This window comes from Streptomyces sp. DH41, assembly GCF_029813785.1.
GTDB lineage: Bacteria > Actinomycetota > Actinomycetes > Streptomycetales > Streptomycetaceae > Streptomyces.
Window position 1 is genome coordinate 1 of sequence record NZ_JARVKY010000006.1, and the last position, 57,671, is coordinate 57,671.

A 57,671-nucleotide genomic window follows, 5' to 3' on the forward strand; every position below is an offset into this window, starting at 1 on the left:
GCGGGTGCCCCATCGCTGCGCGATGGGCAAGCGAACACCCGCGCTGCGCGCGGGTGTTGCGCTCCCGCTCCGCGTGAGCGCTGGCGGGACGCTGCGCGTCCCGCTCACCAACCCGGCTGCGCCGGGTTGGTGACGCCCCGTCCGCTGCGCTCCCGGGGCTGGGTGGCTTCCGTTGCGCTCCAGCCACCTAGTGGCGCTACGCGCCACAAAGGCCGGGCCCGCTGCGCGCGGGCCGGCCAACGGGCCTGCGGCCCGTGCGTCTACGGGGTTCGGGCTCGTGTGATCCGGGACGGGCTGTCAGCAGACCACCTGCTCCGCCCCGTGGCGGGCACCATCGGGCCCGGCTGACCCGCGGGAAGGGTGACGGGACCTCAGGCGTAAGCGTGACCGCGGGTACTCGGCAGCTTGTGCGGGGCAGCGTGGTGCACGGGCCGGCCTGTCGCGGGAACGGCGAGGCGCCGCAGGGCAAGGGTCGCGGTGACGAGCAGTACGGTGAAGACAGCCAGGAGGAGGACAGACACCCACATTTGGCAGCTCCCCGGGGGCCTGCCAGCCGGTCCAGGCCGCGGACCCTGCCCACAAGAGGATGGCCGCAGCGTAGAAGGAGCGGATACGGCGCAGTTGCCGCACGGCCCGCAGGAACTGGATACGTCCGGTCCTCGGTGCCATGCGGCACCGTGTACCCCGATGAGCGATGCTCATCGGGGTCGGGCGAGATCCTTTGAGGGTGCTCTGTCGAGGGGGCCCGCGATGCTGCATCTCGATGTGATGCAGCATGTAGCATTGGCGGATAGTGGGGACACCCGGTAGCAGGGTTGGAGACTTCACGGCAAAGGACGAGATGCTGCTGGCCACGTTCACCCGCGGAAGGACTCGCCCTGCACACGCACATCGACCCCGACGGCACACCGAAACCGGCGATCCTCGCCGCGCTGGACGACCGACTCGGCCGCGTCTTCACTGGACCTTGCCGACACGCCCAGCTCGGTCAGAGATCCGCAAGACGGCACCCCGGGACACAGGGCCAGCAGGCCCAGCGCTGCTCAGAGCCGGGGACCAGAAACAGGCACTGAAAACGCATGCCGCGTAAGCACTGCTAACAAAAGTGAGGGCTGGAGACCTGGTCAGCGGTCGGTGTCATGCACGAGGCCGCCGGGGCAGCGGGACGCGGTCAACCCCGTAATCGCACGCGGCAAACCCGGCGACGTCGACGATCGCCCCCGGGATACTGGTCGCCCATGGATGAGGTCGAAGTCGTCGTCGCCCATTCCGAGCGCGCCACTCTGCGCGTCGGCGACGTGTTCCTGAAGGTGGACACCGATCAGGCGCGCCTCGACATCGAGGTCGAAGCGATGTCCCTGGCACCGGTCCCGACCCCGGAGGTCCTGTGGCACAAGCCACCCGTGCTCGCGACCGCCGCACTCCCGGGGACGACGCTTGGGCGCCTCGGCGGGCAGGCAACCGGATCGCCGGCAGCGTGGGCCGCGGCGGGCGCCGCCATCCGGAAGCTGCACGACGCGCCGCTGCCGTCCTGGGCGGGCCGGGCCGGCCGGAGCACCGACGCGCTGGCGGCGGAACTCGACGACGAGTGCGAGTCGCTCGTGACGAACGGCGTCCTGCCCGCGGACCTGGTCACCCGCAACCGCCAGGTCGCCGAGGCCGCGCTGCGGCCGTGGACTCCCGCGTTCACGCACGGCGACCTGCAGATCGCGCACGTTTTCGTCGACGGCGACGAGGTCACCGGCATCATCGACTGGTCCGAGGCGGGACAGGGTGATGCCCTGTACGACCTCGCCACCTTCACACTCGGACACGAGGAACACCTCCACGACGTCATCGCCGGCTACGGCACCGACATCGACCTCGACGTGCTCCACGCGTGGTCGTCGTTGCGAAGCCTGCTGGCAGTCCGCTCGCTGATCGAGCACGGCTTCGATCCGTTCGCCCCGGGCTGTGAGGTCGACGTACTGAGATCCCGGATGTGAGACCGCGCGAGCCCGGTACTGCTGCGAATGCGTTCACACGCACCGAGCAGACCATCCCCTGGACGATCGCCTGCTCATCCACTCAACACAGTGAGATGCACAGTCATTGCCAGCGGACGACAGCCCAGCAAGGAAGACGACCGCGTGAGAGATGTCGTCGCGGATCTCCCAACAGATATGCAGACGGCGGAACCGGTACAGCAACGCGTTCACTCCATCCACGACCCAGCGGTACACCCCCAGACCGAAGCCGTGCCCGCTGCCGCACCGGACGATGTGCGACCTGATCTGGAACCGGCGGACCTTGTCCTGGTAAGCCTCGTGGTCATAGCCGCCGTCGGCGTACACGAGCTCGGACCGGCGGCCGGTCCGCCCCTCATCGCACGGACGTGGCTGGAGTCGACTGCGCGGGAGAGGTCCAACAGGACCGCGGCCCGCAGCACGGAGAACAGCAACTCGTGCAGACGCTGCCAGACCCCGGCCTCGTTCCAGTCCCGCAGCCGTCGCCAGCCAGTCATCCTCGAGCCGAAGCACAGCTCCTGGGGCAGAAACTCCCAGCGGACCCCGGTGCAGAAAACGAACAGGAGCCCGCACAGCACCCTGCGACCATCCAGACGCTTACGACCAGAACGCCGCAGCTCAGCGAGACAACCGGTATCAGCCGGTCAACGCACGCCCAACTCGTCGTCGATCTCCCACGGCCTGGCACTGGACTCCCTCACCTCCGCCGGCATCGCCGCAGCCCTCATCAGCTACCGCCGGCTCACCACCTGACTCAGGCTGTCAGGCGCCCGAGCCGGCGCGCGCGAAGAGGCAGAACGGGTGGCCCGCCGGGTCGCACAGGACGCGTACATCATCCTGAGGCTGGGAGTCCGTCATCGCCGCCCCCAGGGCAAGAGCACGCTCGACGGCTGATGGCAGATCGCTCACCTCGATGTCCAGATGCATCTGGATCTGCTGCTCGGACCATGCGGAAGGCCACTGCGGGCGAGTGAAGAGCGGCTCCGTAACGCGGTTGGGTCTGCATACAGTGCTGTTGCCCTGTGTAGCTGTTGCAAGGCCAGCCCCCGCTCTCTCGGCCGTTGCCGATACCTTGCGTGCCCGGACTACGACACCTCGTTCCGCCACACATCACCAAAGGAAACGACACACCCCAACGAACCCCGCAAGCACGCGGGTCGTGAGGTACGCGCCGCCGGTCGGCCGATCGCCCACGTCGCGAAAGACCTGGGCATCCACAAGGAGGCCGTGCGCGGCCGGGTCCGTGTTTTTTGCCCAGGAGATCGACCGTCCCCGGTCGAGGACGAAAAGGTGATCGACAACCTGCGTGACAGAGGTCGGGGTCGATCCCGTCTGCCGGGTTCTCAAGCTGTCGCCGTCGACGTACTTCGCCCGCAAGAATCGGCCCGAGCCCGTCCGCCGGATCACCCGCGCACTCCGTCGCGAAGGCCACGAGGTGGCCCGCTGCACCGTCGAGCGGCTGATGGCCGAGTGGGCCTCGAGGGCGTCATCCGCAGCCGGCGCCGCCGCACTACGGTCCCGGAGCCGTCGGCGCCGAGGCCGCCGGACCTGGTCGACCGCGACTTCGCTGCCTCCCGGCCCGACCAGCTGTGGGTGGCGGATACGGCGTACGTCCGCACCTGATCGGGCTGGGCATACGGGTGCTCCCGGTCACCTGGTACAACGAAGAACGCCTCCGCTCCGTACGTCCACCGAGTACGAGGGGCCTTCTGGCGGAATCGCAGCGACTCAGCGACCATGTACGGCGTCGAGTGCTTCGGTGAAGTAGACGGCGAGCGGCCGGTCGGCGCCGGCTCGGGTCCAGGCCTCTCCGGCGACGTCGAGACACGTGATCGCACTCGCCACGACGGCCGCGGCACGCAGGTCGGCCGTTTCCTCGGGCGGACCAAGACGTCGGCGCACCTCGGGGACGAGGTCGGACTGCCAGCGCAGGTGCTTCTCGATGCTGCGGGCTCGCAGGGACGGGCTGCCGTACATCATCCGTGCGACCGCGAGCGTGCGCTCCTCGTCCGCCTCCGCGTCTCCGACGGCCAGGATCGCGGAGCGCAGCGCTGTCCAGAGATCCTCGTCATCGGGATGCTTCGCGAGTTCGGCACTCACCCGCGTGCCTTCATCGGCGAGGCCGCCGAGGACGATGTCCTCCTTCGTTCCGAAGTAGCGGAAGAACGAGCGCCGGGACACGCCCGCCACCGCGACGATCTCGTCAATCGTGGTCTGCTCGAACCCCTTCCGGAGGAACAGGTCCATGGCGACCCGGATGATCTCCGCCTGGACGGAACGACGGGTCCGGTCCCACAGCCGCTCCACCGAACCCGCGCTCTCCGTCATGCGACCAGCATAACCACGCGTCACCACGGCCTTTCGGTGGTCATCGGCGCTGCGCCATGGCGCGGGTCATCATCCGCCCGATGGTTCGTGTCATCCGATGGCGGCCGAGCAGACGCGAGACACCAGCGGCGGCCCGGTTCCCGCCACCGACGATGACGCTCGGCTTCGGATCGCGGCGGTCGAGTGCGCCCAGCGCGGTCCGGACGACCGCCGACGCCGTCATCCGCCGGGTGTTGCCGCTCGCGCTCTCCCCGGCAACGTCGAAGAACTCCGTCTGCGTCGCCCCTGGCGAGACGGCGAAGACCTTCACCCCCGAGCCCAGCTCCTCGTACCAGAGCGCCTCGGTGAAGCTGAGCACGAACGCCTTGGACGCGCCGTAGACGGCCATGGTGGGGCTCGCGTTGTACGCGGCCATGCTCGCGATGTTGATCAGGAAGCCCTCTCCCCGCTCGCGAAGGCGTGGGAGGAAGGCATGACTGATCTCCACGACCCCGAGGACATCGAGCGCGATCTCGGCCTTGAGCCGATCGAGCTGCTCGCCGCGGAAGAACCCATGGTTGGCGAAACCCGCGTTGTTGACCACTCCGGCGACATCGATCCCGAGCCGGTCGGTCTCGGCGCGCAGCGCTTGTCCCGCCCCCGGTTCCGTCAGATCCATCGGCAGGGCCGTGGCGCGAGCACCGTGGCCGGACAGTTCCGAGGCCAGCGCCTCAAGACGCTCGGCTCGGCGGGCGACGAGCACGGTGTCATGGCCACGCGCCGCGAGCTGTCGGGCGAACTCCGCACCGATGCCCGCACTCGCCCCGGTCACGACTACCGCTCCAGAGGTGTTCATGGCTTTCCCGCCTTCTTCTGTAAGTGCGTTGGACCTGGACCGGCCTGAACGCTCCTGTGACTCGCCGAGCGGCCCCGAGGTCCGCGACCTTCACCGACACCGTATGCCAACCTGGCACCAAGTGCCAGAATGGCATACGGTACACCTCACGGTCGGAGCATCGCTCCGTCGTCCCAAGGAGGAAGCGGCAATGACCGAAGCGACTTACCCGCCCGGGCCCCGGCGGAGAGGCAGGGGCCGTCAGGCCCGGTTACCGATCACGTCGGTAGTGGTTGCGTGGACCCTGGCGATGTTCACACCCACATTGACGTTCGCCGCACCAGTCGCTGCCAAGGTGGCTGGCGCTTCGCCGACGGGCGGGACGGCGGTGCGTTCGTGCGAGAGCATGATCGACTTGCGTCTGCCCGGCAGGACGGTCGAGAGCGCCACTTCGGTCGGTGCCACGGAAGAGCTTCCGGCCTACTGCGACGTTCAGCTCACGGTGACCGACCCCGCGTCGGACGAGTCGTTCCGGGTCGGAGTGTTCCTCCCCTCCGCGACATGGAACGGCCGGTTCGTCGGTACCGGCGGCGGCGGCTTCGTGGGCGGGGGGCCGGACGAGCCGTGCGGCCGGTACGACCCGTGCTCCCTGGCGGACGGCTACGCCACGGCGAACACCGACGCCGGAGTACCGACGACGAACAACCAGGGGGAGTTCGCACTCAACCCCGACAACACCCTCAACAAGCCCGTTGTCGATATCTGGAATCACCTGTCCATCCATCAGACGGCTGTCAGCGCCAAGAAGGTGATCACCGCCTACTACGGCAAGGGCCCCGCCTATTCCTACTTCTACGGCGGCTCGGCCGGTGGTCGCCAGGCCATGATGGAGGCGCAGCGCTACCCGCACGACTATGACGGTCTCGCCGTGTTCTGGCCGGCACTGAACTTGTCGCGCTTGCTTCCCGCCTCGCTCTGGCCACAGGTCGTGATGAACGTGGCCGGGCACTTCATCCCGCAATCGACATTCGAGGCGGTGAACGACAGGGCGATCGCCCGATGTGACGGACGTGACGGCGTCCACGACCGTATCGTCTCCGACTGGCGCGCCTGCGGCTTTGATGCCCGCACCCTGATCGGCGATGTACTCACCGCGCGGGAAGCCGACATCATCGACAAGATATGGAAGGGCCCGCGCGGCACCGACGGCAGGTTCCTCTGGTACGGCCCGCCTCCCGGCACTCCGCTCGGCCGAATGGCGGGCACCGTGACCGACGAGGACGGGACCACCTCTCCGCAGCCGCGAACAGACGCCCTGACATGGGTCACGCACTGGGTTCTCCAGGACCCGGACTTCGACTGGCGCACCCTCACCTACGAGAAGTTCGCCGACGTCTTCGAGAGGTCGGTCGCGAAATGGGAGCGGACGGTCGACGCGGCGGACCCCGACCTTTCCGCCTTCCGCGCAGCCGGGGGCAGAATGGTCATCACGCACGGCACCTTCGACGGCTCCATCCCCGTGCAGGGGACCGTCGATTACTACAACAGGGTCGCGGACAGGATGGGCGGCATCCGTGAGGTCCAGGACTTCGCGCGGCTCTTCCTGGCTCCTGGCGGCGGACACGAGACTCTCATCAGGTCGCACCCTCACCCCGGTTTGATGCCCGCCGGGTACTACGGCGGACTTCCGAGCCCCGGCAGTGCGCTGGAGGCGGTCGTGAACTGGGTCGAGAAGAAGAGGAAGCCCATGACACTGCTCGGCGTCGGCGAGGGATCGACCGGAGAGACCGGCATGAAAAGGCCGCTGTGCGTGTACCCCCTTGCCGCACGCTACAAGGGCCATGGCAACACGAACGACGCGGACAACTTCCGCTGCGCCGCGAGGTGAGACCCCACTCAGGCAGAACTCGTTGAGCCCGGCCGGTGACGTTTCCTGACCCTGCGGGAAAGGGCCAAGGGGGGTCGGCCTCCTCGGAGGCCGACCCCTCGGACGTGCACGCCTGCTCGCGAATTCCCGCTCCCCACCTGCCGTTCGCCGCTCGCCGCGGCCAGGTGGGCGGCACATCACCGGGGCCGTAGGAGGGGTCGAGCTCCGGGCAGTCGACTCCGCTGCGCGAGACCCTGGACCGCAGAGCCGGCCTCAGCCTGCCGCACGTTCGGCGAGCGGGCGGCGCCGCAGCGCGGTCTCGGTCAGCGAGCGCGGTGGGAACGAGGCGGCGGGGTTGTAGAGATTCGTCCCGGGCGGCACGATCGCGTCGATCCGGTCGAGGGTCGCGTCGTCCAGGGTGAGTGCGGCGCCCTTGAGCAGGTCTTCCAGCTGCTGCACGGTGCGCGGTCCGATGATGGCCGAGGTGACGGCAGGGTGGGCCACGGTGAAGGCCACAGCGAGCTGGGGCAGGGTGCAGCCGATGCTTTCCGCGAGCGCGACGAGCTGTTCCACGGCGTCGAACTTGGCCGCGTTCGCGGCAAGCGCGGGGTCGAAGTTCGCCGGCCGGAACGCGGCGCGGCCGGTCGCCAGGTCCGCGGGCTTGTCCTTGCGGTGCTTGCCGGTGAGGAACCCGAAGGCCAGGGGGCTCCAGACCAGTACACCCATGCCGTAACGCTCGCAGACCGGCAGGAGCGAGGACTCGATGCAGCGGGCCAGGATCGAGTAGGGCGGCTGGTCGGTGCGGAACCGTCCCAGGCCGCGGCGCTCGGAGACGTGGTGGGCCTCGACGATCTCCTCGGCCTGGTAGTTCGAGCAGCCGAACGAGCGGACCTTCCCCTGGCGCACGAGGTCGTCGAGGACGGAGAGGGTCTCCTCGATGTCGGTGGTGTGGTCGGGGAAATGGATCTGGTAGAGGTCGATCCAGTCGGTGTTCAGGCGCCGGAGGCTGTCCTCGACCGCCTTGAGTATCCAACGCCGGGAGTTGCCACCACGGTTGGGGCCCTCGCCCATCGGGAAGTGAACCTTGGTGGCGAGTACGACATCGTCACGGCGCCCTCGCAGCGCCTTGCCCACGATCTCCTCGGACTCACCCCGGCCGTACATGTCGGCGGTGTCGACGAAGTTGATGCCCTGGTCGAGGGCGGTGTGGATGATACGGACGCAGTCGTCGTGGTCGGAGTTGAACCCGTCCTGGAACATCATGGTGCCGAGGCAGTGGACACTGACCTCGATGCCGGTCCTGCCGAGGGTGCGATAGCGCATGGTGGTGCTCTCCCTTACCCAACGATCACGCGGGGCGACGGAAGCGTCGGCCGCACGCAGCACCCTAGGAACTAGAGTCCTCTCTAGATCAACCCCGTTACCCTGGGCAGCATGGTCGAGGTCATTGCAAGCCTGAGCATCGGGCAGGTCGCCGAACGCACCGGCTTGAGCGTGCACGCGCTGCGCTTCTACGAGCAGGAGGGCCTCTTCCTCAACGCCGTGCGCCGCGGGCCTGGCGGGCGCCGCGTCTACCACCAGGACGACGTGGACTGGCTGACCGTCTGCATCATTCTCCGCGCCTCCGGCATGCCCCTGACCGTGCTTCGCCGCTACACGGACCTCGTCAGAGAAGGCGCCGGCAACGCGGAGGAACGGCTCGCGCTCATGCGTGAGCACCAGAAGCGGGTCACCGCCCAGATCGACAGGCTCACCGAGTCCTTGGACCTGATCAGCTTCAAGGTCGGGGTGTACGAGGACCTTGTCGGCCAAGGCGACGCCGCCGAGCAATGCCACGGTCCGTCCCGCGCCTGACGAAGTACGCACGCCGGGCCTTCGTCCGGGCTCGCCGCCCAGAATCCCTCTCCTCGCGGCCATGCCCAGTTCCGTCGACATGCTCCGCCCCGCGGTGCCCGGTGAACGGGCCCGCCTCACCGAGCCATTGAGGGAGCTCGCCGGGGCCGGGGCGGCCGGTGTGCGCGGGCGGTGCGCGTCCTACCCGTCCTGCGCCGTGGGCGGCTTGGTGTGGAGGACGTCGCGGGCCTGTTCCGCGGCGCGGGCGAGGCTCTCGGAGACGAAGTCGAGAAAGCGGGCGATGTTCTCCAGGCGTGCGCCGGCGGGGGTGCCGGAGCCCAGGACGCCGACGCCCTGCCGGGCCATCTCGACGAGTTGGGCGGTGGAGCGGGCGCTGGCCATCATCGACTGGTACCAGACGTCGTCGTCGACGACGTAGCGCTCGCGGCGGCGGTCGTCGCGCTCCCGGCGGACGAGGCCCTGGCTCTCCAGGTACGTCACCGCCTTGGAGACGGACGCCGGGCTGACCTGGAGGCGCTGGACGAGTTCGGAGGCGGTGAGGCTGCCCGAGTCCGTGAGGGAGAGGCAGGCCATGACCCGGGACATCATCTTGGGCAGTCCCGAGGCCATGAGGACGGTCGTGAACATCTCCTCGTACTCGCGTACCGCCTCGGCATCGCGTCCGTGGGCCTGCGGGAGTGTCTTCGGGTCCCGGAGGGCCGCCTGCCTGCGGCGGTGGGCGCGGTGTTCGGTGGCGCGGTGGGCGAGGTCGGCGCGGTAGGCGGTGGGGCCGCCGTTGCGCATCACCTCACGCGTGATGGTCGAGGTCGGACGGTCCAGGCGTCGGGCGATCTCCGCATAGGCGAGGCCGTCGGCCAGTCCCAGCGCGATCTGCTGACGTTCCTGCTGGGTGAGCCTGCCTCCCGGCATCGCGGCCTCCTTCGTGTGCTGTGGTGCCCTCACTATAGCGTTCACTTTCATTTCATTGCAATGAAGCGAGGCCGGGTCGTTGCGTTATCGTTTAGATCGTTGCAACGAATTGATGCCTTTGACCTGCTAAAACTCGATCAGAACGCAATAGTGGTGTTGCCTCTATCGTGAACGCAACGTAGCGTTCAGGTCATCAGAAACAGAGCGACGAAGGAGAGCACCATGCCGCAGTTCGACACCCCCACCCAGGTCTCGGCCGTCATCGACGTCCCCGCCGGACACATCCGGTTCATCGCCGCCGACCGGACCGACACCACCGTCGAGATCCTGCCCGCCGACCCCTCCAAGAGCCGCGACGTGAAGGCTGCCGAGCAGGTCACCGTCGCCTACGACGGCGGCGTCCTGCGGATCGAGGCCACCGCACCGGCGAAGAACCGGGTCCTCGGTTCCTCCTCCGGAGCCGTCGAGGTGACGGTCCAGCTGCCCGCCGGCTCCAACGTCGAGGGCAAGACGGCCGCCGCCGAGATCCGGGGCGTCGGCCGGCTCGGCGACGTCACCTTCGACAACGCCCAGGGCTCGGTCAAGCTCGACGAGGCCGCGAGCGCCCGGCTGACCGTCCTGGCCGGAGACGTCTCACTCGGCCGCCTGGGCGGCCCCGCCCAGATCAGCACGCAGAAGGGCGACATCCGCATCGCCGAAGCCATGCGCGGCACGGTCACGCTCCGCACCGAGCAGGGCGAGATCTCCGTCACCGCCGCCCGCGGGGTCTCCGCGGCCCTCGACGCCGGCACCCCCTACGGCCGGATCAGCAACACACTGCGCAACACCGACGGCGCCGACGCCGGACTGACCATCCACGCGACCACCTCCTACGGCGACATCAGCGCCCGCAGCCTCTAAGGAGCACTCCTCATGACCAACCCGGCCATCGCCGCTCACGCACTGCGCAAGTCGTACGGCGACAAGACCGTCCTCGACGGCATCGACCTGACGGTCGCCGAGGGAAGCGTCTTCGCGCTGCTCGGCCCGAACGGTGCCGGCAAGACCACCGCCGTGAAGATCCTGTCCACCCTCATCACCGCCGACGGCGGACAGGCCCAGGTCGCCGGCCACGACCTCACCACCGCCCCCCAGGCCGTACGCGCCGCGATCGGGGTCACCGGACAGTTCTCCGCCGTCGACGGACTGATCACCGGCGAGGAGAACATGCTCCTCATGGCCGACCTCCACCACCTGCCCAAGCAGGAGGGACAGCGGGTCACCGCCGAACTGCTGGAGCGCTTCGACCTGGTGGAGGCCGCGAAGAAGCCCGCCTCGACCTACTCCGGCGGCATGAAGCGCCGCCTCGACATCGCCATGACCCTGGTCGGCAGCCCCCGCATCATCTTCCTCGACGAACCCACCACCGGCCTCGACCCACGCTCCCGCCACAACATGTGGCAGATCATCCGCGAACTCGTCTCCGACGGCGTCACCGTCTTCCTCACCACCCAGTACCTCGAAGAAGCCGACGAACTCGCCGACCGCATCGCCGTTCTCAACGACGGCCGGATCGCCGCCGAGGGAACCGCCGACGAGCTCAAGCGCCTCATCCCCGGCGGCCACGTCCGGCTCCGCTTCACCGACCCCGCCGCCTACCGGTCCGCCGCCACCGCGCTGGGCGAAGTCACCCGGGACGACGACGCACTCGCCCTGCAGATCCCCAGCGACGGCAGCCAGCGCGACCTGCGCTCCGTCCTCGACCGGCTGGACTCCGCAGGCATCGAGGCCGACGAACTCACCGTGCACACCCCCGACCTCGACGACGTCTTCTTCGCCCTCACCGGCAACACCGGCGTCCCCGCCCAGCCCGACCAGCCCAAGGAGACCGTCCGATGAGCAACCTCGCCCTCGCCGTACGCGACTCGACCACGATGCTGCGCCGCAACCTCCTGCACGCCCGCCGCTACCCGTCGATGACTCTGAACCTGCTGCTCACGCCGGTCATGCTGCTCCTGCTCTTCGTCTACATCTTCGGCGACGCGATGAGTGCCGGCATCGGCGGCGGCGACCGCTCCGACTACATCGCCTACATCGTGCCGGGCCTGCTGCTGATGACCATCGGCAGCACGACCATCGGCACCGCCGTGTCCGTCTCCAACGACATGACCGAGGGCATCATCGCCCGCTTCCGCACCATGGCCATCCACCGCGGATCCGTACTCGTCGGACACGTCATCGGCAGTGTGCTCCAGGCCGTCGTCAGCGTGGTCCTCGTCGGCGCGATCGCCCTGGCCATGGGTTTCCGGTCCACCGACGCCACGGCTCTGGAGTGGCTGGCGGCCTTCGGACTGGTCGCGTTCTTCACCCTGGCCCTCACCTGGATCGCGGTCGGCATGGGCATGGGCAGTCCCAACGCCGAGGCCGCCAGCAACAGCGCCATGCCGCTGATCCTGCTGCCCCTCATCTCCAGCGCCTTCGTCCCCATCGACTCGATGCCGGGCTGGTTCCAGCCCATCGCCGAGTACCAGCCCTTCACACCCGCCATCGAAACCCTGCGCGGACTCCTCCTCGGCACCGAGATCGGCCACAACTGGTGGCTCGCACTCGCCTGGTGCCTGGGCCTGACCGTCCTCGGCTACCGCTGGTCCCAGGCACAGTTCAACCGCGACCCCAAGTAAGCGGCATGCGCACCCGCACCACGCCCGGCCGTCCACCACCACCGAGCTCCACACCCCGAAGGCCCGTCACGTCACCTCCCCCGGTGACAGCGACGGGCCTTCGTCGTCGTACGGCCCCCACCCCAGGCCGCCACGCGGCGGCCACGAACCCTTCGGTTCAGCGGTGCGGGCGCTTCTTCAGAGCACGCGCACGCGTGCGCACACGCTGCTTGTCCTCGGCGCGGGCACGCGCGTCCTGACGCAACTCCAGCATCCGCTGCTCACGGCGCAGCTTGTGCCAGCTGCCCAGACGGCCCTCGTCCAGCGCGCCGTCGCCGACCGCGGCGCTCACCGCACACCCCGGCTCGTCGCCGTGCGTACAGTCCCGGAAACGGCACCCTCCGGTCAGTTCCTCGATGTCGCTGAACGCCCGGTCGATACCCTCCCCGGCATCCCACACCGCCAGGCCGCGCATGCCGGGGGTGTCGATGAGCAGGCCGCCGCCGGGCAGCGTCACCAACTCCCGGTGCGTGGTCGTGTGACGGCCCTTGAAGTCACCCCGCACCTCCTGGGTGGTGAGCTGTTCCATGCCGCTGAGCCGGTTGACGAGCGTGGACTTGCCGACACCCGAGAGCCCGACCAGGGCCACGGTCCGGCCGAAAGCGGCGTACTGCTCAAGGGCGTCCAGGCCGTCGCCGGTGTGCGAGGACACCGTGTGCACCGGAGTGCCCGGGGCGATGCCCTCGATCTCCTCGGCCGCCGCCCCGGGGTCGGAATGCAGATCGGCCTTGCTGAGAACGACGACGGGCTGGGCACCGCTCTGCCAGGCCACCGCGAGATAGCGTTCCACACGGCGCAACCGCTGGTCCCCGGTGAGGGCCACCACCACGAAGACGGTGTCGACGTTGGCGGCCACGATCTGCGCCTCGGTCCTGGCGCCCGCGCTGCCCCGGACGAAGGCCGAATGCCGGGGCAGGACGTCCTCCACCCGGTCCCCGGCGACGGCGACCCAGTCCCCGGTGGCGAGTCCGGGACCGCCCAGACGCGGCTCTTCGGGGCGGAACACCCGGGCCGCGGGCGTGGCGCGCACCGTGCCGTCGGCGAGCAGCACCGTGCACGCGCCACGGTCGACCTGACCCACACGACCGGGACACGCCCCCGCGAAGACCTCCTCGTACCGGCCCTCGTCCCAGGCGGCGGCCAGCTCCGGCCGCCAGCCCAGAACGTCCAGCCCGGCCGGCTCCACGCCGCTCACCTGGCAGCCTCCTCACCGGCAGCGGCGGTCCCGGAAGCGGCCGCACCGGGGGCAGGCTTGCCCTCGCAGCCGCAGCCTCCCCGCTTGACGGTCAGGCGGCGGCGCGGGGCCGCGGGTGCCGGGGCGGCCCCCTCCGAGCCGGTGGCGTCGGCGCCGCTGGTACCGGAACCGCTGGTACCAAAGCCGCTGTTCGCGCGGTTCTCGCTCATGTTCCCGCTTTCGTGTCGGGCCGGGTGCCCACCCGGCTGCGAACAAAGGTGATCTGCGTGGTGATCGACTCGGCGCCGAGGCCGGTGTGGGCCGTGTTGTGCCCCATCGCGCGGAAGCGGACCTCCAGGTCCGCGCCGCGCCGCCGGAGCGCGGAGACGTAGTTCTCGACCTGCCGGGGCGGGCAACGCGGGTCGTGGTGGCCGGCGAGGACGAGCACAGGGGCGCGGACCGCGTCCACGTAGGTGAGCGGTGAGGCGGCGGCGTACGTGTCGGGAACCTCGGCGGGGCTGCCGCCGAGCATGGCGCGGTCGACCCAGCGCAGTCCCTCGAACTCCTCCTCGTAGGCGGCCACGTAGTCACCGATCGGGTTCTCCGCGACGCCGCAGGACCACAGGGCGGGCTGGGTTCCCAGGCCCAGCAGGACCAGGTACCCGCCCCAGGAGCCGCCGGTCAGTACGCAGCGGCCGGGGTCGACGAGCGCGTCGGCGACCAGCCTGGCGCGCACGGCCGCCACGTCGGCGAGCTCGGTGTGGCCGACGGCGGCACGGTGGGCGAGGCGCCAGGCGCGGCCGTTGTCGCCGGAGCCGCGGTAGTTCACTCGTACGACGGTGAATCCGGCGTCGTTCCAGGCGGCGGCGGCCGGCAGGTAGGCGTCTCCGTCGGCGGCGTGCGGTCCGCCGTGGAGGAGGAAGACGGCGGGGTGCGCGGTGCCGTCCGGGCGGCGCTCGCCCTGCCCGGTGGGGAAACTGAGATAGGCGGGGACAAGGCCGCCCTCACCGGGGGTGAGGATCTCACGCACCGGCGAGGCCGGGTGGAACGTCCGCGGCACGCTGAGCGGTTCGGCGCCGCGCTCGTCGTACAGCACGGGGGCCGTGGCGGCCGAGGAGAACGTGTACCAGTGGCCGCCGTCCGGGCGGGGGACGACCTCGTGGACGGTGCCGGGCGGAGTGGGCAGCGCGGTGGTGCGGCCGTCGGCGAGGGTGTGCCGCAGCAGCTCGCTCCGGCCCCGGTGGCGGTGGTGGAGGAGCAGGGCGTGGCCGTCCGGGTAGAAGCGGGCGCGTACCTCGCCGGGCAGGCCGGTGTCGATCTCGGTGACCTCGTCGGTGTGCGGGTCCCACAGCAGGGGGGCGCGCAGGCCGTGGCGTTCGTGGGTGGCGAGGACCTCGTGGCCGCCGGGGCGGAAGGGTGAACCGAAGGGCTGTACCTCGATGCCGCTCGCGGGCCAGTCGGCGAGGTCGGCGACGGTGGCGCCGTCGAGGGTGATGACGCGCAGGGCGGGCCGCTGGGGGTCGCCGCGTTCGGCGTGGACGTACAGGACGAGCGTCTCGTCGTCGCTGATGCCGCCGACGTAGAGCGGGTTGCGGCTCCGTCGCAGCGTGTCGACCTCCGAGGTGCCAGGCCGCATGGCGTACAGCCCGTAGCCGCCGTCGGGTTCGCCGACGCCGGCCACGGCCAGGCCGGAGCGGCCGAGGGCGAGTCCCTCGGCGGAGCCGCCGGGCATGCCGGGCAGTGCGGGGACGGCGGGGCCGCCGCGCAGCGGGGAGCGGACCCAGTGGCCGCACTCGGTCCCCTCGTCGTCCCGGTACCACCACAGTCCGCGGCCGCGGGGGTCGACCAGGCCGGTCTCCACCCCGTGGGGGGCGTCGGTGAGCTGACGGAACGCTCCGGTGGCGAGGTCCCACAGGAAGAACTGCGCCGTGCCGCCGGCGTTTCCGCGGACCGCGCACAGCCGGGGCCGCTCGCGGCCCCAGACCGGAAGGCCCACCGAGGGCACCGCGCAGCGGTCCTCCGGGCTCGACTCCGCTTCGAGTGCCGCGCTGTACAAAGTCACCACGCCATTGTGTGGAAAGAGGATCGAGTCCGGGAAGAGCATCGGCTGAGTACGCCTGGAGGGGGAGTCGAGCGACCGGGACAGGCGCCGCTCCCCGGTGAGCGCGTGCCGGATTCCGCTGCTTCTTTCCGCGATCGCCTCGCCGAACCCGGAGGGTGTTCCGTGGGTGAATCAGCAACGCGTTCTCAGCCGACCGAGGAGATCCTCGACTATGTCGTCGTGGGCGGTGGCCCGGCAGGGCTGCAGCTCGCCTATTTTCTCCACCGCCAGGGACGTTCCTACCGGCTGCTGGAGGCCGGAGACGACGTCGGCACGTTCTTCACACGGTATCCGCGGCACCGGCGGCTGATCTCCAACAACAAGGTGCACACCGGTTTCGACGATCCCGAGATGCGGCTGCGCTGGGACTGGAACTCGCTGCTGAGTGACGACCCGGAGCTGGTCTTCACGCGGTACTCGCCGGACTATTTCCCGAAGGCCGACGACCTGGTGCGCTATCTGCGGGACTTCCGCGTACGCCATGGTCTCGCCGTCACGTCCGGGGCCCGGGTCGAGCGGATCACGCGCGGCGTGGACGCGTCCGGGCAGAGCCTGTTCAGCCTGGTGGACGGGCACGGGAGGCGCTGGCGGGCGCGCCGGGTGGTGGTGGCGACCGGGTTCGCCAAGCCGTTCACTCCGCCGGACGTGCCGGGCATCGAGCACGCCGAGCAGTACGCCGACGTCTCGTCCGACCCGGCGGACTTCACCGGGCAGCGGGTGCTCGTCGTGGGCAAGGGGAATTCGGGGTTCGAGACGGCGGAGAACATCTTCCAGCACACGGCCTCGACCCACATGCTCAGTCCCAGTCCGGTGCGGCTGGCGTGGACGACCCACCATGTGAGCGATGTCCGGGCGGTCTACGTCAACACGTTGGACTCCTACCAGCTGAAAATGCAGAACACCATTCTGGACGGGTCGCTGGAATCCATCGAGAAGCTGTCCGACGGGCGGCTCAGGGTCGATTTCCGGTACAACCACGCGCACGGTCAGCAGTGGTCGCTCGATGTGGACCGGGTGGTCCTGTGCACGGGTTTCCGGCCGGACTTCTCCGTGTTCGGGCAGGGGGCCGTTCCGGAGACCGTGTACGGCGGGCGTTTCCCCGCACTCACCAGTTCGTGGGAGTCGGTCAACGTTCCGGACCTGTTCTTCGCGGGCACGCTGATGCAGGGCCGTGACTTCAAGCGGTCGTTCTCGGGCTTCATCCACGGTTTCCGCTACAACATCCGGTTCCTGGCCGGCCTCTTCGCCGAGCGCTACCACGGCGAGGCGGCGGCGTGGCAGGAGCTGGAACGCACTCCGGACGCCCTCGTCGAGCGGATCGCGTGGCGCGCGACGACGGCCTCCTCGGCCTTCCAGATGCCGGGCTTCCTCGGTGACGTCTACGTGCTCGACGGCCCTGAGGGCACGGCGGCGACGCGCACGGAAGTGCCGGTGGAGTTCGCCCTCGACTCCCCCGAACTGGCCGGCCGGCCGGTGCTGCTGACGACGCTGGAGTACGGAAAGCTGCCGCCGGGCGCCGACCCCTTCCACGTGGAGCGCGACCCCGCCGACGGTTCGACGAGCCAGTTCATCCACCCGGTGCTGCGCCTCTACCGCGACGGCGAGCTGCTGGACACCCACCACATTCCGGAGGACCTGGAGAACGAGTGGGACAAGGAGATGTACCTCAAGCCGGCCCGTGAGGCGGTCGGCCGGATGCTGGACCTCCTGCGCTGACGGCCAGGAGCACCGGAAGAAGTAGTAGAAGAAGGAGGAGAAGACCGTGCAGTCCGTGATCGACCACGGCAGGTCCGTGGCGCTGGCCGTCGACGCCGATGTCGCCGGGGAGGTGCGGGACCGGGGTTATGTGACGGTGGCCGGCGGAGCGTTCCGCACCGCCGCGTGGGCGCCTGAGCTGGACCGGCTGCGAGCCGCGTACGACCATCTGGAGCCCGACGCCTACCTCGCGGACGGCGGTGCGTACCGGCTGCGCCGGCACGTCCGCTACCGCTACCGGGCCGCACGCCAGACGCTGTTGCCCTCGGTGCCGGGAGCGTACCTGCAGAGCGCGGAGGTCAACCCGTTCGCGGGCGGCGTTGCGCGGTACTTCGCCCCGGTCTCGCCACAGGTGCGGGACAACCCGTTCCTGCACGCGCTGCTGCTGCGCAGCGTGCGGGAGTTCGCCCAGGGGCTGGAGCCGTGCGACTGGGAGGTGGACGTCCATCTCGTGCGCGTCCGCGCGCAGGCCGACGAGGAGGGCCTGCCCTCGCCGGAGGGGGTGCACCGGGACGGCTTCGAGTTCATCTCGCTGCACCTGATGGGCCGCGCCGGGGTTCTGGGCGGGCGGAGCATCATCTGCGCCGCCGACGGCGCGCCGCTGGAGCGGCCGTTGCTTGCCGAGCCGATGGACTCGTTGTACGCCGACGACCGCCGGATCCTGCACGGCACCGAGCCGGTGCGGCTGGATCCGGCGGCGGGCCTCGCCGAGGGTCACCGGGACATGCTGCTGACGAGCTACCGGCGGGCGGTCTGAGCGGCGGGCACCGGCTCCGGGGTCAGGACCTGTACGGGTTCCGGCTCCGGGGCCCCGGCATGTGCGGGGACCGGCTGCGGGGTCCTGGCACCTGCGGGGACCGGCTCCAGGGCATCGGCACGTCCCGGGGCCGGCTGCGGGCCGGACGGCGTGGCGGTCCCGGCCGGGTCGGTGCCCCGGCCCCGGATCCACTCGTACACCGGGGTCGCCGCCACCGTGGTGATGACGGTCATCAGTGCGAGCACCGTGTACAGCTCGACGGTGATCAGGCCCGCGTCGCGGCCGATTCCCAGGAGGATCAGCTCCATCAGGCCGCGCGCGTTCATCAGGGCGCCCAGTGAGGCGGCGTCGCGCCAGCTGCTGCCCGCGCTTCGTGAGGCGAGGGCGCAGGCGCCGCCCTTGACCGCGAACGCCACGACGAGGACCACCAGCAGCGTGCCCAGGACGGCGGGCTCGAAGACGACGTCCAGCCGGGTGTTGAGACCGGAGTAGACGAAGAACAGCGGTACCAGGACGTAGTTGGTGACGGGCTCGATACGGCGCCCGATCTCGTCGGCGAACGCGCCGCGCGGCATGCAGGCTCCCAGCAGGAACGCGCCGAACACCGAGTAGACGCCCACCCATTCGGTGAAGGTCGCGCAGACCAGCAGGACGACGACCATCGCGCCGAGCGCTTCGGGGCGCACCCCGGCCGGGCCCGTCCCCCAGCGGACGAATCGCTCGCCGGCGATCCGCCTGACGCAGAGCAGCAGGACGACGTACGCGGCGCTTCCTCCCAGGGCCAGCAGGGCGACGCCCGGGTCGCCCTGGACGGCGGCGACCACCACGGCGAGCAGGATCCAGGCGGCGGCGTCGTCGACCGCGGCGCAGGCCAGGGCGAGGGTGCCGACCTTGGTGCGGGTCAGGCCGCGCTCGTTGATGATGCGGGCCAGCATCGGGAAGGCGGTGATGGCACAGGACGCGCCGAGGAACACGGCGGCCTGCCAGCCGGCGACGTCCTCGGCGAACCACAGGTCGCCGCCGGCCAGGTACCAGCCGAGCAGGCCGCCGACGAGGAGCGGTGCGGCGACGCCGACCATCGAGGCGGCGGCGGACTGCCGGACGTGGTTCGCCAGGATCGAGTGGTCGAACCTCATCCCGACGATGAACATGTAGAAGACCAGGCCGAGCTGGCCGGCGACGAAGAGGGTGGCCAGCGCGGGGTGCTGGATGTCCACATCGGTTCCCGGCACGGTGACGGCCTGCGGGAAGAGGTCGTCGAACAGGGCGGGGAAGACGTGGCCCAGCAGGGTGGGTCCGAGCAGGAAGCCCGCCACCATGTCGGCGACGACCTGCGGCTGGCCCAGGCGGCGCAGCAGCACTCCCAGGAGTCGGCAGGCGGCCAGGACGACGGCCAGTTGGACGAAGAACAGCATGACCAGTTCGTTGTTGCTGGGCATCTCAGAAGCCTTTTCGCTCGAAGCCGGCGGGGCCGGCTGAGGCGTGGGGGACGGAAAGGGGGGCGGGGGCGGACGGCCCGGTCGCGGCGGCGTTCCAGTCGAAGCCGGCGAAGCCGGCGAGGGTGGGCGCGGCCGTTGGCACGGAGGTGTCCGAGGGGTGCTGCCGCGAGGGCAGCGGGTCTTCGGGGCCGGTCCGGCCGAGCTCCCGGGCGTACCGCAGGACGCGGTGGGCCAGGGCGGCGGCCGTGGACGGCTCGTACAGGTCACGGTCGTACTGGAGGACCAGACGGGTTCCGTGGGCGCCGCGCGCGAACTGGAAGGACAGGTCGAACAGGCCGTCGCGCAGCGGCACCGGGTGGCCGGTCAGCCGCAGCAGCGGGCCTTCGGCGTCGATCTCGTCCCACAGGGTGACCCAGACGTCGAAGAACGGTCCGCGGCCGGGCGGGCGGGGCGGGTCCAGGGCGCGGACCACGTCGCCGAAGGGCAGCGCGGCGTGGTCGAGGGCGCCGACGACACGGTCGGCGATGCCGTCGAGCAGCCGGCCGCAACTGGTGGTGGGGCGGATCGTGGTGCGCAGGGCCACGGTGTTGATGTGGCAGCCGACGGTGCCGCCCGTGCGCAGTCCGACCGCGGTTCCCAGGCAGACGTCCTCGGCTCCGGTGGCGTGGTGCAGGGCGAGGGCGACCGCTGCGGCGAGCGGGGTGAACAGCGAGGTGCGGCGGACTTGGGCCAGGTCGTGCAGGGCCCGGGCCGTCGCCGGGTCCAGCTCCTCCTGGTGTACGGCGGTGCGGCGGCCGGCACCGGCGGTGCGGGGGTGGTCGACGGGCAGTGGCAGGGGTGCGGGCGGCGGAGTCAGTTCCTGGTGCCAGTAGGCGAGTTCACGGCCGGTGGGGCGCGGCCCGGGTACGTCGGCGGGCGGCGGCGGCAGCGGCCGGTCCTCGGCGATGGCGTCGTGGCAGGCGACGAGGTCGGCCGCGGCGATGTCCAGGGACATCTGGTCGGCGACGGTGTGGTGCAGTACCAGCAGCAGGTGGCGGTCGCCGGGGGTGCGGATCAGGGTCGGACGCAGCAGCGGGCCGCGAGCGAGGTCGAACGGCTCGTGGATGAGCCGGTCCACGAGCGTGTCCCGGTCGGCCGGGGTGTCCGCCGTGCGCTCGGCGAGGTGGACGGTCTCGGTCCGCAGCACGGGCACCGGCTCTCCGCCCCGCTCGTGGAACACGGTCCGCAGCGCCGGGTGCCGGTCCTGCAGGGCGGTCACGGCCCGGGCCAGCGCCTCGGGCTGGAGGGTGCCGGTGCAGCGCAGCAGGAGGGGTACGTGGTAGGCGGTGTCGTCGGGGCCCCGGAGCTGCTGTTCCAGCCAGAGGCCGCGCTGGAGCGGGGACATGGCGAAGGGCGCGGCGAGGGGTTCGCGTCCGGCGGGCCCGGGGGTCCGGTGCGTACTGTCGGCGTCGGCGGCCGGGTCGGGCCCGGGGTGGGCGCGGGAGTGGCGGGCGGCCAGTCGGGCGGCGAGCGCGGCGGGCGTGGGTGACTCGAAGACGTCGCGGACGAGGACGTCGAGTCCCAGGCGGACGGTGGCCCGTTGGGCCAGTGCGGCCGCTTTGAGGCTGGTGCCGCCGAGCCGGAAGAAGTCGTCCTGGTCGGTGACGGCACGGTCCAGGACGGTGGCGAACACCTCGCGCAGCGGCGGCCCGAGCTCGGCGCCGGGGACCCGCTCCGGGACGTGCGCGGGGGCGGGGGGCTCGTGCGGGTCCGGTACGGCGGGCAGTCCGCGTGCGGCCAGCGCGCGCCGGTCGATCTTCCCGTTGGGGGTTTCGGGGAGCCGGTCGCAGACGGCCACGGCCGCCGGGACCATGTAGTAGGGGAGCCGGCCGGCGAGCAGTTCCCGCCAGTCCTCGGGCAGGCCGGTGCCGCGCGCCACGAGGTGGGCGACGAGGACGGGCTCGGTGGTGCCGTCCGGCACGACGACGGCCGCCGCCGCGACGCCGGGCAGGGCGGCCAGTGCGGCTTCCACCTCGCCCGGCTCGATGCGGAAGCCGCGGATCTTGACCTGGCGGTCGGCCCGTCCACGGAAGTCGAGGGTGCCGTCGGGGCGGTGGCTGACCAGGTCGCCGGTGCGGTAGAGGCGGGCTCCCGGTGCCGGGGCGTACGGGTCGGTCACGAAGCGCCCGGTGTCGGGTGCGGTCCGTCCCTGGTAGCCGCGTCCCACGCCCGCGCCTCCGACGAGCAGTTCGCCGACCACGCCCGGTCCGTCGACGGGGCGGCCGTGTTCGTCGCACACGTGGTAGCGCAGGTTGGCCATGGGCCGTCCCACGGTGGGGGGCTCCGCCTCGGCACCGGGCGGGCAGCGGTGCCAGGACTGGAAGACGGTGGCCTCGGTCGGCCCGTAGACGTAGATCAGGTCGCGGTCCGGGGCCCAGCGGTCCACCAGCGCCTGGCAGAACGCCTCTCCCCCGGTCACGACGGTGCGTACGCCGGGGAAGCCGGCGGGGTCGAGCTGGGCGAGGAGCGCGGCCAGCAGGAACACCGTGTCCGCGCCGCGGTCGCGGACGAGGGCGGTGATCGTATCGGCGGAGGCGACGGGGGCGTCGAAGGGGACGACGGCGGCGCCGGCCCACAGGGTGGCGAAGATCTCCCACACCGACACGTCGAAGCCGGGGCCGGAGAACTGCAGTACGCGGCGTCCGGGCCGCAGCCCGAACGGTTCGGCGGTCGCGGCCAGCAGGTTGACGAGGTTGCGGTGCTCGATGCCCACGCCCTTGGGCCGCCCGGTGGAGCCGGAGGTGTGGATGATGTACGCCAGGTCCGAGGGGGCGGCGGGGCAGCGGGCGGGCGGTGCCGCGCCGGTGCCCGCGTCGTCGGGGTCCGCCGCCGGCTCGTCCAGGTCGATCAGTACCGTCCGGCCGTCCGGCACCAGTGCGGCGAACTCCGCGGTGGTGACGGTGAGGTCGCTGAGCGCGTCCTCGGCGATGCCCGCCAGCCGCTGTCGGGGGTAGTTCGGGTCGAGCGGCAGATAGGCCGCGCCGCTGCGCAGGACGCCCAGCAGCGCGACGACCAGTTCGGCCGAGCGGGGCAGGCAGACGCGGACCACACTGCCGGGGCCCGCGCCCAGAGCGGCCAGCCGTACGGCGAGCGTGTCGGCCAGGGCGTGCAGCGCGCGGTGGGTGAGCGTGCGGTCGCCGGTGACCACGGCGGGGTGTCCCGGCCACCGGGCGGACCGCTCGCGCAGCAGGTCGGCGACGGTGCCGTCGGGGACGGGGGCCGCGGTGTCGTTCAGCCGGCGCAGCGTCTCGGTCCAGTCACCGCTCACGACGGTTCCTCCCCGTGTCCGTCCGCGGGGGTGCGCCACGGGCTGTCCGGCGTGTGCAGCAGGGCGTGCAGGGCGCGGCGGTAGCGGTCGACGAGGTTCTCGGCGGTCGCGGCGTCGAAGAGTTCCGCCTTGTAGGTGAGGACTCCCCCGGCGTCGTCGGCCCCGGCCCGCAGGGACCACACCAGGTCGAAGGCGGTGGCGGTCGGACGTACGGCCGCGGCGTCGTCGTCGGGTGTGAACAGGCCGCCGGGGCGCGGGTGGCCCTCTTCCTGGGCGACCACGAGGATCTGGCTGAGCCGGGCCCGGTCGATGCCGTACTCCCGTTCGGCGAGGTCGCCGACGGCGGCGAGGTCGGTCTCGGGGTGGGTGTGCGCGTCCAGCAGCGCTTCGGCGACCCGTTGGGCGAGGTCGCGGTGGCTGTGGGTGCCCGCGGTCGGCACGCGCAGGACGACGGTCGCGGTGAGCGGGCCGACGACGTCGGCGAGGCCGGTTCGGCCGCGGGTGCTGACGACGGTGGCGAGCCATACCTCGTCCCGGCCGTCCGCGTACCGGGCGAGCGCCTCGGTCAGCGCGGTGAGCTGGGCCGTGAAGGGCGTGAGCCCGGCGGTGCGGGCGAAGGCGCGCGCACCGGGCGTCGGCAGGGTGAAGGGCAGTTCGCTCGGGATGAGGGCGGACCGCACCAGCCGGGGGCGGTCGTAGGGCAGCCGCAGATCGGGCGGTGCTGTCGCCAGGGCCTGCCGCCACCCGTCCAGGGTGCCGGCGTCGGGGGTCCGGGCCCGCTGGCGGCGGGCCTCGTCCGCGAGGAGCGGCGCGTCAGGTGCGGGGCCGGGACGCCGGCCGGACGCGAGGGCGGCGTAGGCGTCCTCGACACCCGTGGTGATCAGTTCCATGGAGCGGCCGTCGACGGCGATGTGGTGCACCGCCAGGAGCAGGACGTGCTCGTCGTCGGACAGCCGCACCAGGCGGGCGCGCAACAGCAGGCCCGCGGTCAGGTCGAAGGGTTCGGCCAGGTGCCGCTGGGTCCTGGCGCGCAGCGCCGCGGTCCGCCCGGCCTCGTCGAGGGCGCGGAGGTCGTCCTCGTGCCAGGAGACGCGCGGTACGGAGAGCCGTTGCCAGCGGGGTTCGTGGCCGTCGCTCACCAGGCGGCTGGAGAGCGCGTCGTGGCGGGCGGCCGTGTACTCGACCGCCTCGCGCAGCGCGTACGGGTCGACGGGCCCGGTGCGCAGCGCCTCCAGGACCGTGAACGCGGCCTGGGGGGCGCCGTCGCGCAGGGCGCGCCAGATGTGGATCTGTTCCGCGCTCAGCGGGGCGGGCCCGTCGGCGGGGGCGGGCACCGGGTCGTCCTCGGCGGGGGCCTGGGTCCCGGGCGGTGCCGTCGCGGGCGCGGCACGGCGGGCGAGTGCCTCGGCTATGGCGGCGGGCGTCCGCAGGTCGAAGACGAGCCGCGGCGGGACGTCGGTGCCCAGCGCGGCGCGCAGCCGGCCGGCGACGGCGATCGCGTCGAGCGAGGCGCCGCCCAGTTCGAAGAAGTCGTCGTCGGGGCCTGCGGGTGCGGCCAGTCCCAGGCAGGCGGCCACGGCCTGTCCGACGACGGTCACGGTGTCCGCGGTGCCGTCGCCGGCGGCGGGGGCGCCGCCGGTCGTGCCGTGCGGGGCGGTGACGATCTCGACGGTCTCCGGGACCCAGGCGGCCGGCAGGGCACGGCGGACGAAGGCGCGCAGGGCCTGGGCGGTGACGGGCCGGCCGGGGCGTACCGTCACCCGCGCGTGGTCCGGTGCGGTCATCCGCGCGTCGGTGACGTCCGGGTGCTCGCGCAGGCGCAGTTCGGTGTCCGCCAGGGCGGTGGGACGGCCGGCCGGTCCGCGGGGCACCAGGGTGCCGTCCTCCGCACGGACCGCGGCCAGGCCGGTGGGGCCGTCGGCGGTGTGCAGTTCGCCGGGCACGCCGATGGGCACGGGACGCCCGAAGGGGTCCAGGAGCCATCCGGGCCCGCCTGCCGCGCGCGTCTCGCGGTGGGCCGGCTCGGACGGTTCGGTGTCGGGAAGGGGCTGGTCGGCGAAGCTGCGGGACGGTTCGCGGGCGGCGCGGACGAGCAGGTCGGCCCAGTGGCCGAGGAGCCGGCGCACGCGGGCGGCGCTGAAGAGCACCGTGTCGTACTCGGCGGTCAGGGCGAGGTGGTCACCTGAGTTGTCCAGGTGGAAGCTGAGTTCGAACTCGCTGACGTCGTGGGCGAACGGCTCGCGCCGTACGGTGAGCCCGGGTCCCGCGTCGAACGTCTCGTCGGTACCGGCGGCGCCCGGCTCGTCGGCGGTGAACATCACGGTGAACAGCGGGGTGCGGCCTCCGTCGCGCGCGCCGGGAAGTTCGTCGGCGAGCCGGTCGAAGGGGTGGCCGCGGTGGGCCACGGCACCGGCGACGGCGGACCGCACGCGTGCCGCGGCCTCGGTGAACGTGGCCTCGGGCGGCAGGTCGGCGGTGAGGACGACGGTGTTGAGGAACGGTCCGGCCACGTCGGCGCCCGCGGCGTGCTCGCGCAGGGTGACAGGGGTGCCGACGAGCATCCGCCGCTGTCCGGTGAAGCGCTGCAGCAGCCAGCCCAGCGAGGTCAGGCCCACGGTGAAGACACTGGTGCCCAGTTCGCGGGCGAGGGCGCGCACCCGGTCGCCCGCCTCGGCGGGCAGCCGCACGGTGTGGGCGGCGCCCGGACCGGCGGACGTGCCGCGCTCCCCGTCGGCGGGCAGCAGGGGGTACGGCAGCGGGCCGGCCAGCCGCTCGTGCCAGTAGGCACGGTCGGCGGCGCCCTCGGGCCCGGTGAGGCGGGCGCTCTCGCGGGCGATGTGGTCGGTGAAGCGTCCGGCGGGTACGGGGGGCGCGGGTGTGCCCGTGCGCCGCGCACGTATGCGTGCCAGGACGCGGCGCACGAGCGCGGCGGCGGACGTGCCGTCGCAGGCGATGTGGTGGACGGTCAGGACGACGACCGAGCTGGTCGGCGAGAGTGTGAGCAGCGCGGCGCGCAGGGGCGGTTCGTGCTCGAGGTCGAAGGGCCGGCCGGCCAGTGTCGCGACGGTCTCGGCGACGCGCGCGGGTGACGGGTCGTGCTCCAGGGGCACCACGGTCAGCGGGGGCCGGTCGCCCGGCACGAAGCGCTGGCGGGGGGCGCCGTCGCGGACGAGGAACCGGGCCCGCAGGAGTTCGTGGCCGGCGGCCTCGTCGGTGAGCGCCTCGGCGAGTTCGTCCCCGCTCAGGGCGCCGTCCACGCGCAGGACGTCCGTGAGGTGGTGCGTCGTCGCGCCGGCTCCGCCGAGGTGGGCGAGGGTCCACATCCGGTGCTGGGCGGCGGACAGCGGGTGGTCGTCGGGGGCGGTGGCGTCGGTGCCGTACGGGGGGCCGCCCTGCCCGGTCGGGCCGGGGGCGGCGGCACGTCGCAGCACGGCGCAGATCTCGGCGACCGTGGGCCCTTCGAAGAGTTCGTCGATCTCCAGGCGCAGTCCGTGGCGCTCCTGGAGGAGGCCCACGAGGTCGACCGCGAGGAGGCTGTGCCCGCCGAGCGCGAAGAAGCTGTCGTCGGGGCCGGTCTCGTCGACTCCCAGCAGCTCGCGGAAGAGTCCGGAGACGGTCTCCTCCAGGTCCCCGTCGGCGGCTGCCTGCTCGGTTCGCGCTTCGGGGTCCGGTGCCCGGGTTCCCTCGCCCGGGGCGGGCGGCTCGGGCCGCTCCGGTGGCGGTGCCTGCCGGTTCCCGAGGGCGCCCGCGGCGCGGTCCGCCAGGGCCCGGCGGTCGGCCTTGCCGTTGGTGGTGAGCGGGACGCTCTCCAGGGGCAGTACGCGGTCGGGGACGAGCGGGGCGGGCAGGCGTTCGGCGGCGAGGGCCCGCACGCGGGCGGGGTCGGCGGTGGCCGGGCCGGTGACCCAGGCGACCAGCGAGGGCCGCCCGTCCGGGCCCGCGGTGACCACGGCGAAGGCACCGGTGACGCCGTCCACGTTCGTCAGGTGGGCCTCGACGTCGCCGAGTTCGACCCGGTTGCCGCGGATCTTGACCTGGTCGTCGGCCCGGCCGAGGAACTGCAGCGTGCCGTCCTCCTGCCACCAGGCCAGGTCCCCGGTGCGGTAGCGGCGCCCGCCCGGGGCGTCGGCGTCGGGTACGAAGGCCGCCGAGGTCGGCCCGGGACGGCCGAGGTAGCCGTCGGCGAGGCCGGGTCCGGCCAGCTGGATCTCGCCGGGGAAGCCGGGCGGGACGGGACGGCCGGCCGCGTCGAGGACGGACACGGCCGTGTTGCTCAGGGGCCGCCCGATGGGCGTGCCGTACAGCTCGTGTTCCGGGTAGTCGAAGGCGGTGGCTCCCACGGAGTTCTCGGTCGGGCCGTACTCGTTGACGAGCCGTGTGCCCGGCAGCAGCAGCCGGTGGCGGTCGACGAGTCCGGCCGGCATCGCCTCGCCCGCGACGGTGACGACCCGCAGGGTGCCCGCGGCGGCGAGCGCGTCCATGACCGCCCGGTACAGGCTCGGGACGAGCGTGACGTGGGTGGCGGCGTGGCGTTCGGCGAGGGTGCGCAGGTGGGGGCCGTCCAGTCGGCGGTTGCCCTCGACGAGGACGAGCCGTCCGCCCGCGCCGAGCACCGAGAAGACGTCGGAGACGGAGCTGTCGAAGGACAGCGCGGGTATCTGCAGCAGGCAGGTGTCCGGGGACAGCGCGTGGTAGTCGTCCTTCCAGGCCAGATAGCCGCAGATGGCGGAGTGGCGTACGACGACGCCCTTGGGCCGCCCGGTGGAGCCGGACGTGTAGATGACGTAGGCCGGGTCGCCGGGCCGCGGCGGGAGAGGGTCGGCGCCCTCGTCGGGCCCGCCGGGTGCGGCGAGTTCGGCCGCGGACAGCACGGGGGTGCCGGTGGCACCGGCGAGGGTCCGGGCGAGCGCGAGGTGGGAGGGTTCGGCGACCAGGGCGACCGCGTCGACGTCGGCGAGGACCTCCGTGAGGCGTGCCGCCGGCTGGGACGGGTCGAGCGGTACGTAGGCGGCGCCGGAGCGCACCGTTCCGAGGAGGGCGCTGAGCGCGTGGCGGCCCTTGCCGACGAGGAGGGCGACGCGGGTGCCGGTGCGCGCCCCGTGCCCGGCGTGCAGGCGGCGGGCGGTGCGCAGGGACTCGGCGCGCAGTTCGTCATGGCCGACGGTGCCGTCCGCGGTGATCACGGCCGGGGCGGTGCCGCCGGCGCGGGCTCCGCGCTCCAGCCGGTCCACGAGGGTGCCGGGCTCGGCCGGCGGCCGGAAGCCGGCGTGGCCGAAGTCGTGGACGGTCTGCCGGTCCGCGGTCGCGGTCAGGGTCAGGTCGGCGAGGGGGCGTTCCGGTTCGGTGAGTTGGCCGGCGAGGTGGTCGACGGTGCGCAGGAAGCTGTCGGCGAACCAGGGTGCGAAGTGGGCGGGGTCGAACTCGGCTCGCAGTACGGGTCGTTCGCCGTCGAGGACGAGCTGGATCCCGGGTGCCCCCGGTGTGGCGGGGACGGTGTCCGCGGTGGCCTTCAGGAGGTCGCCGACGCTGTGTGCGGCGGACGTGTCGAGGCGCGGGCGGACGGGCCCGCCGGGGCCGTCCACGACGACGGCGGTACGTCCGGTCTCCTCCGCCGCGGCGGCGGCGAGGGCTGTCGCCGCGGCCAGCAGGGCACGCCGGTCTCCCGCGGCCAGGGCCGCACGCGCGGGGGCGGTCAGCGGCAGGCCGCGGTCGGCGAGCCCGGCCGGGGCGGGCGCGGGCGTGGCGGGCCCGGTCGTGGCGAGCGCGGCCGTAGTGGGCCCGGTCGTGACGGGCCCGGTCGTGACGGGACCGGTCGTGGCGAGCGCGGCCGTAGTGGGCCCGGTCGTGACGGGACCGGTCGTGACGGGACCGGTCGTGGCGAGCGCGGCCGTAGTGGGCCCGGTCGTGACGGGACCGGTCGTGGCGGGCTCGGGCGGCCGGGGGCGGAGTCCGGTGACCGCGACGCGTGCGACGGCGGACACGGTGGTCGTGGGGCTGGTCACGGGCTGGGCGGTCATGGCCGTACGCTCCCTGCTGTTCCGGCTGGGCGGGGTGTGGCGGTGTCGGTGGTGGGCCCCCGGTCCTGCGCCGCGAGGGTGCCGACGACGTCATCGAGCAGGGCGGAGGCGGTGTCACGCGTGAACAGCGCGGGGTCGTAGGCGAGTTCGAGGCGCAGGTCGCTGCCGCGGGCACTCGCGTAGATCCGGAGGTCGTCGGTGAGCGGCGGGTGTTCGGGAACCACGTCGAGGAACTCCCAGCCGTCGGTGGCGCGTTCCGAGACCTCCCAGCTGAGGCCGACGTCGTAGACGGGGCGCCGGCCCCGCGGCGGCCGGTCGACGAGTTCGGTGACGATGACGTCGTAGGGGAAGCGCGCGTGCTCGTAGGCCTCCAGGACCCGGTCGCGGACCTGGGCGAGCAGTTCGCCGTCGGACGCGCAGGCGCCGGGTGCCAGGCGCAGGGGCAGGGCGTTGACGAAACAGCCGACGACACACGCGAGTTCCGGGCGGTCGCGCAGGGCCGCGGGGCTGCCGACGACGATCTCGGACCGGCCGCTGTCGCGGTGCAGGACCCGCGTCCAGGCAGCGAGCAGCGCCATGAACGCGGTGGCGCCCGGCACGGTGCGCGCCGCCGCGTCGACGAGTTCGGTGGGGACGGTGCGGGCGACCAGCCCGGCGGGGCCGCGCGGTGGGGCGGCGGGGCGGGGAGCGGCGCGGTCGAGGTCCAGGCGCGGCAGTGGCGAGGCGAGGGTGCGCCGCCAGTGGGCGCGGTCGGCGGCGGCCTCGGGGCCGGCGAGCCAGGCGGCTTCCTCGGCGGTCCACTCCCGGTACTGGCGGGCGGGCGGGCGTCCGTCCCAGGGCTCCCGGCCGGCGGCCAGCGCGTCGTGGGCGTGCAGCAGGTCGGCGACGACCAGGTCGACGCTGTCGCCGTCGTACACGATGTGGTGGGCGGTGACGACGAGGACGTCGCCGCCGGGGGCGCCGCGCAGCAGCCGGACCTCGAAGAGCGGGCCGGTGGCGAGGTCGAAGACGGTCTGCTGGGCGGCGCGCAGCTCGGCGGCGAGAGCGTCGGCGCCCAGGCCCGGGGCGAGGTCGACGACGCGCAGCGGCGGGCCGCCGGGCAGCCGGTCCAGGACGATCTGCCGGGCCGTGCCGTCGACCACGGCGACGCGGCTGCGCAGCACCTCGTGGCGGTCGGCGAGCGCGGCGGTGGCCCGGCGCAGTGCCGCGGGGTCGAGGTCGCGCCGGGGGCGCAGCGCGTCGCTGATGTTGAGGGCCGTCGGTACGGGGCTGGAGCGTGCGGCGGACCAGATGCGGCGTTGGGCCCGGGACAGCGGCAGTACCGGGCCGTCGAGCGCTACCGGGCCGTCGAGCGCGGCGGCGGGCCCGGTCGACCGGCGCGCGAGGGGCTGTGCGGCCTGGAGGTGGGAGGCCAGGGCCCGGACGGTCTGGTGCCGGAAGACGGTGCTCAGCGGGACCCGGGTGCCGAACTCCTCCTGGAGGCCGGCGGCGATGCGGGCCGCGGTGAGGCTGTGGCCGCCGAGCGCGAACAGGTCTGCGCCGGGTTCGGTGACCGGGTGGCCGAGCACGTCCCGCCACACCCGGGCCACCCGCTGTTCGGGCGGGGTGAGCCCTGCTTCGGCCGAGGCGTCGGCGGGCGCGGCGACCGGGTCGGGCAGGGCCCGGTGGTCGAGTTTGCCGTTCGGGCCGAGCGGCAGTTCCGCGATCGCCGTGTAGTGGGCGGGGACCATCGCGGCGGGCAGCCGCTCCGCCAGGAAGGTGCGCAGTGCGCCCGGGTCGCAGTGCCCCACCACGTAGGCCACCAGACCGGGTTCGCCGTTGCCCGGCAGGGCGCGGGCGACGACGGCACAGCGGCGGACGTCGGGGTGTGCGGCGAGGACGGCGGCCACCTCGCCGGGTTCGACGCGCTGCCCGCGGATCTTCACCTGGTCGTCGACGCGGCCGAGGAAGGCGAGGTTTCCGTCGGCACGGCGCACGGCCAGGTCCCCGGTGCGGTACATGCGCCGGCCGGGGCGTACCGGGTGGGGCACGAAACGCGCGGCGGTGAGTCCGGGGTCGTTCAGGTAGCCGCGGGCCAGTCCGGCGCCGGAGACGCACAGCTCGCCGGGGACACCGAGGGGGGCGAGGTCTCCGTTCGGGTCGAGGACGTCGACCGTCTTGTTGGCGATGGGCCGGCCGATGAGGATGCCGGTGCCGGGGTCGGTGACGCGGTGTCCCGTGGTCCAGACGCTGTCCTCGGTGGGGCCGTACTCGTTGTGGAGGGCGGTGTCGGGCAGCAGGCGTGCGTGCCGGGCGGCGAGTTCCTCGGGCAGTCGCTCGCCCACCAGCACGATCTGGCGCACGGTGCTCAGCCGGGGGGCGCACCGTTCCAGCAGCAGCTGGTAGAGGCTCGGCACCAGCATGATGTGGGTGACGGCGTTGCGCTCGATCTCCTCGGCGACGTGGGCGGCGTCCAGCAGGCGGTCCTTGGCGAGGACTACGACGCGTGCGCCGGCGACCAGGGCGGAGAAGATGTCACCGACGCCGCTGTCGGCGTGCAGGGGCGGTACCTGGAGGACGGACGTGGTGCCGTCGAAGGCGTAGTGGCCGGCCCGGTGGTGGACGGTGTTGACGATGCCGCGGTGCTCGACCATGACGCCCTTGGGGCGGCCGGTGGAACCGGAGGTGTAGATGACGTAGGCGAGGTCGCGGGGGCCGGCGCGGCGGGCGGGGGCCGGGGCCGGTGTGTACGGATCGTGCGGGGCGCGCAGGTCGAGGACGGGGACGGTGGCCGCGGCGGTGGCAGTGGCATGGTGTGCGCCGTCGGCGAGGACGGCGACGGCTTCGCTGTCGGTGAGCGCGAAGGCCAGCCGGTCGGCGGGCTGTTCCGGGTCGAGCGGCAGGAACGCGGCCCCCGTCTTGAGTACCGCCAGGACGCAGACGGCCATCCATTCGGTGCGTTCGGTGACGACGGCCACGAGCCGCCCGGGTCCCGGGGCGGCGACGGTGCGCAGGCGTGCGGCCAGTGCCTCGGCCCGTGCGTCGAGCTCGGCGTAGGTCAGGGTGGTCGCACCGTGCACGACGGCGGGCCGGTCGGGGGTGCGGGCGACCTGCTCCTCGACCAGGTCGAGGAGGGTGGAGCCGGCGGGGAAGGGGGCCGCCGTGTCGTCGGCCTCGTGGAGCAGGTAGTGGCGTTCGGCGTCGGGCAGCACCGTCGCCCGGCGCACGGGGGCGTCGGGGGCGGCGAGCAGCCCCGTCAGCAGTGTCAGGAGCCGTTCGCCGATCCGGTGGGCGGTGGCGCGGTCGAAGAGGTCGTCGGTGTAGGCGACCCGCAGTTCCCCGGGGCGGTCCCGGGACGCCTCCAGGAAGCTGAACGCCAGGTCGAAGTCGCTGACGGGCGGGTCGAGTTCGAGGTGCCGCACGCCGGGCGCGGTGGCGTCGCCGGTGACGGCGGTGCCGGACAGGGCAGTCTCCACGAGTACGTCGAAGAGCGGGTTGCGGCTCGCGTCGCGCGGCAGCCGCAGGTCCTCCACGAGCCGCTCGAAGGGGTACTCGGCGTGGTCCAGGGCTTCCTGGGCGGTGGTGCGTACCGCGGCGAGCAGCTCGCGGAAGGAGCGGTCGGGGTCGACGGGGGTGCGCAGCACGACCGTGTTGGCGAAGAGCCCCACGGTCGCCGCGGCCCTGCTGCCGACGCGGCCGGCGTCGATGGTGCCGAGCAGGGCGTCGCCCTGGCCGCACAGCTTCAGCAGCAGCACCCGTACGGCCGCGACGACCCCCATGAAGGAGGTGGCGGCGGCGTCCCGGCAGGCCGCGGCGAGCGCGTCGGTGAGTTCGGCGGGCAGTGGCAGGCGCACCTTGCCGCCCGTGGAGTCGCGCCCGGCGCGGCGGCGCCGGTCGGCGGGCAGTTCGAGCGGTTCGGGAAGGCCGGCCAGCTGCCGTGTCCAGTAGGCGCGGTGGGCCTCGCCGCGCGGTCCGGCGAGGCGGTCGGCGAGCGCGCGGGTGTGCTCGGCGTACTGCGGGGCGGGCGGGGCCTGGGACGTGTCGGCGCGCAGCGAGTCGACGAGGTCGCGCAGCAGCACCGCGTACGACCAGCCGTCGCACACGGCGTGGTGGATGGTGAACAGCAGGGTGCCGCCGTCGGCGTCGGGCAGCCAGTGCACGCGGGTGAGCGGTCCGTGGGCCAGGTCGAAACGCCAGGCGCACTCACGGGCGTAGGCGGACCGCAGACGGTCGCCGGGGTCGGTGCCGTCGGGGAGCGGTTCGACGGTGAGGACGCCCGAGGGCGCCGGCAGCACGAGCTGCTCCAGGCCGTGCGGGCTCTCCCGCAGGACGGTGCGCAGCGCCTCGTGCCGGGCGACGAGGTCGTCGACGCGGGCGGCGAGCACCGCGGTGTCGACGGGGGTGTCGACGCGGTACGCCTCCACCATGTTGTACGGGGGCAGCGGTGACTGGTCGAGGCGGTCCAGGAACCACATGCGTCGCTGGGCGTTGGTGGCGGGCAGCGGCCCGGTGGCGGGAGTACCGGGAGTACCGGGAGTACCGGGAGTACCGGGTGCCGTTGTCGGTCGCCCCGGAGTGCCGGGTGCGGCCGGGGCCGGCCGGGGGCCGCCGGGGCGGACGTCGCGCTCGCGCAGGGCGGCCGCGAGAGCCAGGGGGGTGCGCCGGCTGAACACGTCGTGGACGGTGAGCGCGTCCGGCCGTCCGGTGGCCTCGCAGACGGTGCCGACCAGCTGGACCGCGGCCAGGCTCTGCCCCTCGGCGGCGAAGAAGTCGTCCATTCCGGTGCGCGGCGGCTGCCCGAACACGTCGGCCCAGGCGTCGCGGACGAGCGCCGCCAGAGGATCGGCGGGCTGCCAGGACGGGCGGTCGCCGTCGGCCAGGAGGGTGAGCAGGGCGCGCCGGTCGACCTTGCCGTGCGGGGTCAGGGGCAGGGCGTCGAGGCGGTGCAGGGTGGCCGGGCGCATGTGGGACGGCAGCGCGGCCCGCAGGGCGGTGGCCAGCTCCTCGGGGGCGCGGACGCCGGTGTACCAGGCGTGCAGGGTGGTCTGCCCGTCGCGGACGCGGGGGACGACCACGGCCTCGGTGACGCCGTCGTCGCGGACGAGGGTCTGCTCGATCTCGCCGGGCTCGACGCGGTTGCCGAAGATCTGCACCTGGCCGTCGCCGCGGCCGAGGTAGCGCAGTTCGCCGTCGGTGTCCCAGCGGCCGAGGTCGCCGGTGCGGAAGACGGGGGCGTCCGCGGTGTGCGGCGTGGTGGTGAAGCGGTCCGCGGTCGCCGCCGGGTCGCCGAGGTAGCCGGGGGCGACGCCGGGCCCGGCGACGAGTATCTCGCCGGTGACTCCGGCCGGGGCCAGTTCCCCGGTGGGCGTGACGACCAGGACGCCGTAGCCCGGCGAGGGCCGTCCGATGGGCACGCTCTGGAGCCGCCCGGCCTCCTGGCCGGGGCGGATGTACATGGTGGCGTCGATGGTGGCTTCGCTGGGCCCGTACAGGTTGGCGAAGGTGCCGACGCGCAGTCGGCCGGTGGTGCGCGGCAGCAGGCCCCGGGGGATGGTGTCACCGCCCAGCAGGAGGTGGCGCAGGGGGAGTTCGGCGTCCTCGTCCAGGCCGCGCAGCAGCGCGGAGAGAAGGCCGGGCACGCAGTTGACGAGGGTGACCTCGCCGTCGCGGACGCGTTGCCACAGCGCGGCGGGTTCGATGCGGTCGGGGGCGCCGACCGCGACGAGCCGGCCGCCGCTGAGCAGGGTCGAGAAGACCTGGAAGGTGGTGGCGTCGGAGGTGATCGCGGAGAGCAGCGCGGTACGGGTGCCGGCGTCCAGGCCCAGTTCCCGCGCGCCGGTGAGCACCTTGTGGGCGAGCTGGTCGTGCCGCAGGGCGACCGGCCGGGGGGTGCCGGTGGAGCCGGAGGTGAACAGGACGGTCGCGTCGTCCTGCGGTCGGGGCGCGGTGGGGCACGGGGGCGCGGGGACGGCACGCAGGTCGTCGAGGTCCACCACGGGGACGGGCAGGGCCTCCTCGTCGGGGCCCTCGGCGCAGGCCCGCAGCACGAGGCGGCTGCCGCTGAGCCCGGCCAGCAGGGCGAGGCGGGCCTCGGGGTGGCCGGGGTCGAGGGGGACGTAGGCCGCGCCGGTGCGCAGGACGGCGGCGAAGGAGACGACGAGTGAGGCGCCGCGGTCGGCGACGACGGCGATCCGGTCGCCGGGGCCGACTCCGTGGCGGTCGGCGAGCACCCCGGCGACGCGCTCGGTCTCCTCCAGGAGCTGCCCGTGCGTCAGGGTGCGGCCCTCGCCCGTGACGGCGAGGGCGTCCGGGGTGCGGTGGGCCTGCTCGGTCACGAGCGCGGTGACGGTCGCGGCGTCGAACGCGCCGGGGGCGGGCAGCGCGGCGAGGGCCCGCAGTTCGGCGCGTTGGGCGGGACCGAGGACGTCGAGGTCGCGCACCGGGCGGTGCGGGCCGGCGGCCAGGGCTTCGAGCACGGCGGCAGCGCAGCGCGCAAGGGCCGTGGCGAGTTCGCAGGTCCCGTGTGCGGTGAGGCGGATGTCGTCGGGCGTGTCCTGGACGACGGTCAGGGTCGCGCCGGTGGGCGCGGCGGGTGTGCGCTCCCCGTGCAGGGCGGGGCAGACGACCGCCAGTTGGTCCAGGACCGCGGGGTCGGCCGCGCCGGTGGCGGTGAGCCGGTCGACGAGAGCCGCGCGGTCGGGCCAGGGGCCGGCCGCGGCTTCGGCGAGTTCGGTGTGCAGCGCCTCCAGGAAGCGGGTGGCGGGCGCCTGCGGGTCCAGCGGGGCGAGCAGCGCGAATTCGGCGCGCTCGGCCGCGTCCTCGCCGAGCGCGGGACAGACGACGGGCACGCGCCGGTTGCCGCCGAGCCCGGCGGCCACGATGCGGACGGCGGCCACGGCCAGCAGCAGCAGTCCTTCGGGGGCACCGCCGGTCATGGCGTGCAGTGTCCGCGCGGCCTCGGGCGCCACCCGTGCGGGTACGGCCGTGCGGTGGGCGGGCGCGCCGGCCCGGCCCGCCGGGGCGGGCCGGGTTCCGGGCGGAGCTGCCGGGGCGAGGAGCGGTTCTGGCTCCGCGTCCCGCAGACGGACCGGCCAGGGTGTTCCACCGTCGTGCAGCACCTGCGCTCCTCCTGGGCGAGTGGGATCAGGCGGCGGCCACGGACAGGGCGCGGCCCGCCGTGAGTCCGAGGGCCGGGAACAGCTCCACGTCGCGGCCCTCGACGCCCCGCATGACGACGTCGATCGCGGTGCTCATGAGGTCGACGTGGAACTGGGTGAAGGTGCCGAGGCCCAGACCGAGGTGGACGCCCGGGTGGCGTTCGTTGGCGAAGTAGTTGCCGGGCAGCAGCGGGGAGCAGCTGGCGTTGGTGCCGAACCCGATCTCGTGCAGCTTGGCGTAGCGGTCGTCGTGGGCGAGCAGGCGCTCCAGCCCCTCGGCGAACCGGGCGCGGCCTGCCACGGCCGGGCGGACGGCGGTGATCCGGCCGTCGGTGAACGTGACGACGGCGGGCTCGTCGGCCATCGCCGCCAGGTCCTGGTAGACCCGCTCGGTCTGCGCGAGGCTCGTCTCGTGACCGCCGCGGTGCACGATGGGCGCGCCCTGCAGGGTGACCTCGCCGTTGAGGGTGAAGTGGGTGTGGTCCTCGAACTCGCCGGAGGCGTTGACGAGGGAGCTGAGCTCGCCGGTGGGCAGGACGACCTGCTGGCCGGGCTGCAGCGGGCCGTGCAGCGAGAACCAGTGCTCGGAGAACTGGTGCTGGAAGACCGCCTCGGTGCCGTGCTCGTGGCCGAGGAAGAGCATGTCGTCGGCCTGGTCGAGCAGGGTGAGGAAGGATTCCTCGATCTGCAGTTCACGCTCGTAGTCGACCTCGGAGACGATGCGGACGCTGCCTGCGAGGGTCTCCTCGGAGAACGGCGCGGAGAAGCTGGAGAAGGCGCCGAGCCGCATGCCCTCGAGGTGCTCGTCGTCGAAGTGGACGAACTCGTCGTCGGCGATCCACAGGACGGAGGCCCGCTTGCCGGACGCGCGCAGGGAGGCCATCTCGGCGATCAGTCCGTCGCGGGAGCCGGGGCCGGTCCAGCTGTACTCCTGGACGGGCACGGTGCCCCGCGTGGTGACGCTCAGCCCCGCGCGGATGCCGGGCGAGGTGACGAGGAGGAACACGTCCCCCAGGTCACCGCCGAACACCTTGCGGAACTGTTCGGGGTCGATGCTTACCGGCTGTGCGGACATCGCGGAAACCTCTCTTCGACGACGACGTGCCCGGAGGCGGGCGGTGGTGCCCACCGCCCGCCTCCCGGAGTGCGACTCAGCCCTGGAGCCGGTCGTACTTGCCGTACTTGCTGATGCGCGAGCTGATCGACGGCTTGCGCTCGGCCGGCTTGGGGGCCTGGGCGGCAGCGACGGGCTGCTGGGCGGACTGCACGTCCATGGTGTTCCGGGTCATCTCGACTCCTGGTTGTGTCGGGGTGGAAGACCGGCGCCACCTGCGGCGGGGCCGGGGTCGTGCACCGGCACCGCCGGTGGCGGGGCCGGGTCGTGCACCGGCCCGCGCGGGGCGGGGCCGGGGCTTCGGGGCGGGGCACCCGTCGTTTCGCCGGGTGCGGCCGGGGGCCGGCGGCGCTGGTGCGGGCCGTCGGCGGGCGGCGTCACAGGGGTGACGCGGGCTGGGGCAGGAGGCGGTCGAGGGCGGCAGTGTCGGCGCCGAGGGAACTCAGCAGCTCCCGGTCGGGCCCGCCGGCGAGGCGGGCGGCGGCGCCGCGGGCGATCTCCACGGCCGTCTCGACCAGTTCGCCGCCCAGGCTGACCGGGTAGAGGGTGGTGCCCAGCGTCTGGCTGGTGATCATGTGAGGTCTCCCTCCGTGGCCGGTGCGAGGGCGACGGCCAGTACGGCGCGCCCCGCGTCCTGGGTCTGCGGCTTGTCCCCCAGCTGTTCGGCGAGCGCGACCAGGCCGAGGGCGGCCCGGCGGCGTTCCGGTCCGGGCAGGCCGTCCAGTTCGGCGGCGAGCCATCTGGCGTGCGGCTCCGTCAGTACCAGCCGGTCACCGTCCTGGGTCAGCTGCAGAGCGGCCCGTCCGACCAGCGGCGGAGCGCCGCCGGTCACGGCCTCGAGCACCGGTGACAGCTGCGCCGCGGTCTGCATCAGCTGGGCGGACGCCTCCGCGCCGCCGGTGATCTGCTGGAGCCGCACGCTGATGTTGAGCAGCAGGACCACCGCGGCCCGCAGCCGTTCGGCGTCGGGGATGCGGCACAGCTCCTCGTACAGCGGCAGCAGCCCTTCCGGGTCGAGGGCGACGACGAGGTCGTCGTTCTCGTCGGGAGTGTCCTCCTCGTCGGCGTCGGCGTCGCGTTCGACGACGAACCAGCCGGGGACGGGGGCGGGACGCAGCGGGTCGGCCGCCGCGGTGGTGAGGGCGTCCGCGAAGGCGGTCAGCAGGCCGGCCGCGCCGGTCCGCCCGTCGTCGGCCAGGGTGCGGGCGAACTCCCGTACGACGTCCGCCTGGTGGTCGGGGCCGGGCCGGCCCCCGGGTGCCGCGGCCGTCGTCGCGGCCGTCGTGGTCGTCGCGGTCACAGCTCACTCCTCGCCGTCGCTGGGGTTCCCGGCAGCGCGCTCGCGGCCAGGGCAAAATGGTCGATCTTGTCGTTGGCGGTACGGGGCAGCCGCTCGTGGAACTCCACGCGTGCGGGCACCAGGGCCGCGGGCAGCCGGGTGTTGAGCTCGGCGCGCAGCGCGCCCGCGTCCGGGAGCGGGTCGGCGAACGCCGGGGACATCACCACATGGGCCACGAGTCGCCGGCGGTCCCCCTCGCCGGCCACGGTGACGGCGGCGGCGGTGACACCGGCGCACTCGGCGAGCGCGGCCTCCACCTCGCCGGGTTCGACCCGGATCCCGGAGATCTTGACCTGTCGGTCGCGCCGCCCGTGGTACTCGAGCAGTCCGTCGGCGCCCTCGGTCACCAGATCGCCGGTGCGAAAGGCCCGCGTACCGTCGGGCAGCCGGGTGAAGGCACGGGCGGTGGTGTCGGGGTCCCCCACGTAGCCGTCGGCCAGGCAGGGTCCGGTCACGACGAGTTCGCCGGTGCGGCCCGCGGGCAGGGGGCGCAGTCGCTCGTCGGCGGGAAAGGCGCGTCGCCCGCCGATGGCCCGGCCGATGGGCAGGGCCTCGCCCACCGGCAGCGCGGTGGTGTCGCGCGGCACCTCGTACAGCGTGGAGGTGACCACTCCCTCGGTCGGCCCGTAGGCGTTGAGCAGTCGCACCGCGCCCAGCGGCGAGGCGAGCCAGCGGCGGGCGGTGGCCGGGGCGGCCGCTTCGCCGCCGGTCAGTACGCAGGTCAGCGAGGGGGGCGGTACGAGGTCCGGGCTGAGCTCGGCCTCGGCGGCCAGCAGGGTCCAGTAGGCGGTGGGCAGTTGCCACATGGTGATTCCGTGGCGGCGGGTGACGTCCAGCAGTTCGGTGAGCGACCACAGTCCCCCGTCGCGCGTGACCACCCTGCCTCCGCACAGCAGGGTCGGCCAGATCTCCTCCAGGGCGACGTCGAAGCCGGGTGACGCGAACTGCAGGACCACGGAGTCCTCGTCGAGCCCGTAGGCCTCGCGGGCGGCGTCGCAGTGCCGTGCGAAGGCGCCGTGTGCGACCCGGACGCCCTTGGGCGTGCCGGTGGAGCCGGAGGTGAACAGGACGTAGGCGGCGTCCTCGTCGCGGGCCGGCCACGGGGGGCGGGGCCGCGTGCCGTCGGCGGACGCGGGCTCCCCCGGCTCGTCGCCGGGCTCCGGGACCGTGACGGCCGCGTCACCCAGTTCGGCGGTCCACAGCGTCTCGTGCCGGGCGGACGCCACCACGGCGAGCCGGGCGCCGGCCACTCGCATGGCGCGGCGTATCCGCTCGGGAGGCTGGGTGTCGTCGAGCGGGCAGCAGACGAGGCCGGCGGCTTCGAGGGCGACCAGGGCGGTGACGAACTCCGGTACGCCGGCGGCGATCAGGGCGACGGCGTCCCCGGGGCGGGCGCCGCGGCGGGTGAGCCGGGCGGCGAGGCCGCGGGCCCGCGCGGCCAGTTCTCCGTAGGTGAGGGAGCGCTCCGGCGCGCCCGCCGGTTCGACCGCCACCCGGCCGGGGCGGCGCTCGGCGAGGTCGAGCAGCCGCTGTGCCGCGCTCATCGCATCCTCGTCGCGGGCGCCTCGAACCGGGCGATGTGCACTCCGGGCTTCAGACCGGCCGACGGGTCGGCGAAGTACGCCGTCCAGTCGTGACCGAACAGTTCCACCCGGGTACCGGTGTCGGCGACCTGGAACACCCGGGCCTGCTGGTAGCGCAGCAGTTCCTCCAGCCGCTCGTCGACCTTGACGTCCAGGGACTCCAGGTGGGCTCGCAGTTCCCGGTAGAACCGGTCGAGTTCGTTCTGGACGTACGCCCAGCACCACTCGTAGATCAGCCAGGACTCCTTGCCCGGCACCCACTCGTTCAGGCGGGCCATCATGTCCGGCTGCGAGGCGACCTTGCCCTCGTTGGGGACGGACGGGTTCTCCAGGTAGTCCCACAGCAGCGTGCGGGCGCGGTCGACGGCCTCGCCGAGCACCGTGGTGGAGTCGCCGGTCGCCGCGTCGGCGAGCGAGCGGTAGAAGTCCTCGTACCGCAGCAGGCCCTCGGTGTGCAGGTAGACGGCCAGCTGCCGGGTCAGACCGCGGTTGTGCATCGACTGCAGCACCGCGCCGAAGGTGTACATGTCCACCCAGTCGCCGCGCGTCATCCTGTTGTGCTCGACGAGGACCTCGACCTGCTCGACGTCGTCGGGCAGGTAGGTGCGGGTGATGGTCTTCAGACCGTACTTCTCGCGGTGTGCGGCGCTGCCCATCTCCGAGTTGGGCAGCAGGCAGCACTCGTAGATCATGATGTCGTCCTGGACGCCCATCTCCAGGATCCGGCACAGGCCGCGGGCGAAGGTCTCGGGTGTCTCGTGCGGCAGTCCGAGGATGACCTCGGTGTACGCCTCGACGCCCTCCTCCTTGAAGCGGGTGGCGAGCTTCTCGTAGTTCTTCGCGGGCATGTTGGACCGCTTGATCTGGTCCAGGACGTCCGCGGTGCCCGTCTGCATGGCGAGGATGGCGCCGTTGGACATGCCGGCCTTCACGAACTTGGAGCTGATCTGCACGATGCGCTCGCTGGCGTTCTTGGCGTAGCTGGTGACGAACTTGCCCGGGTAGCCGCCCTGTTCGTGGTTGCGTACGAGGTGGTCGGCGAGGGCGACGTCGCGGGGCAGGATGCCGAAGTTGGCGTCGCAGCACAGGACCGCCGCGACCTCCTGCCGCGCGAAGTAGTCGATCTCGGCGTGCAGCCGGTCCTCGTCGAACTTGCGCACCTTGGACAGGGTGTTGGAACCCCAGTCGCAGAAGGTGCAGCTGTAGGGGCAGCCGCGGTTGGTCTCCCACAGCACGGTCGGCAGGTGGCCGGCGGCGCGGGCGGCGTCGAACGAGGCGTCCATGATGCCGCTCAGCCAGGGGCTCGGGACGTCGATGTCGCGCGGCAGTTGGCCGCCCAGCGGATTGCGCCGTACCGTGCCGTCCCGGTCCCGCCAGCTCAGCGAGGGCACGGCGGTGAAGTCGGGCTCGTCGTCCAGCAGCGCCCGCAGCAGCCCGGCGAACGGCGCCTCGCCCTCCTTGTGGATGGCGAAGTCGACGTAGGGGTGTTCGGCGAGGAAGGCGGTGGCGTCGTCCGGGACGTGCGGGCCGCCGACGACGGTGACCACGTCCGGGTGGCGTTCCTTGACCGCCCGGCAGGCCGCCATGTTCTTGTTGAAGTTCCACAGGTAGCAGGACATGGCGAAGACCGCGGGGTCCTCCATCCGGTCGGCCGGGTCGGCGGCCTGCTCGGGCAGGAAGAACGGCTCCTCGAAGGAGTAGGCGGCACTGACGTCCGGCTGGGTCTCGGCGTAGGCGCGCAGCGCTCCCCAGACCACCGGCAGGTACGCGGACCTGCTGAAGACCGACATGTAGATGCGGCGCTTCGTCTGGGTCATCGCCGTCATACGTCACCACCTCGTGTCGGCCCCCGGCACCCGGGAGCGGCGTCGTTCGGATGACGTCATGGCAGCAGCGCGCCGTGCATTCCGGCTGGAGTCGGCCTTGAGCCGGTGGCGGGGCCCGGCCCGGCGGCGGCCCGGCGGCCGGTGGTGCCCCCGAGGTTCTTGAGCGGTCCTTGAGGACCCCCGTGCCAAGGTGGGAAGACAGCGGGGCCCCGACACGTGGCAGTCCGCCGGAGTCGGCACGCCATGGCCGAGGGCTCCGGTCCGCCGGAGCCGCGGGTACCGGGCCGCACGGCGGTACCGCGCGCACCGGCCGCCTCCCCTACCGTCACCGGAGGAGCCTCCATGCAGACGTTGGCACCACCCGTACCCACCGGACCGTCCGCGGACGGGACCGCCGCGGCGGCACCGCCCCGTTTCGAGCTGCTGCCCCGTGACGGGCGCGCGGTGGCCGCGCTGGCCCGCGAGTACGTGCGGGCCAGCGTCTCGCTGAGCGCGGAACGCGCGCTGAGGCTGGCCTCGTTGATGGCCCACGAACTGCCGCGTCCGCTGCGCCGCGTGCTGACCGACCACAGGCTCGGGACCCTGCCCCACGCGGGCTTCCTGGTCGGCGGTCTGCCGCTGGGCGAGGGCGTGCCGGCCTCGGTGACGGACGAGCGGCCCACCGGACGGCACGGCACGGACCACGCGGCGGCCCTGCTGCTGCTGGCCGGGTCGTTGCTCGGGGAGCCTCTGGCCCTGCCCGGCCGTCCGGCCGGCCATCCGGTCCTCGGCCCGTGCCCGGTGACCGGCGACGGTGACGGCTGCGGTCCGGGCGCCACCGCGGGCCCGCACGTCGAGGGCCACTCCCCCGCGCCGCACGCGGACTGGACGATGCTGCTGGGCCTGCGCGACGACGACCGGGGCACCGCGGCCTTCACCCCGGTGGACGACCTCGGACTGGATTCCGCGACTCGCCGGGTGCTGTTCCAGGGACGCTTCCACGTCCTGGCGGACGTGACCGGCACGGGCCGCACCGAGGCGGACACGTCGCTGCGGAGCCATGACGGCTCACGGTCCGCCGCTTCCCGCGCCGGGACCGGGCACCCGCGGTGCGTGGCCCTGCTGGAGGGCGACGAAGCCGCTCCGTGGCTGCGCGCCGACCCGGCGTCCACGCGTGCGCGGAGCGGCGACCGGGAGGCTGCGAAGGCCCTGGCCGCCCTGACCGCGGCCGTACGGCGACGGCCGGTGGAGGTCCCGGTCGGCGCCGGCGAACTGTTCGTCCTGGACAACAGGCGCGCGGCACACGGCGAAGCCCTGCGCGCGAGCGCGGACCCGCACGCCTCTGACCTGCCGCTGAGGCGGCTGGACGTCACCGCCGATCCGCGCCTCGGCGCCGGACTGCGAGCGGGCCGGTACGGCCGCGCGGCCGGCTGAGTCGCCCGGGCGACTGAGCCTCCCGGGCGACTGAGTTTTCGGCCGACCGCGCCTTGTGGCCGATTGAGCCTTCCCCCCCACCCCGGTTCCCGAAAGGACCCCTGGACTTGTCAACCGAACGCAATCTGATCCGGCGCCACACGGCGTTCCGCCGGTTCTGGCTGGCACGCGCCGTGTCGCTCGTGGGCGACGGCGCGGCGATGATCGCCCTCGTGCTGCTGGTCAGCCGCGAGGACAACGCCGGGACCGGGGTGTCGCTCATCCTCCTCGCCGAGTCCGTGCCGCGCTTCTTCGGCCCTCTGGCCGGCGCCCTGGCCGACCGGGTGAACGTGCGCCGGCTGCTCATCGTGGCGGAGCTGGTCCAGGCCGCCGTGTTCGCGGCCATCATCCTGACCCGGCCGGGGCTGGTGGCCCTGGTGGCCCTGGTGCTGGTGGCGGCGTCCGCGTCGACGGTGTTCTCCGCCGCGGGGCGCACGGTCGCACCGCGGCTGGTGGACGAGGCGGACCTGATGCCGGCCAATGCCTGGCTCGGCACCGCCTTCAACCTGCAGGCCGCGCTGGGACCTGTGCTCGGCGGCCTGCTGAGCGCCTGGGTCGGACCCCGCGGCGCCCTGCTCCTGAACGCGGCGACGTTCCTGGTCTCCGCGGCCCTGCTGACCCGGATCCCCCCGCTGCCGGGGCTCGGCGCCGGCGGCCGGGGCGGCATGAAGGGACTGTTCTCCGACACCGCCGAGGGACTGCGTCACGTGCGCGGCAACCGGGTGGCCCGGGCGATCGTGATGCTGCTGCTGCTCGGGGTGTTCTTCGGCTCGCTGGACAACCTGGCGCTGGTGTTCCTCGCCGAACACTCGCTGGGCACGGGTGAGTTCGGATTCGGTGTGCTGTCCGCCTCGTTCGGTGTGGCCATGGTCGCCTCCTCGCTGTGGCTGGTACGGGCCGCCGAACACCGCTCTCCCGTCTGGGTGTTCCTGTTCGGCTGGTTCTTCACCGGCCTCGGCCTGCTGCTGACGGCGGCGGCGCCCGTGCTGTACGTGGCCGTCGCCATGCAGGTGATCGCCGGCCTGGGCAACGGCATCGCCAACGTCGGCGAGGAGACGCTGCTGCAGCGGGCGGTGCCGGTGGAGGTGCTCGGCCGGGTCGGCGGCACCGTGTCGTCGGCCGCGTTCCTCGGCAGCACCCTGGGCTACCTGGGCGGCGGGTTCCTCAGCCCCGACACACATCCCCGGCTGGCCTTCGTCGTGGCCGGCGCCGGCATCTTCCTGACGCTGGCGCTGTGCGCACCGGGCGTGCTGGCGGCCCGGAACGCGGCCGCGCCCGCCGACGGCCCCTCCCCCGAGCCGAGCGACGGCGTGGGCGTGCCGTCCGGCGCCGAACCCGCCCCGGTCGGCCCGGCCGCCGCGGTGCCGAGCGAAGACGAGAAGAAGCTGGGAGCCAGATGATGAGCGGCGTGGTCAAGCAGTACCTGAGCCCGTCCGCGGTGCCGCAGCCGCTGCTGCACCGCTGGTACGCGTGGTGCCATCTGGTGCCACCGCAGACGGCGGCTCTCAACCTGAACTACCGCTACCTCCCGATGATGCGCAGCTACCTGCGGTCACCGCAGGTGCACGCCTCCGCGCTGGCCAACCCCGCGCGCTACGGCGGTCCCTTCCTGTCCCCGTACGGCGGCACGTCCGAGGACGTCCGGGAACTGCTGACCCGCACGGAACGCGACGCCACGGGCCTGCTGCGGCTGGCGGAGGACGTCCGGGCGGCACAGGCACTGATCGCCGAGCAGGCCGACGGCCGCCCGATGGAGTCCCTGTATCCCCAGGTGCCCGAGGGGCTGCGCGGCCTGGTCGAGCTGGTGTACGACACGGCCGACCGGCCCCGGCTGCGCTTCTTCGAGGCCCTGGCCTACCGGGCGGCCGAGGCCTGGCGGGCGGGACAGTCCGTGTGTCTGCTCCCCCGGCCCGACATGGACCAGCCGTTCACCTTCGGCGGTCCCGTCCTCGCCCGCCCGGACCGGATCGATCTGCCCGTGCCGTTCGACGACCCGAGGCTGGACGACCTGTACGCCGCCGCGCGTGTGCCGGCCGACCCGGTCGAGCTCGCCGAGCGCCTGCTGGGGACGGATCCGGCCGAGGGCGCGGCGGACGCGTTCACGGCGCTGTTCACCGACCGGGCACCCGCTCCGGCCTCCCCCGTGGCCGACGGGACCGTGCGGATGCGGTACTTCGGTCATGCCACGGTCCTGCTTCAGTCGCCGTCGGCGTCTGTGCTGCTCGACCCCCTTCCGCACTACGCCGGTGACGGGCACGACCACTTCACCTTCGCCGACCTGCCCGAGCGGCTGGACGCGGTGGTGCTCAGCCACCTGCACTGCGACCACGTGTCGGTGGAGGCCCTGCTGCAGCTGCGCCACCGCGTGGACACGGTCGTGGTACCGCGGGCGGGCGGCGGCTCTCTGGAGGACCCGAGCCCGAAGCTGCTCCTTGAGTCGCTCGGCTTCCGCTCGGTCGTGGAACTGGGCGAGCTCGACTCCACCGCGGTCGGGGAGAACGCCACGGTCACGATGCTGCCGTTCCTCGGCGAGCACGGTGACCTGGACATCCGGGCGAAGGCGGTCCCGCTGGTGGAGATCGGCGGCCGGCGCGTGCTCTTCGCCACGGACGCCGTCGACACCGAGCCCGAGGTCTACCGCCGGGTCCGGGAGACGACCGGCCCCGTGGACACGGTGTTCATCGGCCTGGAGTGCGTGGGCGCGCCCATGTCGTGGCTGTACGGGCCGCTCCTGGAGCGGCCCACGAAACGGGAGCACGACAAGGCGCGGCGGCTGAAGGGCTGCGACGCCGACATGGCGGAACGCCTGGTGCGCCGTTTCGGGGCGAGCGAGGTGTTCATGTACGCGCTGGGCCTGGAGCCGTGGGTCCGGCATCTGACGGGCTCCTCCTACGACCCGGACTCCGAGCAGATCCGGCAGACGGGTCTGCTGGAGCGGCGCTGCCGGGAGTCCGGCATCGCCGCGGAACTGCTGTACGTGAAGGCCGAGCGGACCTGGCCCGCGCGTCCCTGAGACCGGTCCCGGGCGCGTGGGCGTCCGGGACGCCCGGGAGGGCCCCGGCCGTCGCCGGGGCCCTCCCGGCGTTCACAGCGGCAGCGTTATGCCCAGCTGCTGCATGGCGCTGGAGGGCGGCCCGCCTTCGGATCGCTCGGTCTTGTAGCCCTTGACGCGGGCGTCCAGCGTGCGCGGGTCGACGGCCTCGGCGGGGGCGCTCTTGGCGTAGAGACCGCCGGGCTGGCTGTCGCGGTCGTGGGGCAGGAGCCAGAAGACGCGCCGGCGGAACGTGCCGGAGGCCCGGGACGCCTTGGCCGTGGGCCCGAGGAGCGCGTAGCCGACCATGCGCCCGTCACGGTGATAGGCGGGCTTGCCCTTCCGCGTGGGCAGTCGGTCCAGGCTTTGGCGAACGTAGTCGAGGTTGTCGATGTCCTCCAGCCAGACCAGCTGGCTCTCGTGACTGATCTCGTCCTCGGTGATCAGGGAGCTCATGCGCCTGCAGCCCTTTCCTGGTCCGTGAGCAGGCCGATGCCTGGATAGTGCTTGCGCTGGTTGGAAAGGATCATCTCCTTGGGCGAGGCCAGTCCCACAAGTTCCCGGGTACGGGCCGCGAACGCCCTTGAGGACATGACCGGTGCCCCTTCATTGTGGCACCAGGTCTTGTAGGCGGCGTAGAGCGCCGTCTGTTCCGCGCGAAGGTCGGGGCCGAGCACGCAGCTCTCTTCGTAGAAGCGGCCGGTGTGGTCCTCGGTCTCCGCGTACGCGGTGGTGGCGATGCGTACGCGTTCCGGACCGGTGAGGTCGCGATCGCCCGCGAGGTAGCGGCGCGCGCCGTCGATGAGCCAGCCCAGGATGCCGGGGCCCTCCTCGGTGACCAGGATGTCGGCGAGGTTGTCGATCTTCCGGTGGTCGGGGACGACGCGTTCGAAGGGGATCAGGCGCATGCGGCGCCAGAAGGCGAAGCCGCCGGTGCCGACCTCCGGGCGGTGGTTGCCCAGCAGCCAGAGCTTGTGCGTCGGCGCGAAGCTGAAGAAGTCCTGCCGCATCCGGCGGGCCTTGATCCGGTCACCGCCGGTCAGCAGCTTGACGCGGGCCTCGTCGAACTTGTCACCGGGCTTGACCTCGGAGCAGACGATGACCCGGCGGCCGTGCAGCTCGGCCAGGTCCGTGGGGTGACCTTCGTAGGGACGCGCCATCAGGAATCCCGGCGGGGCGGCGTCGGCGTAGTCGCCGAGGAGTTTCATGAGCACGTCCAGGAGGACGGACTTGCCGTTCTTGCCGGAGCCGAACAGGAACGGCAGGATCTGGCCGCCGACGTCGCCGGTGACGGAGTACCCGAGCAGGAGCTGCAGGTAGTCGATCATCACCCGGCCCTCGGCGTCGTCGCCGAAGGTGTCGGTCAGGAACCTCTCCCAGCGGGGGGTGGCGTTGTGCAGCGGGCCCACGGCGGTGGAGCGGGAGTGGAAGTCCTTGTTGGGATCGGGGGACTTCAGCAGTCCGGTGCGCAGGTCGACGATGCCGTCCGGGGTGCACAGCGCGTACGGGTCGGCGTCGAGGCGGGCCGCGTTGAGCACCATGCCGGGCGCCGACCTGGCCTGGGTGAGCATGGCGTTGATGCCGGTGGTCGACAGGGCGCGGCGGCGGTGGCTCTGCAGGGCGGTGGTGGTGAAGGCGCCCCGGGGGTCGTGGGTGGCGATGCTCTCGGCGAGGTCACCGGCGGCCCACAGGACGGTGTCGTCCTCGTCCATCTGCCAGCGGGTGGTGTCCCACCGGTACCAGCCGATGCCGGGGACGTGCCGGTAGTCGTTGGCGTAGAGCCTGACGAAGAGCTTCGCGTTGCCGCGGTCGGACAGCGTGTCGGGCAGCAGTCCGTCGGCCGTCGCCTCGCCCACCGGGGCATGGGCGGCTTCGGCCTGGGCGGGACGGGGCACGGCCGTGGTGCCCTGCGCGCGGATCTGCGCGGCGACGGCTTCGGGGTTGAACTCGAAGAGTGTCTCGGGCCGGGGGGACGTCACTGGCGCCTCCCGTTGTCATGGAGTGGACGGTTCAGGCCTGCGGTGAGGCCGCTGCGGATGATCTGCCCGATGCGGCGCTCCTGGCCGGGCCGGACGGCGACCGCGGTGTGCCGCAGGGCTTCTTCGGCTTCCTCCCGTCGCAGGCGGCCCGCCGCGACGAGCCCGCCGAGGGTGTACGCGGCGCGGTTCAGCGTGTCCGAGAAGCCCGCGCCCTCGGGGACCTGTGCGCAGTCCTCGACCGGGGCGAGGACTGCTGCGAGGACGTGCTGCTCCCGTCCGCCTCCCGCGGCGAGGACGGCCTGCCTGGCCCGGGGCGGGACCGGTCTGGGCGCGGGGATGTTCGGCGCGGGCAGATGACCGGTGCGTTCGAGTTCCTGGGCGAGCCACAGAGGGAGGGCCGCTGGTTCGCGGACGTCGCCGAGGGGGGTGTAGACGCCGTGCCGGGTGGCGGTGCCGGGAGCGATGATGTAGCTGCCGTGGGCTCGGATGTCGACCTGCCAGGCCAGCGCTCGCCCCGACCCGGAGCCGACGGAGGACTGCCAGCGGCGGCCGTCGCCGACCCGGTACCAGACGTGCAGCCCTCCGGAAGGAGTGCGCACGCGCAGCGTGGATTCGTCCTCCGCGGGGCTGGGCGTGCCCCGCAGAGCGGCCAGGACGGCGAGGGTGTGGAAGCCGTTGGCCAGTCCGGTGAGGTCGATGTGGTCGGCGATGGGGATACCGGGCAGGATCCGGTCCCGGGTGGGCGGCTGGACGGGGTGGGCGTCGATGTCGATGACGACCAGGCCGGCCCGACCGCAGGAGACGCCGATGCCGAACTTGGGATTGCTGCCCCACCATTGCTGGATGCGGTCCTGATCGAGGGTGGCGGAGTGGAAACCGTGGCACCAGCGACCCGCGGGAATGCAGGGGCAGTCGGTGGGCGGGTGCGGCCGCGCGCGACAGTCGCCGCAGTTCGCCACGGGCGTCTTGCGGCCGGCGGCGAGGGGGTGCACCGGCCAGCCTCGGCGGGCACACCACCGGGCGGTGGCGAGGGAGAGCTCAGCGACCGAGGGCTCAAGGGCGGGCCGTCGTGAGTCGCTGCGAGAAAAGCGCAGCTCAGCAGGCATCTCTCTCCCCCATCAGCGACTGAAGCGACTCAACAATGGACACAGACTAGCGAACGCGGCCGGTGAGGTCATGGAGCCTGGGGAAAAGTCCTGTGACGCCGTGTCGGTGAGGCCCTGCGGACACCAGGCAGCGACCGAGGTGAGGAGCGCAGCGACTGAGGGGCTTTCGGTCGCTGTCAGAGCCGTTCTGAGAAACCGCAGGTCAGGTGGTGTTTCAGTGATCAAATAGCGACTGAAGCGACTGAAGCCTTCTATATATGACGCACACACGCACACACGAATGTCCTCATATACCCGGACCTTGAGTCGCTTCAGTCGCTGTTTCGGCTGCGTACCCCTTCTGACCTGCGCTTTTGTAGTAACTGAAGGGAGCGACTGAAGAGTCGCTGAGTCGCTGGTCTTCAGTCTCAGGGCTCTGGCAGGGTCAGCGACCGGAGCTACCGAAGCGACCGAGAGGCAGCAGCGACTCAACCGGCAGCGACTCAACGGCTCCGGCTCCGGTGCTTCCCGTCAGGCCGGTGGTGCTGTCGGTGCCAGGCTCATCCGTGACGGACGAGGCAGCGGACCAGCGCTGTGGCATGGGCATTGGGAAGGAGGTTGATACTGGTGTGATCGCCTAATCAACTGTCGCCGGTTCCCCGAGGAACCCAGCCAGCTGGTGACCGACTGTGGTCGCCAGCGGCGTATCGGCTCCATGTCCCGCCGATCTCTCTGATGAGGCGGCTGGTGGTCTTGTCGTGGTAGCCGAGCGAGTCCGCTACGACGGCGCGGGATTCGGCACGGGGTCGGAGAACAGCTGCGAATGGGGGGTGTTAACTTCCTTCCCGTGGCGGAGCACCAGGATGAGACCAGGACGGCCTACGACGGGATCGTCGAGCTGTATGCGTCGATGTTCGCTGATCGGCTGGAGACGCAGCCGTTCTCGCGGAACATGATCGGCACCTTCGCCGAGCTGGTGCGTGGGACGGGGAATACGCGGGCAGCCGATGTCGGCTGCGGGCCCGGACATCTGACGGCCATGCTGCACGACCTGGGGCTGGATGCCTTCGGGCTCGACCTCTCCCCAGCCATGGTCGACCACGCCCGGCGGGCCCATCCGGCGCTGCAGTTCGACGAGGCGCGGATGGAAGCCCTCCCAGTTGAGGACGGCGCGCTCGGCGGAGTGCTGGCCCACTACTCGATGATCCACACCCCTCCTGGGGAACTACCCGCGCTGCTGGCCGAGCAGGCGCGTGTCCTGGCACCGGGGGGCCTGCTCCTGGTCTCGTTCTTCGCGACCGACGCGCCCGAGCCGGTCCGCTTCGACCACAAGGTGACGCCCGCCTATAGCTGGCCGGCGGACCGGTTCGCCGAGCTGCTGGCCGGGGCCGGGCTCGTCACATTCGCCCGGCTGCTCCACGACCCGGCCTCCGAGCGGGGCTTCCTCGACGCTCACTTGCTGGCCCGCCTCCGCTAGAGCATGGCCTTCTACTGGTGGGCTCTCGTAGTCAACTGTCGCTGGCTCCCCGAGGAAGCCAGCCTGTTGGTGACGCGGAGGGTGTGCTGACCCACAGAGCGAGTTGCTCGAGAACAACGCCGTCGTGGTGCACGGCCCGACCGGCGTGCTGCTCATCGACCCCGGGCTCACCGAAGCCGAAATGACCTGCCTCGCGGACGATCTTCGCGAGCTGGGCCAGAGCGTGGTGGCGGGCTTCACGACGCATCCTGACTGGGATCACGTGCTCTGGCACCCGGAGTACGGCGACGCGCCCCGGTACGGAACCGCCCGCTGCGCAGCGCGTATGCGAGAGGTGCGGGCGGACCTGGACTGGAAGGCGCACGTCGCCGAGGGGTTGCCGCCGGAAATCGCCGAGGAGACACCGCTGGACCTGTACGGCCTCATCACCGGTCTGCCGGCCGGAGCGGCGCAGATTCGCTGGAACGGCCCTCGAGCCCAGATCATCGAGCACCCGGCGCATGCCCCGGGCCATGCGGCGCTGCTGATCGCGGAGCGCGGGGTCCTGGTCGCCGGCGACATGCTTTCCGACGTCCTAGTCCCGAACTTCGACGAGTTGAACGACACCAATGACCCCCTCGGGGAGTACCTCGCCGGACTGCGCCTGCTCGAGGACGTTGCAGGCGATGTCGATGTCATGGTCCCCGGCCACGGATCAGTCTGCGGAGCAGCTCAGACAGGCGCACGGATCGAGCAGGATCGGGCGTACGTCCTTGCCGTGCGTGCGGGCCGTGTCCCCAGCGACCCTAGAGTCGGCCCAACGGCCAAGCCCGGCTGGGAGTGGACCACCGACATATCCGTCGACCAGGTCCAGCGCCTCGCTGAAAGAGCTGAATGAAGCGAGCGCAGCGCCACGTCCGCGCGCGCGGAAGCGATGGACGCGCTGATGCCGCCCGAGCCGCGGTACGGCGCCGTGCTCGGCGCACCAGGCACCGGCGTTTGGCCGCGCCACTCCCCCGCAACCTCCGTAACCTTCGCAACCCTCCTGACACTCCGGTTCACAGTCTGTGAATCGGACCGGGAAGGGGCATGCTGTTCTTCATGGCACCTCGCAGGAAAAGGTCCCCCGACCCGGCGAAACCCCTGGTCAAACAGCACAGGAACGTCGGTCCGCTGGATGCCCGCGCACTCGTCGGTGAACTGCGCGGGCTCCATGAGAAGGCGGGGGACCCCGGCATCGAGCGCATGCCGGCGGACGACGAGATCTACGGGGCGCTGGTCTATGCCGAGAAGCACGCCAACTCTCTCCGGAGCCTGGCGCCGGAGGGACGGAAGACGGCTGCTCTGACCCGGGTACTGCTCTGGGAGTTCCTCGGTGAACGCGTGCGCCTCCACCAGAGCACCGCCATCGACGACGCCCGCGACGCCGGTGCCGAATGGAGGGAACTCGCTCCCCCACTGGCGGTCGGCGCGCCGAGCGCCGCGTACAACAAGGCCCGGAGACTTCAGGCACTCTCCCTGACCGGCGCGGTACCGGGCACCGGGCAGGTGCGGCGTACCCCCGAAGCGGTCAGGCAGACCGAACGTCGCATCGCGGCACACAGGGCCGCCGAGGAGCGTGCCCAGGCCGATGCCCGGCAACGGCACAGCCTGCTCGCTCGGGCCGCGCAGCGTCTCCTGGAACACCAGGACGCGATCGTCCTGGACGAGGACGCCGAGTACTGGCTCGGCGAAGTCGCGGAAGTCCTCCCCCACTGCGGTACGCCCACACAGATGCTCGGTCTCAGCCGGTACTTGAGTGCAACGCTGCGCGCCCTGCGCAGACTGGAGCGCCGCACGGGTCGGCCGTCGGCGCGGACGCACGAGGCTCACGCTGCTTGTGCGGCGGTCGCGTCAGCCCTGGCGGAGTGACCCAGCTGCTGCCGCCTTCCCTCGGGGTGTTGGCTATTACGGCGTAATAGCCAACGGGAGGCGTCGGTCGGTCTGCGGCCCCATGGTTCAGGTGGAGGCGACCTCGTCGTACTGCCGGACGGTACCGCCTGCGATCCCACACTGCCCTTGGCACGGTTCTCATGGGTCCTGCCTGATGCCTGCTCCCTACGCTGGCTATTACGCCGTAATAGCCAGCGCTGAACTCAACAAGCTCTGCTTCCTAACGTGTCGATGCCGCAAAGGATCATGGACGTTAGTAAGGTGTCCCCTATGAGTTCTCCAGCCACCTCCAGCGACCGCGAAAAGGTCGTCTCCAAGCTGCCGGGATGGCTCCGGCAGAACCTCAAGATCAGAGCGGCACAGCACGGTATCGAGATCCAGGCCGCCGTCGAACAGGGCATCAGGGACTGGTGCGGCCTTGCGTCCACCACGGCGTCCATCGACACCGCGGGCGCCGACTCCTTCTCCACCTTCCTTCCGCCGGGCCAGTGGGAGGAGTTCCGTCAAGTCGTCGCCGACCGCCGTGTCTCCCTGATCCAGGGCCTCGCCCAGTCCGTGCAACTGTGGCTCGACTCCAACCCCGCCCCCGACGTGGACCGCCCCGAGATCACGCGACGCGTCATCGTCTGCAACCAGAAGGGCGGTGTCGGCAAGACCGCCATCACCGCCGGCCTCGGTGAGGCCCTCGCGGAGGACCCCAACGCACTGCACGCAGTTCAGATCGCCAAGGCACTCGCCAAGGCGCTCCGTGCCAGCGACACCGAGTCCGAGGAGCAGCCGAGCAGCGACCCGCTCGACGTCGAGAACCTTCCCGGCCTCGGACTCCGTGTCCTTCTGGTTGACTTCGACCCGCAGTGCCACCTCACCAACCAGCTCGGCGCGAGCCCGCTGCCCATGAACGGTGACAGTCTCACCAACCACATGGCGGGCGACCCCAAGGGCGATCTGCGGGACCTCATCGTCTCCATCGACGACAACACCTTCAACGGCCGGCTCCACCTCCTGCCCGCCTGCAACGACGCCTTCCTTCTCGACGTACGGCTGTCCGCCGTACGTGCCCGCGAAGCAGCCCTCGAGCGGGCCCTGGCCCCACTGGAGACCGATTACGACGTCATCGTCGTCGACTGCCCGCCCAGCCTCGGCCTCAGCATGGACGCCGCCTCCTACTACGGCCGCCGCCGCGACGGTGAGAGGCCCGGCCAGTCCGGTGCCCTCATCGTCGTCCAGGCCGAGGACAGTTCCGCAGACGCCTACGACCTGCTCACCACGCAGATCGACGACCTCCGCGGTGACCTGCAGATCGACGTCGACTACCTCGGCATCGTCGTCAATCTCTACGACTCCCGGCGCGGTTACATCGCCACCTCCTCACTGCAGGGGTGGGTCGACATAAAGGACCCCCGCGTCGTCGGACTCATCGGAGACCTCAAGGAACAGAAGGAAGCCGTCCGTGTGAAGCAGCCACTGCTGTCGTACGCCCCCAAGTCCCAGCAGGCGATCGGCATGCGCGCGCTGGCCAGGGAGATCGCATGAGCAAGGCCGACCAGCTGGGTGCCGGCCGGTTCGGCGGGGGAGCGCGCCCGCTCAGCGCCCGACGTCAGGCCGTCGCCGCCGCCACCGGGGTGCCCACCGACGGCGTCGCCCCGCCGACCGCGCTCCCTCCGCACCGCATCAGCCTCAACCCCGACAACCCACGCTCCAGCCTCGGTGACCTCACCGACCTGGCGGGAAGCCTCAAGACGCACGGTCAGAAGCAGGCGATCACGGTCATGAACCGTGACGCCTACGTCAAGGCCAACCCGGAGCGCGAAGCCGACCTCGAACACGACACCACCCACGTCGTGATCGACGGAAGCAGCCGACTCGCGGCAGCTCGCGAAGCCGGCCTCACCACTCTCAACGTCATGGTCAGCGACGACCAGGGCAACACCTCCGAGGAACTCCTCGAATCCGCTCTCGTCGCCAACATCCACCGCCAGGACCTCGAAGAACTGGACGAGGCCCGTGCCCTTCAACGGCTCCTGAAGATTCATGGCAGCCAGACCGCGCTGGCCAAACGGCTCCACCGCTCGCAGGGCTGGGTCTCCCAACGGCTCGCACTCCTCAACCTCACCCCCGAACTTCAGGCTCGGATCAGTGAGGAGCCCATCGACCTGCTCCGGGCCGTGGGCAACAAGCCGGCCGAAGAACAGCAAACGGCGCTTCAGGCGCTCAAGGCGGAGCGCGCCCGCAAGGAGGGCGAGAGGAAGGAACGCAACCGGAAGAAGCCGGCGCAGGAGAGCGGCTCCGGGAGCGAGGACGGCGGGAAGAAGACCGAAGGCTATTACGACGTAATAGGAGCCGCCGACACGAAGGCCCCGGCCGCGAGCGGCCAGAGCGCCGACGAACGGCCTGCTCCGCAGGTGGTGCCGGAACCGCGCACGGACAAGCCCGCACGTGATTCCGGTTCGCACGGCACCGGCGAGGGGCAGCAGGTCCGCAGGGTGCCGTATGACGAGCCGGGCGCTCTCGCGATGCTTCTGGACACGAAGATCGAGAAGGATGACGTCTTCTTCGCCCTGCTGCGCTTCCTCAACTCCAAGGCGCTGAACCGCGACCCGGCTCGGCTGGAAGAGCTGGCGCGCTCCTTCCTGGAGCAGTCGACCGCTCGGACGGAGTAGCGGGGGAGACCGCCCTAACCGCCCTAGCTCTGTGCCCGGTACGAAAGCCCGCCGCTCAGGCGGGCTTTCGCCGTTTCGGCACCGGAACGGCCCCGGGACGGGCGCACTGTGCGACGGGTGGGCGCGCTTTGGTCTAAGCAGCCGACAGGCCGGCGGCACGGCGGCGGAAGACGTCTGCGGTGCTGAGTTCGCCGAGAGTGTCGAGTGCGTGGGCGAAGTCGCGCAGAACACGAGCGAGTTCGACGCGGTCGTCCGAGCGGCGCAGTTCGGTGGCGGCTCGCGAGAGGGTGGGCAGGCGCCGTTCGGGTTGCTCGGTGGCGGACAAGAGGCGCAGTGCGACGCCGCGTTCGCGGGGACCGGGGGCGTGGGAGGCGAGTTCCTCCGTGAGCAGTGCGTGGGCCCGGTCAGTCCGGTCGAGCTGGAGGAGGGCCTCGGCGATGTCGCTGCGCCACGACAGGTGGGGGAGTAGTCCGGTGCCGTGCCGCCGTGCCGTCCTGGCGGCCCGGGTGAAGGCGGCGAGGGCGTCGTGGGGGCGGTGCAGAGCCAGGAGGAGCCGGCCGCGGGCCCGCAGCGCGGGCAGTCCGCACAGGTCGTTTCCGGCAGCCGGCCCGCCGAGATGTGCGGCCGCTTCCTCGTGGCGGCCCTGCTCGATGAGCGATTCCGCCAGGAGCGCGGTGCACCAGGGGCCGAGCGTGGCCAGGTGGTGTCCGGCCGTGTCCCGTGCGACGGTGGCTTCCTGCTCTGCTGCTCCGAGGTCGCCGAGGTGGAGCAGGGCCTCAGAGCGCAGCGCGCGGAACGCCGCCGACCAGGCGGAGGCTCCGGCATGGCTCAGCAGGGCTTCGCACCCGACCGCGACCTGGTGCGGACGCCCGTCGTGCAACAGGACGCGGGCCGCCCGGAAGAGGTCCGAGCCGGCCGCGGCCGGTGGGATGGAGCACAGGAGACGTTCCGCCTGGCCCGGGTCGCACAGCTGGACGCCAGGGTGCGCGGCGTACCAGAAGGGCGATTCCCCTCCGGCCGACGGGAGGGACAGCCCTGCCGTCGTGGTCCTTCCGGCCGTGTCCATGTGCGCCATCGGCCCAGTGAACCGGAGACCGGCCGTGCGGGCCATCGGCCTCCGGCCGTTCTCCAGCGACCGTCGACTGCCGCGTGCGTCGCCGCTGTTCACGCGGCACCGGCGTGCTCCGGTCTCCCCGATCGGTCTCCCGCCCCGCCCCTCGCGCTCCGCCCCTCGAAGGCCTGACCCCCCACCGGACCGGGCCGGGGCTCCGGTCGCCGACGGACATCGTCGACGACGAAGGGATTCACCAGGGGAGACCCGCCGGTACCCGATTCGGACGTCGCTCTCGAGACCGCCCTCCCCCTGGGACGGCGTAGTGAGAGACGGCAAGGAGCGACCCGCCGCACTCCTCGCCGACGGCGGCACCCGGGCCGGCGTCGGCTGAACCCCGGGGCGGCCCGACTACAGCTCGAAGTCGACGTGTTCCACGTCGGTGAAGCGCACCTGTTCAAGAGTGCCGGCGCGGCGGCCGCCGTCCTGGAAGTACACGTCCTTCAGCGCCTCAGCGGTGATCTCCCGAAGGCGCCCGTCGTCGGCGCCCTGCTGCTGGGCGTCGAAGAGCCGGGCGGCGTACTGCGGGGGGAGGGCGACGGTCAGCTGGCGCAGACGGGAGTCGTCGGTCGAGCCGATCGGGGCGGTGTAACCGATCCGGGCGCGGGTGTCGATGACGATGCCGTCGGTGGTCGCCGCCCGCTGCCGCGCCCTGGCCCGGATCTGCGGCTGCCAGCGCCTGCGTACCTCCGTCTCCAGGCGTGCGGCGAGCTGCGGACGGGGCTTCCTGATCTGGTCCTTCAGGTACCGCTCGACGGTTCGCTGGGACACGCCGAGCAGCTCGGCGGCGGCCCGCGTGCCTTTGAGCTGCCGTACCAGGTACCGCATCCGCGCACCGGCCGACTTCGGGATCGGGCGGGTGAAGGAGCGCTGCACCGCCTTTTCCAGGCCGTCCCCGAACTGGGCCATCAGTGCCTACTCCCCGTCGTCCTCGTTGGTG

The 57,671-nt window shown here is 72.4% G+C and carries 41 protein-coding genes and 1 pseudogene (1 of these 42 running past the window's edge); 17 read left to right on the forward strand and 25 right to left on the reverse strand.

Annotation, left to right across the window (positions count from 1 at the left end; genetic code table 11):
• Window positions 1-1,238: 1,238 nt before the first annotated feature.
• Window positions 1,239-1,985 (forward strand): phosphotransferase family protein, encoded by a 747-nt coding sequence (locus QC283_RS12285; protein ID WP_279561489.1) that lies wholly within the window; start codon window positions 1,239-1,241, stop codon window positions 1,983-1,985.
• Between the two features lie 33 nt (window positions 1,986-2,018).
• On the opposite strand, the pseudogene QC283_RS39560 reads toward QC283_RS12285, so the two are convergent.
• Window positions 2,019-2,719, reverse strand: a pseudogene (locus QC283_RS39560) (transposase).
• Between the two features lie 49 nt (window positions 2,720-2,768).
• Complete coding sequence (locus QC283_RS12290) at window positions 2,769-3,113, reverse strand: VOC family protein (protein ID WP_279561490.1); 345 nt, start codon at window positions 3,111-3,113, stop codon at window positions 2,769-2,771.
• 199 nt (window positions 3,114-3,312) lie between these two features.
• On the opposite strand from QC283_RS12290, the gene QC283_RS39565 reads away from it, so the two are divergent.
• Complete coding sequence (locus tag QC283_RS39565; protein WP_383529353.1) at window positions 3,313-3,774, forward strand: IS3 family transposase; 462 nt, start codon at window positions 3,313-3,315, stop codon at window positions 3,772-3,774.
• Here QC283_RS39565 and QC283_RS12295 read toward each other — a convergent pair.
• Entirely contained in the window at window positions 3,735-4,334 is a 600-nt protein-coding gene (locus QC283_RS12295) for a TetR/AcrR family transcriptional regulator (protein ID WP_279561491.1), read from the reverse strand. The genes QC283_RS39565 and QC283_RS12295 overlap by 40 nt on opposite strands.
• A gap of 40 nt (window positions 4,335-4,374) precedes the next feature.
• Window positions 4,375-5,169, reverse strand: coding sequence for an SDR family NAD(P)-dependent oxidoreductase (locus tag QC283_RS12300; protein WP_279561492.1), 795 nt, complete (start codon window positions 5,167-5,169; stop codon window positions 4,375-4,377).
• 190 nt (window positions 5,170-5,359) lie between these two features.
• Between QC283_RS12300 and QC283_RS12305 the strand changes: the two genes are divergently transcribed.
• The gene (locus QC283_RS12305; protein ID WP_279561493.1) at window positions 5,360-7,036 is read left to right on the forward strand and encodes a tannase/feruloyl esterase family alpha/beta hydrolase; all 1,677 of its coding nucleotides are present in this window, start codon (window positions 5,360-5,362) and stop codon (window positions 7,034-7,036) included.
• Between the two features lie 252 nt (window positions 7,037-7,288).
• Here the strand turns inward: QC283_RS12305 and QC283_RS12310 are convergent, their stop codons facing one another.
• Entirely contained in the window at window positions 7,289-8,338 is a 1,050-nt protein-coding gene (locus QC283_RS12310; RefSeq protein WP_279561494.1) for an aldo/keto reductase, read from the reverse strand.
• A gap of 111 nt (window positions 8,339-8,449) precedes the next feature.
• Here QC283_RS12310 and QC283_RS12315 point away from each other — a divergent pair, with 111 nt between their 5' ends.
• On the forward strand, window positions 8,450-8,869 hold the full coding sequence (locus QC283_RS12315; RefSeq protein WP_279561495.1) for a MerR family transcriptional regulator: 420 nt from the start codon (window positions 8,450-8,452) through the stop codon (window positions 8,867-8,869).
• Window positions 8,870-9,049: 180 nt separating this feature from the next.
• Here the strand turns inward: QC283_RS12315 and QC283_RS12320 are convergent, their stop codons facing one another.
• Window positions 9,050-9,778, reverse strand: coding sequence for a GbsR/MarR family transcriptional regulator (locus QC283_RS12320; protein WP_279561496.1), 729 nt, complete (start codon window positions 9,776-9,778; stop codon window positions 9,050-9,052).
• Between the two features lie 222 nt (window positions 9,779-10,000).
• Here QC283_RS12320 and QC283_RS12325 point away from each other — a divergent pair, with 222 nt between their 5' ends.
• The 3 genes from QC283_RS12325 to QC283_RS12335 are packed head-to-tail and all read left to right on the forward strand — an operon-like array spanning window position 10,001 to window position 12,438.
• Complete coding sequence (locus QC283_RS12325; protein ID WP_279561497.1) at window positions 10,001-10,678, forward strand: DUF4097 family beta strand repeat-containing protein; 678 nt, start codon at window positions 10,001-10,003, stop codon at window positions 10,676-10,678.
• A gap of 12 nt (window positions 10,679-10,690) precedes the next feature.
• On the forward strand, window positions 10,691-11,656 hold the full coding sequence (locus QC283_RS12330; RefSeq protein WP_279561498.1) for an ATP-binding cassette domain-containing protein: 966 nt from the start codon (window positions 10,691-10,693) through the stop codon (window positions 11,654-11,656).
• On the forward strand, window positions 11,653-12,438 hold the full coding sequence (locus tag QC283_RS12335; protein ID WP_279561499.1) for an ABC transporter permease: 786 nt from the start codon (window positions 11,653-11,655) through the stop codon (window positions 12,436-12,438). Before QC283_RS12330 ends, QC283_RS12335 begins: the two co-directional genes overlap by 4 nt.
• A 157-nt stretch (window positions 12,439-12,595) precedes the next feature.
• Here QC283_RS12335 and rsgA read toward each other — a convergent pair whose 3' ends face one another.
• The 3 genes from rsgA to QC283_RS12350 are packed head-to-tail and all read right to left on the reverse strand — an operon-like array spanning window position 12,596 to window position 15,713.
• The gene (gene rsgA, locus QC283_RS12340; RefSeq protein WP_279561500.1) at window positions 12,596-13,672 is read right to left on the reverse strand and encodes a ribosome small subunit-dependent GTPase A; all 1,077 of its coding nucleotides are present in this window, start codon (window positions 13,670-13,672) and stop codon (window positions 12,596-12,598) included.
• Window positions 13,669-13,881 (reverse strand): hypothetical protein, encoded by a 213-nt coding sequence (locus QC283_RS12345; RefSeq protein ID WP_279561501.1) that lies wholly within the window; start codon window positions 13,879-13,881, stop codon window positions 13,669-13,671. Before QC283_RS12345 ends, rsgA begins: the two co-directional genes overlap by 4 nt.
• The gene (locus QC283_RS12350; RefSeq protein WP_279561502.1) at window positions 13,878-15,713 is read right to left on the reverse strand and encodes a S9 family peptidase; all 1,836 of its coding nucleotides are present in this window, start codon (window positions 15,711-15,713) and stop codon (window positions 13,878-13,880) included. Before QC283_RS12350 ends, QC283_RS12345 begins: the two co-directional genes overlap by 4 nt.
• A 162-nt stretch (window positions 15,714-15,875) precedes the next feature.
• Between QC283_RS12350 and QC283_RS12355 the strand changes: the two genes are divergently transcribed.
• Both QC283_RS12355 and QC283_RS12360 read left to right on the forward strand, forming a co-directional pair.
• Window positions 15,876-17,468 carry an NAD(P)-binding domain-containing protein gene (locus QC283_RS12355; protein WP_279561503.1) on the forward strand — a complete coding sequence of 531 codons (1,593 nt, stop codon included), beginning with the start codon at window positions 15,876-15,878 and terminating at the stop codon, window positions 17,466-17,468.
• Window positions 17,469-17,514: 46 nt separating this feature from the next.
• Window positions 17,515-18,264: a 2OG-Fe dioxygenase family protein gene (locus QC283_RS12360; protein ID WP_279561504.1), complete on the forward strand. Its 750-nt coding sequence runs from the start codon at window positions 17,515-17,517 to the stop codon at window positions 18,262-18,264.
• On the opposite strand, the gene QC283_RS12365 is transcribed toward QC283_RS12360, so the two are convergent.
• The 10 genes from QC283_RS12365 to QC283_RS12410 all read right to left on the reverse strand — a co-directional run bounded on the left by QC283_RS12365 (window position 18,246) and on the right by QC283_RS12410 (window position 42,025).
• The gene (locus QC283_RS12365) at window positions 18,246-19,703 is read right to left on the reverse strand and encodes a cation:proton antiporter domain-containing protein (protein ID WP_279561505.1); all 1,458 of its coding nucleotides are present in this window, start codon (window positions 19,701-19,703) and stop codon (window positions 18,246-18,248) included. The two genes, QC283_RS12360 and QC283_RS12365, sit on opposite strands and share 19 nt — an antisense overlap.
• 1 nt (window position 19,704) lies before the next feature.
• Window positions 19,705-23,010: an amino acid adenylation domain-containing protein gene (locus QC283_RS12370; RefSeq protein ID WP_279561506.1), complete on the reverse strand. Its 3,306-nt coding sequence runs from the start codon at window positions 23,008-23,010 to the stop codon at window positions 19,705-19,707.
• Complete coding sequence (locus tag QC283_RS12375; RefSeq protein WP_279561507.1) at window positions 23,007-29,027, reverse strand: non-ribosomal peptide synthetase; 6,021 nt, start codon at window positions 29,025-29,027, stop codon at window positions 23,007-23,009. The genes QC283_RS12370 and QC283_RS12375 overlap by 4 nt, the downstream gene beginning before the upstream one ends.
• Window positions 29,024-36,124 carry a non-ribosomal peptide synthetase gene (locus QC283_RS12380; protein WP_279561508.1) on the reverse strand — a complete coding sequence of 2,367 codons (7,101 nt, stop codon included), beginning with the start codon at window positions 36,122-36,124 and terminating at the stop codon, window positions 29,024-29,026. Before QC283_RS12380 ends, QC283_RS12375 begins: the two co-directional genes overlap by 4 nt.
• 25 nt (window positions 36,125-36,149) lie before the next feature.
• A complete protein-coding gene (locus QC283_RS12385) occupies window positions 36,150-37,238 on the reverse strand; it encodes a hypothetical protein (RefSeq protein ID WP_279561509.1) in 1,089 nt (362 codons plus the stop codon).
• 76 nt (window positions 37,239-37,314) lie between these two features.
• Window positions 37,315-37,452 carry a hypothetical protein gene (locus tag QC283_RS12390; protein ID WP_279561510.1) on the reverse strand — a complete coding sequence of 46 codons (138 nt, stop codon included), beginning with the start codon at window positions 37,450-37,452 and terminating at the stop codon, window positions 37,315-37,317.
• A gap of 202 nt (window positions 37,453-37,654) precedes the next feature.
• Window positions 37,655-37,852 (reverse strand): hypothetical protein, encoded by a 198-nt coding sequence (locus QC283_RS12395; RefSeq protein WP_279561511.1) that lies wholly within the window; start codon window positions 37,850-37,852, stop codon window positions 37,655-37,657.
• Window positions 37,849-38,577 (reverse strand): hypothetical protein, encoded by a 729-nt coding sequence (locus QC283_RS12400; protein ID WP_279561512.1) that lies wholly within the window; start codon window positions 38,575-38,577, stop codon window positions 37,849-37,851. Before QC283_RS12400 ends, QC283_RS12395 begins: the two co-directional genes overlap by 4 nt.
• The gene (locus tag QC283_RS12405) at window positions 38,574-40,160 is read right to left on the reverse strand and encodes an amino acid adenylation domain-containing protein (protein WP_279561513.1); all 1,587 of its coding nucleotides are present in this window, start codon (window positions 40,158-40,160) and stop codon (window positions 38,574-38,576) included. The genes QC283_RS12400 and QC283_RS12405 overlap by 4 nt, the downstream gene beginning before the upstream one ends.
• A complete protein-coding gene (locus QC283_RS12410) occupies window positions 40,157-42,025 on the reverse strand; it encodes a B12-binding domain-containing radical SAM protein (RefSeq protein ID WP_279561514.1) in 1,869 nt (622 codons plus the stop codon). Before QC283_RS12410 ends, QC283_RS12405 begins: the two co-directional genes overlap by 4 nt.
• A gap of 342 nt (window positions 42,026-42,367) precedes the next feature.
• Here QC283_RS12410 and QC283_RS12415 point away from each other — a divergent pair, with 342 nt between their 5' ends.
• From QC283_RS12415 to QC283_RS12425, 3 genes are all read left to right on the forward strand, one after another.
• The gene (locus QC283_RS12415) at window positions 42,368-43,438 is read left to right on the forward strand and encodes a hypothetical protein (protein ID WP_279561515.1); all 1,071 of its coding nucleotides are present in this window, start codon (window positions 42,368-42,370) and stop codon (window positions 43,436-43,438) included.
• A gap of 107 nt (window positions 43,439-43,545) precedes the next feature.
• Window positions 43,546-44,877, forward strand: a complete 1,332-nt coding sequence (locus QC283_RS12420; RefSeq protein ID WP_279561516.1) for an MFS transporter — start codon at window positions 43,546-43,548, stop codon at window positions 44,875-44,877.
• A complete protein-coding gene (locus tag QC283_RS12425; RefSeq protein WP_383529356.1) occupies window positions 44,877-46,490 on the forward strand; it encodes an MBL fold metallo-hydrolase in 1,614 nt (537 codons plus the stop codon). The genes QC283_RS12420 and QC283_RS12425 overlap by 1 nt, the downstream gene beginning before the upstream one ends.
• A 72-nt stretch (window positions 46,491-46,562) precedes the next feature.
• On the opposite strand, the gene QC283_RS12430 is transcribed toward QC283_RS12425, so the two are convergent.
• The 3 genes from QC283_RS12430 to QC283_RS12440 are packed head-to-tail and all read right to left on the reverse strand — an operon-like array spanning window position 46,563 to window position 49,593.
• Window positions 46,563-46,964, reverse strand: coding sequence for a DUF6009 family protein (locus QC283_RS12430; RefSeq protein WP_279561518.1), 402 nt, complete (start codon window positions 46,962-46,964; stop codon window positions 46,563-46,565).
• Entirely contained in the window at window positions 46,961-48,487 is a 1,527-nt protein-coding gene (locus QC283_RS12435) for a DNA primase family protein (protein WP_279561519.1), read from the reverse strand. The genes QC283_RS12430 and QC283_RS12435 overlap by 4 nt, the downstream gene beginning before the upstream one ends.
• The gene (locus QC283_RS12440) at window positions 48,484-49,593 is read right to left on the reverse strand and encodes a bifunctional DNA primase/polymerase (RefSeq protein WP_279561520.1); all 1,110 of its coding nucleotides are present in this window, start codon (window positions 49,591-49,593) and stop codon (window positions 48,484-48,486) included. The genes QC283_RS12435 and QC283_RS12440 overlap by 4 nt, the downstream gene beginning before the upstream one ends.
• An 826-nt stretch (window positions 49,594-50,419) precedes the next feature.
• On the opposite strand from QC283_RS12440, the gene QC283_RS12445 reads away from it, so the two are divergent.
• From QC283_RS12445 to QC283_RS12465, 5 genes are all read left to right on the forward strand, one after another.
• A complete protein-coding gene (locus QC283_RS12445; protein WP_279561521.1) occupies window positions 50,420-51,049 on the forward strand; it encodes a class I SAM-dependent methyltransferase in 630 nt (209 codons plus the stop codon).
• Between the two features lie 103 nt (window positions 51,050-51,152).
• The gene (locus tag QC283_RS12450) at window positions 51,153-51,926 is read left to right on the forward strand and encodes an MBL fold metallo-hydrolase (protein WP_279561522.1); all 774 of its coding nucleotides are present in this window, start codon (window positions 51,153-51,155) and stop codon (window positions 51,924-51,926) included.
• A 203-nt stretch (window positions 51,927-52,129) separates the two neighbouring features.
• On the forward strand, window positions 52,130-52,939 hold the full coding sequence (locus QC283_RS12455) for a hypothetical protein (protein ID WP_279561523.1): 810 nt from the start codon (window positions 52,130-52,132) through the stop codon (window positions 52,937-52,939).
• Between the two features lie 291 nt (window positions 52,940-53,230).
• Window positions 53,231-54,493, forward strand: coding sequence for a ParA family protein (locus tag QC283_RS12460; protein WP_279561524.1), 1,263 nt, complete (start codon window positions 53,231-53,233; stop codon window positions 54,491-54,493).
• Window positions 54,490-55,620 (forward strand): ParB/RepB/Spo0J family partition protein, encoded by a 1,131-nt coding sequence (locus QC283_RS12465; RefSeq protein ID WP_279561525.1) that lies wholly within the window; start codon window positions 54,490-54,492, stop codon window positions 55,618-55,620. Before QC283_RS12460 ends, QC283_RS12465 begins: the two co-directional genes overlap by 4 nt.
• A 133-nt stretch (window positions 55,621-55,753) precedes the next feature.
• Here the strand turns inward: QC283_RS12465 and QC283_RS12470 are convergent, their stop codons facing one another.
• The 3 genes from QC283_RS12470 to tap form a co-directional block, all read right to left on the reverse strand.
• Window positions 55,754-56,695 (reverse strand): hypothetical protein, encoded by a 942-nt coding sequence (locus QC283_RS12470; protein WP_279561526.1) that lies wholly within the window; start codon window positions 56,693-56,695, stop codon window positions 55,754-55,756.
• Window positions 56,696-57,082: 387 nt separating this feature from the next.
• Window positions 57,083-57,640 carry a telomere-protecting terminal protein Tpg gene (gene tpg / locus QC283_RS12475; protein WP_279561527.1) on the reverse strand — a complete coding sequence of 186 codons (558 nt, stop codon included), beginning with the start codon at window positions 57,638-57,640 and terminating at the stop codon, window positions 57,083-57,085.
• Window positions 57,641-57,646: 6 nt separating this feature from the next.
• Window positions 57,647-57,671, reverse strand: the 3' end of a protein-coding gene (tap, locus tag QC283_RS12480) for a telomere-associated protein Tap (RefSeq protein ID WP_279561528.1). It continues 2,285 nt past the right edge of the window; the window shows 25 of its 2,310 coding nt (coding positions 2,286-2,310); its start codon lies off the right edge, out of view; the stop codon is at window positions 57,647-57,649.

What these genes read in the sequence shown, in the direction of transcription:
- QC283_RS12285 (WP_279561489.1), top strand. Translation starts at nt 1,239, where the DNA reads ATGGATGAGGTCGAAGTCGTCGTCGCCCATTCCGAGCGCGCCACTCTG.
- QC283_RS12295 (WP_279561491.1), bottom strand. Translation starts at nt 4,334, where the DNA reads ATGACGGAGAGCGCGGGTTCGGTGGAGCGGCTGTGGGACCGGACCCGT.
- QC283_RS12300 (WP_279561492.1), bottom strand. Translation starts at nt 5,169, where the DNA reads ATGAACACCTCTGGAGCGGTAGTCGTGACCGGGGCGAGTGCGGGCATC.
- QC283_RS12305 (WP_279561493.1), top strand. Translation starts at nt 5,360, where the DNA reads ATGACCGAAGCGACTTACCCGCCCGGGCCCCGGCGGAGAGGCAGGGGC.
- QC283_RS12310 (WP_279561494.1), bottom strand. Translation starts at nt 8,338, where the DNA reads ATGCGCTATCGCACCCTCGGCAGGACCGGCATCGAGGTCAGTGTCCAC.
- QC283_RS12315 (WP_279561495.1), top strand. Translation starts at nt 8,450, where the DNA reads ATGGTCGAGGTCATTGCAAGCCTGAGCATCGGGCAGGTCGCCGAACGC.
- QC283_RS12320 (WP_279561496.1), bottom strand. Translation starts at nt 9,778, where the DNA reads ATGCCGGGAGGCAGGCTCACCCAGCAGGAACGTCAGCAGATCGCGCTG.
- QC283_RS12325 (WP_279561497.1), top strand. Translation starts at nt 10,001, where the DNA reads ATGCCGCAGTTCGACACCCCCACCCAGGTCTCGGCCGTCATCGACGTC.
- QC283_RS12330 (WP_279561498.1), top strand. Translation starts at nt 10,691, where the DNA reads ATGACCAACCCGGCCATCGCCGCTCACGCACTGCGCAAGTCGTACGGC.
- QC283_RS12335 (WP_279561499.1), top strand. Translation starts at nt 11,653, where the DNA reads ATGAGCAACCTCGCCCTCGCCGTACGCGACTCGACCACGATGCTGCGC.
- QC283_RS12345 (WP_279561501.1), bottom strand. Translation starts at nt 13,881, where the DNA reads ATGAGCGAGAACCGCGCGAACAGCGGCTTTGGTACCAGCGGTTCCGGT.
- QC283_RS12365 (WP_279561505.1), bottom strand. Translation starts at nt 19,703, where the DNA reads ATGCCCAGCAACAACGAACTGGTCATGCTGTTCTTCGTCCAACTGGCC.
- QC283_RS12375 (WP_279561507.1), bottom strand. Translation starts at nt 29,027, where the DNA reads ATGACCGCCCAGCCCGTGACCAGCCCCACGACCACCGTGTCCGCCGTC.
- QC283_RS12385 (WP_279561509.1), bottom strand. Translation starts at nt 37,238, where the DNA reads ATGTCCGCACAGCCGGTAAGCATCGACCCCGAACAGTTCCGCAAGGTG.
- QC283_RS12390 (WP_279561510.1), bottom strand. Translation starts at nt 37,452, where the DNA reads ATGACCCGGAACACCATGGACGTGCAGTCCGCCCAGCAGCCCGTCGCT.
- QC283_RS12395 (WP_279561511.1), bottom strand. Translation starts at nt 37,852, where the DNA reads ATGATCACCAGCCAGACGCTGGGCACCACCCTCTACCCGGTCAGCCTG.
- QC283_RS12405 (WP_279561513.1), bottom strand. Translation starts at nt 40,160, where the DNA reads ATGAGCGCGGCACAGCGGCTGCTCGACCTCGCCGAGCGCCGCCCCGGC.
- QC283_RS12410 (WP_279561514.1), bottom strand. Translation starts at nt 42,025, where the DNA reads ATGACGGCGATGACCCAGACGAAGCGCCGCATCTACATGTCGGTCTTC.
- QC283_RS12415 (WP_279561515.1), top strand. Translation starts at nt 42,368, where the DNA reads ATGCAGACGTTGGCACCACCCGTACCCACCGGACCGTCCGCGGACGGG.
- QC283_RS12425 (WP_383529356.1), top strand. Translation starts at nt 44,877, where the DNA reads ATGAGCGGCGTGGTCAAGCAGTACCTGAGCCCGTCCGCGGTGCCGCAG.
- QC283_RS12430 (WP_279561518.1), bottom strand. Translation starts at nt 46,964, where the DNA reads ATGAGCTCCCTGATCACCGAGGACGAGATCAGTCACGAGAGCCAGCTG.
- QC283_RS12440 (WP_279561520.1), bottom strand. Translation starts at nt 49,593, where the DNA reads ATGCCTGCTGAGCTGCGCTTTTCTCGCAGCGACTCACGACGGCCCGCC.
- QC283_RS12455 (WP_279561523.1), top strand. Translation starts at nt 52,130, where the DNA reads ATGGCACCTCGCAGGAAAAGGTCCCCCGACCCGGCGAAACCCCTGGTC.
- QC283_RS12460 (WP_279561524.1), top strand. Translation starts at nt 53,231, where the DNA reads ATGAGTTCTCCAGCCACCTCCAGCGACCGCGAAAAGGTCGTCTCCAAG.
- QC283_RS12465 (WP_279561525.1), top strand. Translation starts at nt 54,490, where the DNA reads ATGAGCAAGGCCGACCAGCTGGGTGCCGGCCGGTTCGGCGGGGGAGCG.
- QC283_RS12470 (WP_279561526.1), bottom strand. Translation starts at nt 56,695, where the DNA reads ATGGCGCACATGGACACGGCCGGAAGGACCACGACGGCAGGGCTGTCC.
- tpg (WP_279561527.1), bottom strand. Translation starts at nt 57,640, where the DNA reads ATGGCCCAGTTCGGGGACGGCCTGGAAAAGGCGGTGCAGCGCTCCTTC.